We start from the raw sequence: 55,037 nt of genomic DNA on the forward strand, positions 1-55,037 counted from the left end.
ACGCGCCAACGTCCTGAACACGAGTAGAATCAACACCGTGCGCCTTGTCCACTAAATCTAAACCGGACAGCCGTGGGTCAAGCCCGGCTATGACAAGCTGGAGCGTTTCTCGCCTGGATGAACCGAGTCGGGACGAGAACGCGCCTGTTCAGAGCTTGACCGAAAACCCGCGCTGGGCGGGTACGCGCCGGACCGCCTCTCAATGTCGAACAACACCATCCTGACCGGATTGAGCCTCGGGCTGCTTGCGGCGCTGTGCTATGGCGCCAATGTATCCTACGCCAAACTCGCCGCGGAGGCCGGTGCCAGCGGGCCGACGGTGGTGTTCTACCGGGCCTTTCTGCTGGTGGCGCTGCTTGGCGGCCTGGGCCTCGCCCAAAGCGGCACGCTGGCCGTGGCCCGGCCCTGGCGCCTGCCGGTCTTGGGTCTGGGCATCGCCACCAGTTTCGTCGGCCTTTGCTATATTTCCTCGGTCGCCTTCATCCCGGTCGGGATCGCCACCATCCTCTATTACACCTATCCCCTGCTCATCCTGGTCGCCAGCCCGCTGGTGGACGGCGAAAGGCTGACGCTGGCGCGTCTCGCCATCTTCGCCCTTGCCTTTGTCGGACTCGTCATCGCGCTCGGCGCCGATTTCGGCGCGCTGGACTGGCGGGGCCTGACGCTGGCCCTGACGGGTGCGGCGGCCGCCGCCTTGCAGTTCTTCTGCGCCGCGCGGGCGACGCGCGGCGTCAGCCCCGCCATTGCCGGGTTCTGGACGCAGCTGATCCTGATTCCGGTCGCTCTCGCCGCCTGCGTGGCCAGCGGCAGCCTCGTCTCGCCGTCCGTGCTGGTCGCGGCGGCGGGGCCGGTCGGCCTGCATATCGGCCTGTTCGTTCTGGCTTTTGTGGTCCATTTGACGGCGGCACGGTTGACGCCACCGGCAGCGCTGGGCTTGGTGTTCTGCGCCGAGCCCGTCGCCTCGATCCTGCTGGCGACACAGGTGCTCGACGAGCATTTGACGCCTCAGCAAGTCAGTGGCGGCACGCTGGTGCTCATCGCCGTGGCGGCGTCGGTGCTGATGGAAAGTCGCAGAAAGGTCGTATCGGCATGACGTCGCCCCGCATTCCCGCCTTTGTGCTCACGGGTTTTCTCGGGGCCGGCAAGACGACGCTGCTCAATCGCCTCCTGAAGGATCCGGCCTTGGCTGACACGGCCGTGGTGATCAACGAATATGGCGAGGCCGGGCTCGACCACCTGCTGGTCGAAAAATCGGGCGATGGCGTCGTGCTGCTGTCCTCCGGCTGCCTGTGCTGCAGCCTGCGCGGCGATCTTCTCGACACGCTGGCCGATCTCGCTGCGCGGCGGGCATCGGGCGAGCTGCCGCCTTTCGCGCGTGTGGTGATCGAGACGACGGGGCTTGCCCATCCCACACCCGTGCTGCAGACGCTGATGGCGCCGCAACTGGCGGCGGCGGGCTATGTCCTCGCCGGTGTCATCGCGGTGGCCGATGCACTGAGAGGGGAGGCGTTGCTCGACCAGCATGCCGAGGCCGTCGCCCAGCTTGCGGTTGCGGACCGGATCCTGGTCAGCAAGACCGACCTCGCCGGCGACGCCACGGCTTTCATGGCGAGGCTGCAGGCGCTCAATCCGCGTGCCGCCATCGGCCTCATGCCGGATGCCGGCGCCGCGGAACTGCTCGATGAGCCCGAATTTCCGAGTGCGGGAGCCGCCGTCGGCACACGTCCCGTCTTTTCGGCCCATGACGCCTCGATCGCTTCCTTCACGCTGGAGACGGACAAGGTCCTGGCGCCGGGGCATTTCATCGCCTTCATCGACGAACTGCGCGAGCGTTTCGGCGAAGGCCTGTTGCGCTTCAAGGCGCTGGTGAAGCTTGCCGACGATCCCGGGCGGCCGGTGGTCCTGCATGGGGTCCAGCATTGGTTCGCGCCGCCGGAACGCCTCGATGCCTGGCCGAGCCCCGACCGGCGCACCCGCATCGTGGTGATTGGCCGCGACCTCGATCGGCGGGGTATCGAGGACCTCTTCGCGGCCTTCTGCGACGAACCGCGCCTGGATGCTCCCGATCGTGCGGCCCTGACCGACAATCCCCTGGCTTTCTAGGTCATATCGCACGCAGTACAGCACGGAGTGGTGCGCTGCGGGTGCGGGACCGTGATCGGAACGAACCGCCTTCCGGATGCGATCCCCGGACCAAACTTTCGGTTTGGTCCGGCTGTGCGGCAGCGCTTCGCGCTGCAGCGCGCACGGGATGATAGTGGTCAGCCGTCCTGTTGCGACAGATCGGGCGCCCGCACGGTGCCGCGCCAGATCAAGGGCACGTCGAGGCAGGTTCGCGTACCCTGGCCGATCGTGCCGCCGGAGCGGCCGCCGGCACCGTCGCGCACCAGTTCGGCGACCTTGTCGGCGATGCGATCGATGGGTTGGGCGAAGGTGGTGAGGTCATAGGCTCGCCAGCCGGCCTGCTCGATGTCGTCGAAGCCGATGACGCATAGATCCTCGGGCACGCGCAGGCTGAATTCCTTGCGGGCGGCATCGACGAAGCCGCATGCCATCAGGTCGTTGATGCAGAAGGTAGCGTCGGGCGTGACCTGCCGGGTGAACAAGGCGCGTGCCGCTTCGGCGCCGGCTTCGTAGCTGGTACGGCCCTGGCGCCAATGGATCGGCTCGAAGCCGGCCTGGCGGGCAGCGTCGAGGAAAGCCTGCTCGCGTTCGGCGAGGCTGGGGGTGCCTGCCTGCGAGGTGACGCAGGCCAGGCGCCGGCAACCGGCGCGCTGGAAGGCCAGCACGGCCTGCCGGGCGGCCTCCTGGTTGCCGACCGTGATGGTATGGGCCTCATCGAAATCCTGGTCGCGGTTGATCAGGATCAGCTCCTGGCCATGGTCGAGGCAGGTGCGGGCGATGGCCCTGTCCGGCGTGCCCGAAAGCACCACCGTGGCGTCGGCCCGGTAGTTCAGGGTCTGGCGCACTGCGCCGGCCACGGCTTCGGGCGAACCGGAGGAATTGATCACCATGGCGACCTTGCCCGCCTGCTGCAGCCGGCCGATCAGGTTCCGGGCCAGGCGCGACTGGAAGGGCGTGTCGACGTCGGAGACGATCAGGCAGACGATGCCGCTTTGCTGGCGCATCAGCCCGCGGGCGAGATGGTTGACGTGGTAGCCCAAATTCTGGGCCGCCTCCATCACGCGCTTGCGTGTTTCGTCCGAGACGCTGGCGCCCGGCGTGAAAGCGCGGGACACGGCCGAACGGGAAACGCCGGCCAGTCTGGCGACTTCCTCGGCACTGACGAAGGAGCGGGCTGGTTTCATGACAGGAGCCGGTCGAATAGGGACGAGGAGGTTGCACGCCCTTGCAGTCACGTGCAAGCGCTGCCGCTGGCTTTTCCCGGTTCATGTGCATATGCCGGCAAATTTCGATGCTGTATTCGGGATTGACAGGGCGATCGCGCTGATGCAGCTTTTGCACACGTGTGCAAAACAAGCAGAACAGCATGCCGTCCGGAGGAAACCCATGAAGAAGACACTCGCTGCCCTCGCGATCCTTGCCGCCATGCTCCCGGCCGCTGCCCAGGCGGAGGGCTCGCTGAACCTGATCTGCGCGGCGGATGTCGCCGTTTGCGAATTGCTCAAGAACAGGTTCGAGAAGGACAGCAGCATCGGCGTCAACATGGTGCGCCTGTCCTCGGGCGAGACCTATGCCAAGATTCGGGCCGAGGCCGCCAATCCCAAGACCGATATCTGGTGGGCCGGTACCGGCGACCCGCATCTGCAGGCTGCCCAGGAAGGCCTCACCCTCGAATACAAGTCCCCGCTGCTCGATCAGCTCCAGGATTGGGCCAAGCGCCAGGCCGAGCAGTCCGGCTACCGCACCGTGGGCGTCTATGCCGGCGCACTCGGCTGGGGCTACAATTCCGACCTCCTCGCCCAGAAGAAGCTGAAGGCGCCGGGGTGCTGGGCCGATCTCGCCGATCCTTCCTTCAAGGGCGAAATCCAGATGGCCAATCCCAACTCCTCGGGCACGGCCTATACGGCGCTGGCCTCGCTGGTGCAGATCATGGGCGAGGACAAGGCCTTCGAGTACCTGACCAAGCTCAATGCCAATGTCTCGCAATACACCAAGTCGGGCTCGGCCCCGGTGAAGGCGGCGGCACGCGGCGAGACCACCGTCGGCATCGTCTTCATGCATGACGCGGTGACCATGACGGCCGAGGGCTTCCCGGTGAAGACCGTGGCGCCCTGCGAGGGCACCGGCTACGAGATCGGCTCGATGAGCATCATCAAGGGCGCGCGCAACCTCGACAATGCCAAGAAATTCTATGACTGGGCCCTCAAGCCGGAGATCCAGTCGCTGATGAAGGATGCCAAGTCCTTCCAGATACCCTCCAACAAGAAGGCAGAGTTGCCGCCGCAGGCCCCGCGCTTCGAGGACATCAAGCTGATCGACTACGATTTCAAGAAGTTCGGCGAGCCCGCGACCCGCAAGGCGCTCCTGGAACGCTGGGACCGCGAGATCGGCGCCAACGCCAACTAGGCTTTCGTCTAAGGGGCGGCGCGAAATGACTTAAAGCGCTGCCTTTGTCATGCCCGGGCTTGACCCGGGCATCCAATGGTCCCGCTTCCCTAGAGCAAAACGCGTTCATGTGTGAACGCCTATTTACTCTAACTCTTTGTTTGGACGCGTTTTGCGATTCTTGATGACGCCCTCAAATCGCAAAAACGCCATAGCCGGAAGGGACTGGATTGCCGGGTCAAGCCCGGCAATGACAAAGGTCGCGATGGAGTTATTTGTGCACATCGCCAGCGGTTCCAGGAATTCCCCTTCCCGAAAGGTCTCGCCATGAACAGGCGCAATCGCCGCCTCGACTGGGTGCTCGCCTTGGCCGTTCTCGGCCTGGCGATCCTGCCCTGGTACAGGCTCGAAGCCGGCCTGTTCTCGATCGCAGGCCTGAGTGACTACCCGGCCGGCGCCAAGGCGGCTCCCGGCCTGCTGCAATTGGTGCTGCACGGACGCTGGTGGCTCGCTTTGCCGCTGCTGGCGTTGGCGCCGGCCGTGCTGGCCCGTTTTACCGCCCAGCCGCTAGCGCGGGCCCGGCTGCTCGTCGCCTCTGGCCTTGCCGGTGCCGCCATCATGGTCCTGCAGGGCTTTGCCATCGCCTATTCGGGCTGGCGCTGGCCGGGTTTCGAAACTTGGTTCGGCGCGCTCGGCTCGGGGCAGGAGGCGTTCGGTGCCGGCGCGGCCACGCTGCTGACGGCCTTCCTGCTGCTGTTCAGCTTCGGCCTCGCCGAGCGCGGCGTTCTCAGGGGCGATGCCTTCGTGGTATCGGCGATCACCATCCTGATCGCTCTGGTCGCCACCTTCGTGTTCTATCCGGTCGGCATGGTGCTAGCCGGTGCCTTCCAGGGCATCGATGGCAGTTTCGATCCCGCCGGCTTCCTCAAGACGCTGACCGATCCCTCGATTTGGACCCTGCGCTGCCTGTCCGGCAGCGGGCGCTGCGGCGTCGCCTGGTCCACTTTGACGTTGGCCATCGCCACCGGCGCCGGCTCCACTTTGCTGGGCCTCGCCTTCGCCCTGGTGGCGACGCGGACCCGCTTTCCCTTCAAGCGGGCGCTGCGGCTGCTCACCATCCTGCCGATCATCACGCCGCCCTTCGTGGTGGGCCTCGCTCTGATCCTGCTGTTCGGGCGCTCGGGCGTGGTGACCCAGGGCCTCGCCTACCTCTTCGACATTCCGCCCGGCCGCTGGCTCTACGGCCTCACCGGCATCTGGATCGCGCAGGTGCTCTCCTTCACGCCGATCGCCTTCCTGGTGCTGATCGGCGTGGTTCAGGGCGTCAGCCCCGCCATGGAGGAGGCCGCCCAGACGCTCAGGGCCGACCGCTGGCGCACTTTCGTCACGGTGTCGCTGCCGCTGATGCGGCCGGGCCTCGCCAATGCCTTCCTGGTCGGCTTCATCGAGAGCCTGGCTGATTTCGGCAATCCGATGGTGCTGGGCGGCAGCCATGGCGTGCTCTCCACCGAGATCTTCTTCGCCGTGGTTGGCGCGCAGACCGATCCGGCGCGGGCGGCGGTGCTTGCCCTGATCCTGCTCTCCTTCACCCTCACCGCCTTCGTCGCCCAACGGCTCTGGCTCGGCGGCAGGAATTTCACCACCGTCACCGGCAAGGGCGATTCCGGCCAGCATGCCGGCCTCAGCCGCGGCGTCGCCACGCTTTCCATCGGCGTGGTCTGCGCCTGGGGCGCCTTCACGCTGGTGGTCTATGCCATGATCCTGTTCGGCGGCTTCGTGAAGACCTGGGGGCTCGACCACAGCCTCACGCTGGAGCACTACACCCGCGCCTTTGCGGTGACCTTCGACCAGGGCTCGATACTGTGGAGCGGCGTCGCCTGGGGCTCGTTCTGGACCACGATGGAGATCGCCCTGATCTCGGCGCCGCTGACAGCGGTGGTCGGCCTCATCACCGCCTACCTGATCGTACGCCAGAACTTCGCCGGGCGCTCCGTGTTCGAATTCGCCCTGATGATGAGCTTCGCCATCCCCGGCACCATCATCGGCGTTTCCTATGTCTTCGCCTTCAATCTGCCGCCGGTGGAGATGACCGGCACGGCGCTGATCCTGATCGTCTGCTTCGTCTTCCGCAACATGCCGGTCGGCGTGCGCGGCGGCGTGGCGGCGATGAGCCAGATCGACCGCAGCCTCGACGAGGCCTCGCTGACGCTGGGGGCGAACTCCTTCACCACGGCGCGGCGGGTGATCCTGCCGCTGCTGCGGCCGGCCATCGTCGCTGCCCTGGTCTACAGCTTCGTGCGCTCGATCACCTCGATCAGCGCCGTGATCTTCCTGGTCAGCGCCCAGTACAACATGGCGACCGCCTATATCGTTGGTCTCGTCGAGAATGGCAGCTATGGCGTAGCCATCGCCTATTCCAGCGTGCTGATCGTGGTGATGATCGCCGTGATCGGCGGCTTCCAGACCCTGGTCGGCGAGCGCAGGCTGCGCCGCGAGGATCGTGTCGCCGGCCTGTCCACCAAATCCGCAGCCAGACCCCGGGAGAAGGCGGCATGACTATCGATATCAGGCCGGGCTCGGTCACCTTTCAGAATGTGCGCAAAAGCTTCGGTGCGGTGACCGCCATCGCCGATCTGTCGCTCACGATCGAACCGGGAACGCTGGTGACCTTGCTCGGCCCATCAGGCTGCGGCAAGACCACCACCTTGCGTATGATCGCCGGGCTGGAGCATCCCAGCGCCGGCCGCATCAGCATTGGCGGCAAGGACGTCACTGCGCTGCCGGCCAATGAGCGCGACGTCTCGATGGTGTTCCAGTCCTATGCGCTGTTCCCGCATATGAGCGTGGCCGATAATGTCGCATACGGCCTGATATCGTCCGGCCTGCGCAAGGCCGAGGCACGCGAGAAGGCGGCCGATGGCCTCGCATTGGTGGGACTGGCCGGCTATGGCGAGCGCCTGCCGAGCGAGTTGTCGGGCGGTCAGCAGCAGCGCGTTGCCGTGGCGCGTGCCCTGGTGGTCGAGCCGCAGGTGCTGCTGCTCGACGAACCGCTCTCCAATCTCGATGCCCGGCTGCGCCGGCGGGTGCGCACCGAGATCCGCGAGTTGCAGCAGCGCCTGGGTTTCACCGCCGTCTACGTTACCCATGACCAGGAAGAGGCCCTGGCCGTCTCCGATACGGTGATCGTCATGCATCAGGGCCGGATCGCCCAGGCCGGAACGCCGCGCGAGCTCTACGAGGCGCCGGCCTCCGCCTTCATCGCCGACTTCATCGGCGAGGCCAATGTGGTACCTTGCGAGGTGACGCGCGTGGCCGAGGGCCGGGCCGAGATCCGGGTCGGCGAGGGAGGGCATGCTCTGGCTGCGCGAGGTCTCACGGTCGGCCCTGCCAAACTCGCCATCCGCCCTAACGCCATGACCCTGCGCGAGGCTGCCGGAGCCATGCTGTCGGGCAAGGTGCTGCATGCGGCCTATCTCGGCGACCACGTCGAATACGAGATCGAGACCAAGGCCGGCCCGATCTTCCTGATCGACTCCGGCACCGACCGCATGCTGGAACCGGGAAGCCCGATCGGCGTCGACCTGCATGATCGGGGCCTCGCCTTGGTGCCGGAATGAGGATGGTCCACGAAGTCTCGTCATTGCGAGCGTAGCGAAACACTCCAGAAAGCCGCAGACACCTGGTCTGGATTGCTTCACCACGCTCGCAATGACGGCTGGCCCAAGCCTTCATCTGTTTCAGGAATTGCCCATGACATTGCCTACCCCCCCATCGCCTACCCCCCCATCGCCTGCCCCCCCGTCGCCTGCCGCCGCCGACATCGCCGCCCGCCTCGACCTTGCCAGGGACATCATCCGGGAGGCCGGCCTGCTGGCGCTGTCCTTCTTCAACGACCGCGATACGCTCGCGGTCGAGACCAAGGCCAATGCGCAGGACGTGGTCTCGGCAGCCGACAAGGCCAGCGAAAGGCTATTGCGCGAGCGCATTGCGGCCGTTTTCCCGCATGACAGCCTGCTCGGCGAGGAATATGGCCTCACTGAAGGCATCTCCGGCTATTGCTGGGTGATGGACCCGGTCGACGGCACCAGCCCCTTCGTTTTCGGCCTGCCGTCCTGGTGCGTCTCGGTCGCGGTCACCCACGGTACAGAGACCGTGGTCGGGGTGATCTATGCGCCGGTGCGCGACGAGCTCTATGCCGCCGCTCTCGGCCAGGGCGCCAGCCTCAACGGAACCGCCCTGCGGCTTTCCGACAAGCGCAGCCTAGTCGACGGCGTGCTCGGGGTCGGGGCCAACCATCGCGTGGCGCCGGAGATCATCACCGGCTTCCTCAATGCCCTCCTGCACGAGGGCGGCATGTTCATCCGCAACGGGTCGGGCGCGTTGATGCTGGCCTATGTCGCAGCAGGTCGCCTGGTCGGCTATTACGAGCCACATATGAATGCCTGGGACTGCCTGGCGGGCCTCTGCCTGATCAGCGAGGCGGGTGGCCGGATCGAGAACTTCCTCGTCAACGGTGATCTCGCCCGTGGCGGCCGGGTGATCGGTGCGGCCCCGGGGGCTTGGGAAGGTCTGATGCGGCTGGTGGGCCAGGCCGAAAAGGGTCAAGAGGCGGACGAGACGTCCGCGGTCCCAGCCGCGATGCGTCCCGCGTGATCCCCGCAAGGTTCGCATTGGTAACGCCAGAGCTGGGACGGCGGACGTCACAGCGACATGCTTGCATGTCGCGACGTCCGCCTCCTGGTCGCCTTCACTCCTGACAAAAACTGGCAGGGCGAACCCTTAGTCTTTCCTCACCGCAACCGAGGAACCAGACGATGCCCACTTCCTTCAAGTCCAGCTATGCCCTGCTGATGGTCGACAGCCCGCTGCGCAGCGCCGCCTTCTATCGCGACCTGCTCGGCCTCGAGCCCATCGAGGCACAGACCACCTTCGCCCTGTTCGCCCTCGAAACCGGCCTGATGTTCGGCCTATGGTCGAAGCACACTGCCGAGCCCGCGCCGGGTGCGCCGGCCGGCGGCGTCGAGATCGGCTTCAAGGTCGCGGATGCTGCGGCCGTCGACACCGTCTACGACAAATGGATCGAGACGCGCGATGTGCGCGTTGCCCAAAGGCCGGTCGATCTCGATTTCGGCCGCACCTTCGTCGTGCTCGATCCCGATGGCCACAGGCTGCGCGTCTTCTCGACGCCGGAATAGGCAGCGCGCTTGACCCTCCCCCGCGGGGGGAGGGGATTGCCTCTATTGCGCCGCCACGATCTCCTCATGCGGGATCGGGCTTGGCTCCATGTCGCGGCGCCAGGGCGTGCGGCCGGCCAGAACGCCGGATTCGTGCACGATCTCCGCGACATATTCTTCCTGGCGATAGGCCATCACATGCACGCCGGCGACGCCCTTGATCTCGCGGACCTGCTGGATGATGTCGATGCAGAGCCGCTTGCCTTCCTCCTTCTGATCCTGCGCGCCTTCCAGGCGCTTGATCACGTCGTCGGGCACATGCACGCCGGGCACGTTGGAGCGCATCCACTTGGCGGTACGGGCAGAGGCGAGCGGGCCGACGCCGACCAGGATGAAGCATTTCTCGTGCAGACCCATGTCGCGGATCCGGGCCATGAAGCGCTCGAGCAGGGGAACATCGAAGCAATATTGCGTCTGGATGAACTGCGCCCCGGCCTGGATCTTCTTGGCCAGGTTGATCGGGCGGAAATCATAGGGCGGTACGAAGGGATTGGCCGCCGCGCCCATGAACACGGCAGGCGGCGTGGTGATCTTGCGGCCCGACAGGAAGCGCTGCTCGTCGCGCATGGTGCGGATGGTGGAGAGCAAGGCGGTCGAATCGAGGTCGAAGACCGGCTTGGCCTCGGGATGGTCACCGCTCTGCACGCCGTCGCCCGACAGGCACAACACGTTGCACACGCCGAGCGCGGCGGCGCCGAGGACATTGCCCTGGATGGCGATGCGGTTGTAGTCGCGGCAGGAGATCTGGAACACCGGCGAGTAACCGACCCGGGTCAGGAGGGCGCAGATCGCCACCGAGGACATGTGGCAATTGGCGCCGGAGCCGTCGGTGGCGTTGATGGCGTCGACCCAGCCCTCGAACGGCTTCACGCGCTCGAGCACATCGTCGGGATTGGCCGAATCAGGCGGGTTGAGTTCGGCCGTGACGGCGAATTCACCGCGGCGCAGCACGCGCTCGAGACGCCCGCGTGAACTATGGCCCGGGAGTTCGGGCAGGGGGGCGGCCGGATGCGGGCCGAAATCGTCGGGATGGGGTCGCCTGGTATCGATGCTCATGGCTTGCCTCCGCTCGCGGGGACAGCATTGGACTTGGCTGCTGCAGCCTTGGCTTTGGCAGCGGCGGCCGCTGCCGCCTTCTCCGCTGCGATCCGGGCATTGTAGCCCGATTTCTCGCGAGCGACGGAAAGCCAGGAAGACTGCCCCTTCAGGCGGTGATCCACCGGTCCCTGCGGCATCTCGATCGCGTTGCCGGCAGCCATGTTGCGCGAGCCCTCATAGGCCTTGACCCACACGCAAGGCATGTCGGCATAGACTTCGCAGTTACCATTGGCCCTGACCCCACCGCAGGGGCCGTTGCGCAGGCCCTTGGGGCAGTTCATCGGGCAGGACATGCCGGTGGAGGACAGGGCGCACTGGCCGCACATCTTGCAGTCGAACAGGCTGGACTTGACCAGCTTCTCGACCTTAGCCACCGGTTTTTCCAGCCGTTCCCAGCCGATTGCCGTGAACAGGGGCGAGAGCTTGACCAGCGTCCACTCGACGCCGTCATAGATCCGCTCCATCGCGGCGGAATGGCGGATGGCCCAGAAGCGCAGGGCGAATTTCTTCGCATCGCGCGGTGGCTTTCCGGTGGCTTCGAAGGCGGCAGGCGTGCGCATGGCTCGTGAGCTCGCGTTGAACGGATCAGGCAGTTTCCTTGCCGCCATTCTTGGCAAGAGCCGCCAACCGTTCCTTGTCGTATTCCGCCTCGATCTTGGCCGCCGCCGCCGAAACTTCCGCTTCGAGGTCCTCGCCGCACTCGATCGGGGGGCTGCGATGGAATTCGGCGAGATAATCATCCGTACCGGCAGCACCGCCACGCATCGCCGCCATGTCGACGGCCTCGCCGAAGCGCGAGCTCAGTTCGCGCTTGGCACTGGTGCGGCCCTGCTTGGCCACCACCATGGTGGGAATGTCGCGCCAATAGGTGACGATGAGCTGGGGCATGGGGGATTCCTTTCGATTTCGCTCGTCAATGACGATTCGGACGCCCGAATATTTTCGTCAAAACGGCGTCCGGCTGCGGATCGCGGCAGCCAGGGTGCCCTCGTCGAGATAGTCAAGCTCGCCTCCGACCGGCACGCCATGCGCCAGTTTCGTCACCTTGACGCCTGTTGGGGCCAGAAGGTCGGTGACGTAGTGCGCGGTGGTCTGTCCGTCGACCGTGGCGTTGAGGGCGAGAATCACCTCGGTCACGCCGCCCTCGGCAACGCGCGCGACCAGCCTGTCGATAGTGAGATCCTCGGGGCCGACACCATCCAGCGGCGAAAGCGTGCCGCCGAGCACGTGGTAGCGGGCATTGACCACACCGGCCCGCTCCAGGGCCCAGAGATCGGCGACATCTTCGACCACCACCAACAGCGTGTCTTCCCGTCGGGGGTCACCACACAAGGTGCAAGGATCCGAGGTGTCGATATTGCCGCAGTTCGAGCAGACCACCACGCGCTCGCAGGCGATCTGCAGGGCCGAGGACAGCGGCACCATCAATTGCTCGCGCTTCTTGATCAGCGTCAGCGCCGCTCGGCGGGCCGAACGCGGCCCGAGCCCGGGCAAGCGGGCGAGCAACTGGATCAGGCGTTCGATTTCAGGGCCGGTAACGGATGCCATGCAGCTCAGATAGGTGATTTGCAGCGCCTGCGCGAGGGGAGAGTGCGGGCTCGATCGATTTTGAGCGCGCTCCCAGGGGCACTGCGTCCTTTCGTACCTTGAACGTCGGCTGCTCAACTATTAAGCACCTATCGCTTCGCGATATATCGCGCGGCGGGCGGACTGCGCCCTCTGTGTCTGCCGGGTGGGCCCATGGCGCTTCTTCCCTTCAAACTGTTCTCGCCGATCCTGGCCGGAGCAACCCTGCGCGACCGGCTGTTCGCCAGCCTGGGTGCCATCGTGGGCATCGCCTTGACCGGCCTGGTCTGCACGCTGGTCTTCGGCCGCGACCCGCATCTGCCCTTTATCGTGGCGCCGGTCGGCGCCTCGGCCGTGCTGCTTTTTGCCGTGCCCGCCAGTCCGCTGGCGCAGCCCTGGTCGATCATTGGCGGCAATACGCTCTCGGCGCTGTGCGGCATTGCGGTCACCCAGTTCGTGCACGAGCCGATGCTGGCCATCGGCCTGGCGGTCGGCCTTGCCATTGCGGTGATGTCGCTGGCGCGCTGCCTGCATCCGCCGGGCGGGGCAGCTGCCCTGACGGCCGTGATCGGCGGGCCAGCCGTGGCTGCCGCCGGTTTCGGCTTTGCTTTGGTCCCGGTCTGCCTCAACTCGGCGCTGCTGGTGGCGCTGGGCTGGCTGTTCCACCGCTTCTCCCGCCATCCCTATCCGCATGTGCCGGCGCCCGCTCCGGCCAGCACGCACGGCACCGCCGATCCGGCGCCTTCCCTGCGTGTCGGCTTCCGCGACGAGGATATCGAGGGGGCGCTGACCGATCTCGGGGAGACCTTCGATATCGACCGGCAGGACCTCGACCGTCTGCTGCGGCGGGTCGAGCAGCGGGCGCTGTCGCGGTCGCATGCGGATCTCACCTGCGCCGACATCATGTCGCGCGACATCGTCACCATCGAGCCCGAAGCCAGTGCCGAGACCGCCATCAGGCTCTTGCTGGAGCATAATGTCCGCACCCTGCCGGTGATCGACTTTCATGATCGCGTGGTGGGCACGGTGGGCTTGCGCGACCTCGCCGGTCCGGTCAGGCAGGTCGGCGACGTCATGACCCTGCCCACTTTGTCCACCCCGAACGCGCCGGCCCTCGGGCTGGTGCCCGCCCTTACCGACGGCACCGCCCATGCGGTCGTGATCGTCGACGCCGATAAGCACATCGTCGGGCTCGTCACCCAGACCGATCTCCTGGCCGCCCTCTCCAGCCTGTCGGCGCGGGAGGGGTGGGGGCAGTAGGGACACCATGAAAAAAGGGGCGGCTTGCGGCCACCCCTATGCTTCCGGCATTCGGGATTCGTCTGTCATGAACAGATCGGATTGGCCGGATCCTTGTCATTGCCGGGCTTGACCCGGCAATCCGGTTCTATCCGGACATTGCCGACCAGCCATCGGATGCCCGGGTCCAGCTTGGGCATGACAAAGGCGGCGTTTCAGTCATTTCCGGACAATGCCTATCAGGGCGATGCCGCACCGGCTCAGGACAGATGATGCCGTTCCTGGATCTTGTAGACCGGTGTCGGGATCGCCTCCTTGCGGGCCTTCAGCTGCAGGGAGAGATAAAGCGAGTAATGGCGCGACTGGTGCAGGTTGCCGCCATGGAACCAGAGGGCCTCCTGCTGGGTGGGCTTCCACATGTTGCGCTGCTCACCCTCCCAGGGACCGGGATCCTTGGTGGTATCAGAGCCGAGCCCCCAGCACTTGCCGACCTTGTCCGCCACTTCCTTCGAAATCAGATCGGCCGCCCAGCCATTCATCGAACCGTAGCCGGTGGCATAGACGATGAGATCGGCCGGCAGCTCGCGGCCGTCTTCCAGCACCACGCCGGTTTCGCTCAATTCGCGGATGCCGACGCCGCTGACCAGTTTGATCCGGCCGTCGGCCACCAGCTCGCAGGCGCCGACATCGATGTAATAGCCCGATCCCCGGCGCAGATATTTCATGAACAGGCCTGAATCGTCGTCGCCGAAATCGAGCATGAAGCCGGCCTTCTCCAGCCTCTGGTAGAACTCGGCGTCCTTCTCGCGGATCTTGTTGTACACCGGCACCTGGAACTCATGCAGGATGCGATAGGGTAGCGAGGCGAAGATCAGGTCTGCCTTGCGGGTGGTCATGCCGGCGGCCACCGCCCGCTCCGAATAGAGGTCACCCAGCCCGATCTCCATCAGCGAATCCGACTTCACGATATGGGTGGAGGAACGCTGCAGCATGGTGACGTCGGCGCCGCCTTCCCACAGGGCCGCGCAGATGTCGTGGGCCGAATTGTTGGAGCCGATCACCACCACTTGTCTGCCGCGATAGGCGTCCGGGCCGGGGTGACGGGAGGAGTGCTGCTGCTCGCCCTTGAAGACATCCTGGCCCTTGATCTTGGGGACATTGGCCTTGCCGGACATGCCGGTGGCCAGCACCAGCTGCTTGGGCTTCAGGGTGATCTCGCGGCCGTCCCGCTCGACGATCACCGTCCATTCCTTGGTGGTCTCGTCGAAGCTCGCGGATTTGCAGGTGGTGGAGCTCCAATAGTTCAGCTCCATCACCTTGGTGTACATCTCCAGCCAGTCGCCGATCTTGTCCTTGGGCGCGAAAACCGGCCAATTGTCGGGGAAGGGGATGTAGGGCAGGTGGTCGTACCAGACCGGATCGTGCAGGCAGAGCGACTTGTAGCGCTTGCGCCAGCTGTCGCCTGGACGCTCGTTCTTCTCGACGATGATGGTCGGCACGCCGAGCTGCCGCAGTCGCGCGCCGAGTGCGATGCCGCCCTGGCCGCCGCCGATGATTACGACATAGGGCTGCTCGGTGAAGCCGAGTTCCGAAGCCTCCGATTCGCGCTTCTCCTTCCAGGTCTTGCGGGTGGGATCGCTGCCGTGCTCGGCGCCCATCGGGCGGCGGAACCCCTTGGGTTCCTCATGGCCCTTCAACTCGCTCATCGTGGTGAGCAGGGTCCAGATCAGACCGTTCTTCAGGCGGATATGGCCATAGCCGCGTGCCGCTTCCGTTTCGAACTCGAACCAGCCCTCGGTCACGCCATTGCCGTCGCTGGCGGCTTCGGTGGCGTCCTGGCGGAAATGACCGGGCTTGATGGCGGCCAGCTGCGCCTTCAGCATCTCGCCGATGGCATCGCGCCCTTCCAGGGTGCGGATGTTCCAGGTGAAGGTCACCAGGTCGCGCCAATAGCAATCTTCCTGGAACAGGTTGACCGCGGCGTCGATGTCGCCGCTTGCGAGCGCCTTTTCGAACTTGGCCAGAACCGCGTCCACCCTGGCCTGCGGGCTTTGATCGAGCATGGTATTTCCTCCGTTTTTTATGTTGGTCGAGACTGTTGCTTCGGACTGAGAACGAACGCTTGTTTGCTTCAACTCCCTGTTTTTCAAACCGGGCCATCGCGATCCGATGTTATCGGGCCAGGTCGATCAGGATCTTGAGCTGCTCGCCGGCCGGGTCGAGCAGGGCGTCGAAGCCGTCTGTGACGGCCTTGTCGAGCGTGATCTTGCGGGTCACGACCTTGTTCGCCGGCAGCAGGCCGGAGCTGATCAGGCGGATGACGCGCGGCCAGTAATGGGTGGGATAGGCCCAGGAGCCGCGAATATCGACATCCTTGAAGGTGACCTGGAACCAGTCGAGCGGGTTCTCGTGCGGATGCAGGCCGGTCTGGACCACCACGCCCTGCTTGCGCACCGCATCGAGGCAGGCCTTGAGAGCATGCTCGTTGCCCACGCATTCGATCGCCACGTCACAGCCGACATTTCCTTCGCTGAGATCGCGCACGACTTCGCCGGGATTGTCATGCTTGGGGTTGATGGTGATGAGATCGGGCAGGGCGGCCCTGGCGAAGGCGAGGCGCTTGTCGTTGATGTCGGAGACGAAGAGCTGTGCGGCGCCGGCGGCCCGGGCTGCGAGGAGGGTGAGCAGGCCGATCGGGCCGGCGCCCGTCACCAGCACGCTCGAGCCGGCGGTGACGCCGCCGCGGTCGCAGGCATAGACGGCTACCGCGCTTGGCTCGACCAGGGCAGCTTCTTCGTCGCTGAGTTCGTCGGGGATCTTCTGCACATTGTAGTCGTTGAGCAGGGCATAGTCGGCCATGCCGCCCGAAACCCAGCTCAACCCGGCGAGGGCGAGTTGCGGGCTGAGGTGGAAGAGGCCGCGATCGGCGAAATAGTCGCCCGAACGCGGCATGATCAGCGGCTGCACCGAGACCCGGTCGCCGGGCTTCACCGCCTCGACGCCCTCACCGACCGCTTCGACCACCCCGCCGAATTCATGGCCGAGGATCTGCGGGCCGCTGGCGCCGCTGAAAGGATGCGGCTCGACCGGGATGAAGATGGGACCATAGGCGTATTCGTGCAGATCCGTGCCGCAGATGCCGACGAAACGATTGCGGATCAGAACCTGTCCGGGCGCCGGCTGGCCCGGCTTGGGCAGTTCTTCGAGCCGCAGATCCTTGGCGGCATGAAATCGCAGGGCCTTCATCCTTGTCTTCCTCCCCTGTTGCATGGTGTTGGGCAGGAAGAGCAATCGCCGTGCCAATCGGCGGAAGGCCGTGGCCTGGGGCGGTTTCAGGCCTCTTGGACGCAGGCAACCGTTGCATGGCACGCAACAGATGCCACACCTGTGGCAGGGGTGCTGCAACAGGTCAGGGCAAGCATCATTAAAGCCGATCTGTCATTCCCGGCGAGCCACGAAGTGGCGAGGGAAGGGAATCCAGGGGCGGTAGGCTCGACTCTTGGTTCCTGGATTCCCCTCCCTCCCGCCGCCTGCGGCGGCGCCGGGAATGACAGGTCGAGCGTTGGGCGCGTCGATATCAGTTGCGATGGCTCAGGCCGTGGCGTTTCATCTGGCGATGCACCGTGGAACGGTCGACGCTCAGGCTGCGTGCCGCCTGCGAGACGTTCCAGTTGCAGCTGGCGAGCACGGCTTCAAGGGCCGCCTTCTGGGTGTGCGGCTCCTCGGTTCTCGGCGGTAGCGCCCGCCTCAGCAGGGCTTCGGGCAGGTCGCACACTTCGATGACGCCGTTCTGGCACAGAACGGCGGCGACCGAGATGATATTGTCGAGTTCGCGGATATTGCCGGGCCAATGATGGGCCTTGAGCGCGAGCAGGGCTGCCGGCGCGACCGCCAGCGCCTCGCCATTCACGCGATGCTTGGCAAGGATCTTGTCGAGCAGCCAGACGAAGTCGGACCGCTCGCGCAAGGCGGGCAGCGCGAGCGTCGCGGCATTGAGCCGATAGAGCAGATCCTCGCGAAAGCCACCCTCCCTGGCGAGCGCCTCGAGGGGGCGGTTGGAGGCAGAGACCACCCTTATGTCCAGCGGCTTGGACCGCGAAGCGCCCACCGGCGTCAGCTCCCGCTCCGACAACACCCGCAGGAACCGGCTCTGCAGTGCCAGCGGCATGTCGCCGATCTCGTCGAGGAAGAGCGTGCCGCCATTGGCCTCTTCGATCAACCCGATCCGACCCCTCGGTGCCGCGCCGGTGAAAGCACCCGGCAGATGGCCGAACAATTCGCTTTCGATCAGCGGCTCGGGGATCGCGGCACAGTTCACCGCGACGAATTTGCCGGTCCGGCCGCTCGCCTCGTGGATGGCGCGGGCCAGATATTCCTTGCCCGTGCCGGTTTCGCCCTGGATGAGGATCGAGACCGGCCGGGGCGCGAGCTTGGCGACCTTGGCCTGCAAGGCGGCGAGCTGGCCGTCGCCGCCGCTGAGATTGCGCAGCGAGGCGGGAATGTCGTGGCGTGCCCCGACCGGCGAACGCACGGCGATATCGGGCTCGATCGCATGGGCGAACAGGGCGTTGCCGTCGCGGGCGAAAACCAGGCGGTCCTGCGGGCGATGCTGGCGCGTCAGGTCGGGCAGGTCGTCGATATCCATGTCGAAGAAGCGCGACAGGGGCTGGCCGATCAGGGCTTGTGGGTCGCGCCAGTCGAGATTGCCCGAGCGCGCCAGCACCTTGGCGCCGCCATTGGTCATGCCGATGATGCGGCCGGAACCGTCGATCGCAATGCCGGCTTCCGGGTCGACATCGAGAAATTCCGGGGAGCGCGAGAAGCGCAGCACCCATTCGCGGCTCGATTGCGCCATCAGATTGGCGAGCTCGATGCGCCGTACCGTGGCCGAGACGAGATGCAGCGCCAGGTTCTGGCTGGCCTTCTTGATCGGCGAGGAGAGCAGGGAGATGTCGAGCACCGCCGAAAGCCCGCCCTGGATGTCGTATATCGGGGCGGCGGTGCAGGAGAGCGGCGTGTGGGTATTGTCGAAATGGTCGGTCTGATGGATGGTCAGGGCCTCGCCGGCCTCGATGCAGGCACCGACGGCGCAGGTGCCGGCCCGCGACTCAGACCATTCCGAGCCCATATAGAGGCCGGCCTTGCGCAGATTGTTGTCGAACAGCGGGTCGCCGTAGAAATCCACGGTCACGCCGGCCCTGTCGGAGAGCAGCAGCACATAGTTCTGTCCCGCCACCTGGCGGAACAGGCTTTCGAGACCGGAGCGGGCGATTGCGATCAGTTCTTCCGATTGCTGGCGATGCTCGCGCAACTGGGTATCCGGCACGATATAGGCCTCGCAGGCCTGGGCCGGGTCCAATCGGTGCTTGTTGATGCAGCGCAGCCAGCTTTGCACCACCGTGGCGTCGCGGATGGTTGCCGCGCCCAGGCCGACGCTTTCGATCTCGCGGATATGATCGACATGCGAAACCATGAGAAGGTGCAGCCAGCCTCCCTGGAAAATGTATTTCTTGATCCGTCCGGATCAGAAATCACGTCGTCTTGCTTGGACCTTGCGTGGCGCGCGCCAGCTCGATCGAATTCTACCTCGCAGCCTCCAAGGCACGGGCACTGCAGTGTGCACTAGTGCCTGCGAATGTAAACCGTCTTGGAGCCTTACGAGGTCAGCCATGGGCTGCGATCAGCGCCAGCAGGCGGTCGCAATCGGTGGCGATGCGCCCGGGGTCGACATTGGTGACGCCCAGCAGCAGGCCGGCTCGCCGCGCTCCCTTGTACCAGGGTGAAAGCGGCACGGGAGCTAGTCCGAAAGGCAGGGCCTGATGGGAGACGGCAACATCGTCGATCGTATCGGGCAGGTCGAGCAGGACGGCAAGACCTCCATTGGCATGGACCTTCATGCCGGGGCCGATACGCGCGGCGAGGCAGGAGGCGAGGGCGTCGCGCCGGGTGGCGTAGAGGCGTTTCATCCGGCGCAGATGCCTGAGATAATGCCCCTCCGCCAGGAAGCTCGCCACGGCTCGCTGGATCGAGGCCGCCGGCGCTGGCGCGAGGGCGGCGGCGACGTCGCCGAAACGGGCCGCCAGTTGCGGCGGGACGACCAGGAAGCCAAGGCGCAGCGCCGGAGTGATGGTCTTGCTGAAGGTGCCGGCATGCAGAACCCGGCCCTGCCGGTCGAGCGAGGCGAGTGCCGGCGCAGCCCGCCCCCTGAGCTGCAATTCGCTGAGATAATCATCCTCGATGATCCAGGCTTGGCGCGCCTGCGCCCAATCGAGCAAGGCAAGGCGCCGTTCGAGCGACAAAGTGAGGCCGAGAGGCGCCTGCTGGCCCGGGGTGACCACCGCAAAGGCGGCGTCCGGTGCGAGACGGATGCCGGCGGCTACGTCGATGCCGTCGTGGTCGACCGGAACGGGCGTGATCGCCACGCGAGCCTGCTCCAGGGCGATATGGGTGAGGATGAAAGCGGGATCCTCCAGCCAGGCCTTATGGCCGTCGAGTTCGAGGGCGCGCAGGACGAGGCCGAGGGCACCGGCATAGCCCGACGTCACCAGGATCTGGCTCGGCTCGCACTGGATGCCCCGCGCCAGTGCGAGATAGGCGGCGATCTCGCGCCGGAGCTCGATATGGCCGCGCGGATCGGGATAGCTCACCGGCGCCGCGGCGGCAGCACGGGCACTGCGCGCCATGATGCGCGACCATAGCGAGAAGGGAAAGGCGTCCTGAGCCGGCACGCCCATCTGGAAGGTGGCGGGCGGGCGCTCGAAATCGGGAAAGAGCGCCGGTAGGGGCGTAGCCTCCGGCAATCGACCCGCGGCCGGCGCGCGGGGAGCGTTGTGGATCACGCGCGTGCCGGCCGCTCCCATGCCGGCGATCAGCTGTTCGTCGGCGAGCTTTTCATAGGCTACGCGCACGGTACCGCGGGCGACGCCGAGCTGGGCCGCGAGATCGCGCCAGGACGGTAGCCGGACGCCATTGGCCAGCCGGCCGTCGAGGATGGCGGTGGCGATGCTGCGATGGATCTGCACGGCCAGCGGAGCCTGGGCGGCGCGATCGATACTGATCTTGAAGGACTCGTTCATGCATCCGAATGGTACAGTATTTCATCCAATTCTTGGTGCTTTTTTGTGAGCCGAAAGAAAGCCATGCTGCAGTCATCGCAAGACAGGAACCAAGATGATGATTTCCAGAGCCTTTCTGCTCGGCGGGGGTATTGCCTTTGCGGCCACCACAGCCCTGGCCCATTCGCCGCAATCGAAGGCTGGCGGGGCCAGCGCGGCCCCCGTGTTCGAGCAGGCCCTGCCCAACGTGCCTGGCAAGACCATGACCAGCGTCCTCGTGCGCTATGCTCCCGGCGGCAAGTCGCCTGCGCATACCCATTCCAGGACGGCTTTCGTCTTTGCCTATGTGCTGTCGGGTTCGATCCGCAGCCAGGTCAATGGCGGGCCGGTCAAGGTCTATCGCGCCGGCGAGAGCTGGTTCGAGGAGCCGGGCGCCCACCATCAGATCAGCGAGAATGCCAGCAAGACGAAGCCCGCCTCGCTGCTCGCCGTCTTCGTCGCCGATACCGGCGACCGCAACCTCACCGTCTATGATCAGGAGAAGTGAAATGGCCCCGCGCCTCGACTACAACGCCGCCGCGCCTGCCGGCATGAAAGCCCTCGGCGGCGTCTATGGCTATGTCAGCCAGAGCCTGCCCCGCATGCTGGTCAACCTGGTCTATCTGAGGATCTCGCTGCTCAATGGCTGCGCCTATTGCATCGACATGCATTCGCGCGACCTCACCAAGGACGGCCTGCCCCAGGAGAAGCTGGTGCTGGTGCCGGTCTGGCATGAGGCCGGCGACTTGTTCAGCGAACAGGAGAAGGCGGCGCTTCGCTGGGCAGAGACGGTCACCAGGGTTGCCGAAACCGCCGTGCCCGAAGCCGAATTCGAGGCCGTGCGGGCGGTATTTTCCGAAAAGGAAGTGGCCGACCTCACCATCGCGATCGGCTTGATGAATGCCTATAACCGCCTGGCAATCAGCTTCCGCAACACGCCGGCTGCAGTGAAGGCCGCTGCCTGACGCCGGAACATTATGTGAAAACGGCGACGCGATGCGTCGCCGTTTGCTTGAAAGCTAGGGTCGCGCTGCGAAGGCACCGGCGTCCGGGCTCGCCTCAGAACGGCAGCTTCATGCCGGGCGGGATGGGCAGGCCGGCGGTGATCGAGCCCATCTTTTCCTGCGTCAGGCGGTCGGCCTTGCCACGGGCGTCGTTATGGGCGGCGAGGACGAGGTCCTCGACGATTTCCTTTTCGTCGGCCTTGAGCAGCGAGGCGTCGATCTCGACGCCCTTCATCTCGCCCTTGGCGGTGAGGCGCACCTTGACGAGGCCGCCGCCCGCCACGCCTTCGACTTCCGTCTGTTCCAGTTCGGCCTGCAGGGTCTGCATCTTGGCCTGCATGGCCTGCACCTGCTTCATCATGCCCATTACGTCTTTCATGGGAACTCCTGCTGCGTGTTCAGATATCGTCGGCGGAATAAGGCTCGGCCTCGTCGCCGTCGTCGGGATCGCCGCCATCATCGGGAGCCGGCGCCAAGGATTGCGTCTCCACCGGGGCATTGTCCCGGATGTCGACGATCTCCGCACCCGGAAAGCGCTCCATCACGGCCCGCACGAAGGGATCGGCCCGGATGCCCGAGAGTACGGCGGCCTGCCGGGCCTCGGCGAGCTCACGCAAGGTCGCCTCGCCCTTTTCCGAGGACAGCACCACCAGCCAGCGCTTGTTGGTCCAGTCCGACAATTTGCGCGAGAGATCGTTGACCAGGCCCTGGGGCGAACCGGGCTCGAGGGCGATGTCGAGGCGACCATCGGCGAAGGCCACTAGGCGTACGAAACGCTCCAGGGCCAGCTTCAGCGGCAGGTCGCGCTTTTCCATGGCGAGGCCGACGATCTCGGCGAAGCTGGCGAGCGCGCGGCCTGGTTGCGCGGCCGAGGCCGGCCCCGGCATCGGGGTGTGCTGGGGCTGCGGCTGGAACTGCGCCTGGGTGGCGGCGGTGATCAATTGCGCCCGCGGGGCGGCCGGCGGGGGCGCCGGCGGCGCTGCCGCGGGCCCGCGCGAGGGCAGGGAGCCGCCATTTTCCGTGAGTTGCCGGATGAGGTCGTCCGGCGAGGGCAGGTCGGCCGCATAGCAAAGGCGCGCCAGCACCATGTCGGCGGCGGCCAGCGGCTTGGCGGCGGTCTGGGTCTCGGGAATGCCCTTGAGCAGCATCTGCCACTGGCGCGTCAGCACCTTGATCGAGAGCTTGCCGGCGAGTTCGGTGCCCCGCACCTTTTCGATCTCGGTGGCCGAGGCATCGTTGGCGGCGGCCGGCGAGATCTTCACGCGCGTGACGAAATGGGTGAATTCGGCGAGTTCCGACAGCACCACCGCCGGATCGGCACCCTGGTCGTATTGGGCGCGCAACTCGTCGAGGGCGGAGGCGGCGTCGCCGCGCATCACCGCCTCGAACAGGTCGATCACGCGCGAACGGTCGGCAAGGCCGAGCATGGCGCGCACGCTTTCGCCGTCGATCGTGCCGCCACCATGGGCGATGGCCTGGTCGAGCAGGGACAGCGAGTCGCGCACCGAGCCCTCGGCGGCCCGCGCGATCATCGCCAGGGCGGCCGCGTCGATCGAAACGCTTTCCTTTTCGCAGATCGCGCCGAGATGGCGGGCGAGCAGACCGCTGTCGACGCGCCTGAGGTCGAAGCGCTGGCAGCGCGACAGGATGGTGATCGGGACCTTGCGGATCTCGGTGGTAGCGAAGATGAACTTCACATGCGGCGGCGGCTCTTCCAGCGTCTTTAAAAGGGCGTTGAAGGCCTGCGTGGTCACCATATGGACTTCGTCCATGATGAGGACCTTGAAGCGCGCCGAGACCGGAGCGTAGCGCACGCCGTCGGTGATCTCGCGAATGTTCTCGATGCCGTTATGGGAGGCGGCATCGAGCTCCATCACGTCGATGTGGCGGCTGTCGATGATGGCCTGGCAGTGTCGGCCGAGGCCCGGCATGTTGATGGTCGGCTTGCCGCCGCCCTCCGGCGGCTCGTAATTGAGCCCGCGCGCCAGGATGCGCGCCGTGGTGGTCTTGCCGACACCGCGCACGCCCGTGAGCATATAGGCCTGGTGGATGCGCCCCGTCTCGAAGGCGTTGGACAGGGTGCGCACCATCGCGTCCTGGCCGATCAGGTCATCGAAGGTCTGGGGACGATATTTGCGGGCGAGAACGCGATAGGGCTGGGTATCGGAGGGCGTCGTGTTCGCGTCTTCCATCAATTCCCCCGAATCCCTCGAAGGGGCCACCTGTGCGATCCGCCGTTCCATGAGGTAGGAGGTTGGACGAAGACCCGCAGCGGTCTCGTTGGGGCTGCTTCCTTCCGGACCTGACCCGGTTGGCGAGTGTTGCGTCCACCGCCAACCTCCCGCCGCGTATATGGGCCATCGGCGCGCGAATGACAAGCGGAGGCGCCAAAAAACCTCACAAGCCGCAAAATCTCGATTGGGCGGCATATTTCCTGTAAAAAGCGCCAAGATTTTTTTGAAAAAAGATTTGGGCCTTTTAAAAAGGGCTTGGACTTTGCCGCGCGAGCGACTATCTAGAGATACACAAATCGTTCGGGGCTGGCGTCGATAGTACGAGCCGGCTCTAGTGCAGATGCACTTTCAGTCGAACATCGAGCGAAGCGCTCGTTCGCCCTAACGATGGAAATGCCTATTCCGGTACCAAGAGCCAAGGTGGCGATCTGCCGGAGTGTGCTGCTGCGCCCGACGCAGGCGGAACCTATGGTTTTCCTGACCCGTGCATTGACTGATGTGATGCAATGGCCATGACGAAGGTTCGCTGTCGCTTCGCGAGATTGCGCATGTTTATAGCGGAGAATGAGATCAATCTATGAGGCAGGGACAGCAAAAGCGTATGCGTGGTCGTTCACGCGGCGGCAAGGGTCCGAACCCGCTGAGCCGGAGCTATGAGTCGAACGGCCCCGACGTGAAGGTTCGCGGAACCGCCGCCCATATCGCTGAAAAATACGTTCAGCTGGCGCGCGATGCCCAATCCTCCGGCGACCCGATCCTGGCCGAGTCCTATCTGCAGCACGCCGAGCACTATTTCCGCATCATCGCGGCGGCGCAGCCGCAGTTCACCAGCGACCAGAACTTCGGCCATGGTGCCGAGGACGAGGAAGATGGTGACGATGCCGATTTCGAGGGCCCGATCCCCTCGATGCCGCAGGGCTTCGGGACGCCGGCGAATCAGTTCGGCGGCTCCCAGGGCTTCGACGAACAGCCGCGCCTGGTGCAGCCGGGGCGTGACCGCAATTTCGGCGAGCGTGGCGAGGGCGGCCAGCCCTACCGCGAGCGTGAGCACCGCTTCCGTGACCGCAATGACCGTTTCAACGGCGAGCGTGGTCCGCGCGAGGAGCGCCAGCCGCGCGAGGACAGGCAGTCCCGCGAGGACCGGCCCTACCGCGAGGAGCGCCAGCGTGACCGTCAGTTCGACGGGCAGGCCAACGGCCAGGCGGCCGAAGGCGAGGGAGCCGGCGAGCCGCGCTTCAATCAGCGCCATGGCCGTCGTGACCGCCGTTTCGGCGATCGTGGCGATCGTCCCTTCCGTGACCGCGCCAATGCCGGCGACGGGCCGCTCTTCAGCGAGCGCGGGCAAGGCGAACGCGGCGCGTTCCAGCCGGCGCCGGTGGTTCCGGTCGACCAGCCCCAGCCGGATTTGCATGACGATCATGCCCTTTCCACCTTGCCTTCCTTCATCACCGGCACGCCGGCGGTAGCCTCTGCGGCTCCGGCGGCTGCCCCGGCGCCAGTTCAGGCTGTTGCCGCGCCGGTAGAAGCGACCCCCACTGCCGCTCCCGCAGCGGCCGAAGCGGAGGCCGAAGCTGCTGCTCCGCGTCCGCGCAAGCGCCGTGTCTCGAAGAAGGCTGCCGCTGCAAGTGAAACGGCCGAGGCGAGCGCGGAAACCGCGAGCGAATAGGCGCTAAATCGATCGGTTTTACCTGATCAGCCGGCGATCCTGCGGGGTCGCCGGCTTTTTTATTGTCGGCGGGTTGAACTCATGCCGGACCCCCGCATATTGAACTCAGGTTCTATTTATCGCCTCCTGGGCAATGCCGGGCAGGCGCGGCTGGAACCAGCGCAGGAAACGGTCTTTGCCGTTTGACGGAATCGCCGGAAACCGCAAAGACGCGTCGAGATGAAGAGTTGGGGCAAGGCGCGTTCAGCCGTGAACGCGCAGTCTGCACGGTTGTGGTTCTGAGGCGGGATGTTGCAATGTTGGCTCGCTTGCAAAAGTTGATACGCAGTTTTGCGCCGGGCGGGCCGGCCAGGCCACGCTACGTCTTCGACGAGACCGACCATCGCGTCGCCGCCGCCGGGCTGCTCGTCTATGCCATGAATGTGGATGGGGTCGAGAGTCCGGCCGAGAAAACACGTGTGGCCGCATTGCTGCAGGAGCGCTTTTCGCTCGATGAGGACGAGACCCGTGCCCTGCTGGCGGCGGCAGGAGAGCGTAATCGCGATGCTCTCGACTTCAACGATTTCACCGGCGTGGTGAAGCGCGCCTACAATGTCGATGGGCGCCAGCGCATCGTCGAAATGATGTGGGAGATCGTGTTCGCCGATGGCGTCCTGCACGAGTTCGAGGACAATCTCGTCTGGCGCGTCGCCGAGGCCCTCGACGTCCCGTCAGCCGCGCGCACCACGATCCGCAGCAAGGCCGCCGCCCGGAACAACGTGCTTCTGCCGGAAGCCGGCGAGTGAGCCGCCCGGTCGCCTTGGTCACGGGCGCATCGAGCGGCATCGGCGAAGCATTGGCCCACGCCCTGGCCGAACAGGGTGAGGACCTCATGCTGATCGCCCGGACGCAGAGCGAATTGCTGCGCGTCCAGAGTGAGATCGCGACAGCCACGGGGCGCTTCGTGGCGGTTGCCGCGTTGGATCTCGAACGCGCCGATGCGGCCGAGGCCGTCAAGGCCGTGTTGCGTGACCAGGACCTCAGCGTGCGGCATCTGGTCAACAATGCCGGCTTCGGCCTGGCGGGCGATATGGCGGATCTGCCGGTATCTGGCCAGGTCGGCATGGTCGATCTCAATTGCCGTGCCTTGCTGGCGCTGACACTCGCCTTCCTGCCCGAGATCCGCGAGAACGAGGGCGGCGTGCTCAATGTCGCCTCGGTCGCCGGTTTCACGCCGGGACCGGGCCTTGCCGTCTACTATGCCAGCAAGGCCTTCGTGCTGTCATTGACGCGGGCGCTGGCTTTCGAGGAGCGGGAAAGCGGCATCCGCGTCTGCGCCCTTTGCCCCGGTCCGGTACCGACCCGCTTCGGCGCCCGGGCAGGGTTCGGCAAGTCGGGCGTCATTGCCATCACACGCCCGCTTTCGGCAAAGGATGTTGCCCATATCGGACTCGCCGGTTATTTCGGACGTCGCACCGTCGTGGTGCCGGGCATGATCCCGAGGCTGATGGTTGCCATCCTGTCGGTCCTGCCGACGCGGATGGTGCTGCCTGTCCTCGCTCGCGCCCAGCGGCAGAGGCGGCAGAAATAGTGCCTTTCGCCGGGCCGAGCGCTTCGTCATGAAGCGGTGAACGGTCTGTGCGAAGGGGAGATATGCGAAACCCTTCCTTGACTTCCCTGGCGTGAGACGCCAGTTTCCGGCTCCTTTCGTCGTCATTTGGACACCCATGCGCAGCTATCTCGATTTTGAAAAACCAGTGGCCGAGCTCGAGGCCAAAGTCGAGGAACTGCGCGCGATGGGGGAGTCGGGTGACGCAGTGGCGATCGGGGACGAGATCCAGCGGCTCGAGGCCAAGGCAAACCAGGCGCTGCGCGACCTCTACGCCCAGCTCACGCCCTGGCAGAAGACCCTGGTGGCCCGCCACCCCGAGCGCCCGCATGCCAATGATTATATCGCCGCCCTGATCGAGGATTTCACGCCGCTTGCCGGTGACCGCAAGTTCGGCGATGACGAGGCCATCATCGGCGGTTTCGGACGCTTCCGCGGCGAGTCCGTCTGCATCCTCGGCCATGAAAAGGGCTCCGACACCGAAAGCCGGATCCGGCACAATTTCGGCATGGCGCGGCCCGAGGGCTATCGCAAGGCCGTGCGACTGATGGAAATGGCCGACCGCTTCGAATTGCCGGTGATTTCCTTCGTCGACACGGCCGGTGCCTATCCGGGCATCGATGCCGAGGAGCGCGGCCAGGCCGAGGCGATCGCCCGCTCGACCGACGCCTGCCTGGGGCTGGGTTCGCCCAGCGTCGCCGTGGTGATCGGCGAAGGCGGTTCGGGCGGCGCCATCGCGGTAGCGGCGGCGAGCCGGGTGCTGATGCTGGAGCATTCCATCTATTCGGTGATCTCGCCGGAAGGCGCGGCTTCCATCCTCTGGCGCGAGGCCAGCAAGGCGCAGGATGCCGCCAACAACATGAAGATCACGGCGCAGGACCTCCTGAAGTTCGGTGTGATCGATGCGATCATTCCCGAACCGACAGGGGGAGCCCATCGCTCGCCCGAGAAGGCGATCGAGACAACCGGCGATTTCATCCAGAATTCGCTGCGCGATCTCTTCAACCAGTCCCGTGAAGCCCTGATCCGGGCGCGTCAGGACAAATATCTGATGATTGGCCGCAGCCTGTAGGATTTCGGGCCGAGTTTGCATGGGAAACGCTGCGGCTGGGACCGCGGAGGTCTCGTCCGCTCTTCCTATCCGCAAGGCTCCGGCGTGTCCGCGGTCCCAGCCGGTCTGCCTGGCTCACCCCCTCAGCGCCGCTGCCGGCGATTGCCGATAGGCCAGCAGGGCAGGCGCGAGGCCGAGCAGGGCGGCGAAGCCAGCCAACAGGGCGGCGAGACCGAGATCGGCCCGCGTGAAGGCCACCGGCAGGACCATGCCGCTCCAGCTCGTCACCCAGCCCGATATGGTCAGGGCACCGAGATAGCCGAGCGAGAAGCCTGCTCCGATGCCGAGCGCCAGCAGGATGAAGAGTTCGGACCAGACAATGGCGAGCACGGTCAGGCGCGGCGTGCCGAGAGCCCGGAGTGCGCCGATCTGGCGGCGGCGCTGGCCGACATGGATCACCGTCACGAAGATCAGGGCTGCCGCCACCAGGAACTGCGCGCCGGCCGCGACCGCCACCAGCACGGTGCGGGCGTCGCCGAGCGTGGCATAGAGCCGCGTCAGCACCTCGGCCGGGAAGACGGCGAGCGTGCCCTCGCCACGATAGGCCTGGCGCAGCTTGTAGGCATCGGCGATCGTGCGGGGCTTGACCAGAAGGGCCGGGACTCCTGCTGCGGTCTTGGCGAAGCTCTCGTCGAGCGGCGCCGCCGCATCGATCGCGCCTTCATGCTCATGCTCTTCATGCCCGGCCTCGCCGTGCTCGGCATCGTCGGGCTTGGAGCCTTCATGCTCGGAATGGACATCGTGATCCGCCGCTTCTTCGGCATGGCCGAGCCCATGCAGGTGCCAGACGGCCTGGATCGGCACCAGGACCGCCTTGTCCCAGGCCGTATGGCTCGGCTTCAGACGCCCCACCACGGTATAGGCGAGTTCGGTATGGGCGTGGCCCCCTTCCTCGGCCATGCCGTGTGAGGGCTTGATGCGCGTGCCGAGCGGAATTCCGGCGGCTGCACCGACCACAGCCTCGCCTTCGGCGGCGAAGGCTCGACCTTCGGCAAGACCGTCGGACAGAGCGTTCACCAGGGCTGTCGTAGTGCCGACGATCGGCTTGCCCTGATAGGAATCGCCGAAGCCGATCGGCGCGACCCAGGCAACCCGCGGATCGGAGGCGAGTTTGCGCAGCGTCTCCACCGGCATCAGCGGCAAAGGCGAAGGCTGCAGGAAGACGGAGGACAGCACCAGCTGGGTCTCGCTGCCGGCGGCGCCGATGACGAGGTCGAACCTGTCGGCCGCACGGGCACTGCCGAGGCGCATCGCCCGTTCCTGCAGCACCACGCCGACGCCGAGCGCGGTGGCCAGCGCCACCAGCAGCACCACGGCCAGCGCTCCGGGCCAGACGCGGCGCAGATCGGCGAGGATGAAGCGGATCATGCGGCCTGTGCCCTTCCTACCTCGTCCGACGCGATGCGGCCGGCGGCGAGCGTCAGCCGTCGTGCCAGTCGCCCCGTCAGAGTAGTGTCGTGCGAGACGACGATGAGCGTGGAGCCTTCCGCGCTGGCGAGTTCGATGAGGAGGTCGCCCACGACGGCGCCGGCCTCGGCATCGAGGCTCGCGGTCGGCTCGTCCGCCACCAGCACGGCCGGCCGGCGCAGCAGGGCCCTGGCGAGGGCGACACGCTGCATCTCGCCGCGGGACATGCCATCGATCGCCTGATCCGGCCTGGTCAGGCCGACCCGCTCCAGCAAGGCGCGGCCGCGGTCGATCGAGGTTTTGCCCGCACGCCTCGACAGGCGCAGCGGCAACAGCACGTTCTCCAGGGCCGACAGACCGAGAAAAAGATGAAAATCCTGCATGACCAGGCCGATATTGTGTCCGCGCCAGCGGTCCCTGGCGCCCTCCGGCAGCCTGGCGATATCGGTGTCGCCCCAGCGTATCCGACCCTGGCCGACGCGCTCGAGGCCGGTGACGACGTTGACGAAGGTGCTCTTGCCTGAGCCCGACGGGCCGGTCACGGCAAGCTGGCTGCCTGCCGTGAGGGCGAGCCTGTCGATGCGCAGCACCGGGGCGGCGAGGCCAGGGAAGGAGACGGCGATATCTTCGAGGTCGAGTGCCAGCACCGGATCAGACCACCCAGTAGCGCGCGTCGCGCAGGCGCAGCCGGCTGAGAAAGCCGGTTGCCGGATCGGTCCAGGACCCCATTTCCAGGCGTCCCGACACCTCGATCCTGGTGCCGGGCTGCACGAAGGTCTGCTTCTCGTCGAGATAGATCACCACGATATTGTCGGGCCAGTCCGAGTCGGAGGAGCAGAAGGGGCAGATCGACATCGGGATTTCGGTGAGCACGAAGAAGGTGGCTTCCGCCTTGAGGGGCGGTGCCATGAAGCCGCTCATCACCACGTCCTTGCCGTCGAGTTCCCTGACCTTGGCCGAGAACTCCAGGCCCAGCACGCTGATCTTGCCATAGAGTTCGGGGAAGCCGAGCGTTGCCGGGGCCGCGAGGGCCGGCGGCGCCAGGAGAAGAGGCGAAAGCCCGAGCAAAGTGAGGATCTGGCGGCGGGGCAGGGTTGTCATGGCATATGTCTCACACCGGCGGGGGACAGCTCTGCTCCTGGGATCGCAGGCGTCTCGCCTGCTCTTTCCCGTAAGGTCACCGGTTCCAAGAGCAGGCGAGACGCCTGCGATCCCAGGAAAGATGTCTTCCGGGCGGCGTGCCGCCCGGAGAAGGTCGTTACTTACTGCATCTGCGCTTTCTGGGCGCCGGAAGCACCGAGCGCGAAGGCATCGGCCAGGACGCGGTAGACGTCGCTTTCTTCCAGATAGCCCTTGAAGCCCTCGGCACCCGGGCCGGTAGCCTGCAGCACGATGTCGTCGACGGCGTGGGCGGTGCTGTCGTTGTTGCGTGGGATGTTGCCCTGGACGAAGACGGCGCCGGGCACGTCCTTGTAGGCGGGATTGGCGACATATTCCTTCTTCTCGTTCTGGATGGCCGGCTCATAGGGGCCGTCCAGCTTCGGGCTGAAGGTTTCGTAGTGGTCGGGATAGTTTCCGTAGACGACCGCCAGGCGCTTGCTGGGATCGATCTTGTCGGGATAGCCGTCGCCGTCCTTGTCCTCGTAATTGGTGAAGCCGGCCTCGGCATAGATGCCGACCTTTTCGCGCATGTCGGTGCCGGGCTTGCTGTCGTCGATGGTGCCGATCACCGACATGGAATGGGTGTGGTCGCCCGTGACGACGATCAGCGTATCGGGATGGGTCTTGGCGAATTCGCGCGCCGCGCCGACGGCCTTGTCGAATTCGATGGTTTCATAGAGCGAGCGCTCGCCATCCTGGGCATGCGACATCTTGTCAATCGAGGCGGCTTCCACCATCAGGAAGAAGCCTTCCGGATTCTTGGAAAGCTGGTCGAGGGCCGTCTTGGTCATGTCGACCAGGCCGGGCTGGTTGGGGAACTTGCCCACCGTGCCCTTCTTGAGCAGGTTGCGGTCGAGTGCCACATCCATGTTGCCGGTGTGGAACAGGCCGAGGATCTTGCCGGTATTGGTGCCGGAGGCGGCAGCGAGGCTGTCCTTGTCGGTGGCCAGCGTGTAGCCGGCATCCTTGAAGAGCTGGATATAGTCCTTGTCGTCCTTGCGCTTGGAGCCGGTGGTCGACTTCGGCAGGAAATAGGCCGAGCCGCCGCCCAGGATGATTTCGGGCTTCACGTCGTAGAACATGCCGACGATCTCGGCCTTGTCGGCGCGCTTGCGGGTATGGGAAACCACGGCCGCCGGGGTGGCGTCCTCGATCTCGGCGGTGGAGACCACGCCGATGGACTTCTTGCCGGTGCGGCGCAGCGCCTCGGCGATGGTCTCGACGCGCGGATCGTCAAGGCTGGCGGGCGTGCGATCGGCATAGACGCCGAGAGCGTTCACCGCCGTCTTGTGACCGGTCATGTAGGCCGACATCGTGTTGGCGCTGTCGGTGGCAATGGCATCCGTCGACGAAGTGCCGATGAAGGCCATGTGGTCGAGATCGTCCATGGCGAGGCGGCCATTGGCCTTGCCCTCGGTCATGCCCTTGGACATGATGCGAGCGCCGGTGCGGTTGGCGACCGTCAGGCCGTCACCCAGCAGGAAGATGATGTTCTTGGCCTTGGGCGTGGCGGCAGTGCCGAAGACGTCCCAGGTCACGCTGCGGCTCTGGCCGCCGGCCGAAACCTCGACCTTGTAGCTGCCGGGCACGCTGAGGGTGAGGCCGCGCAGCAGCACTGCCGAGCCGAGATCCTTGTCGTCCTTGCCCTTTTCGGAGGCGACGAACTCGACGTCCTTGCCGAACACACCCTTGTAGTCCTGCCCGTTGACGGTGACGCGCACATCCTCCGGCTTCACGGTGCCGGCGAACTCGGCCTTGAAGTCGAAGGGCGAGCCGGCCAGGATGGTGGCGCGGTCGAGCGGATAGATGCCCGCGGCCTGGCTGGGACCGATCAGCATGGTGGTGACCGCAAGAGCGGCGAGGAGCGTGCGCATGGCAATCCTTTCGCGATGCGAGCAGACTTTGTCGCCGAAGCGTCTTGCGGTGTGGCCAAGCAGCCGTACTTGCAAGGACGCGTCCAAACAAAGAGCTTGAGGAGAACGCGTTCCCCCTGAACGCGCTTTGCGCTAGGGATAGCCAGCGCGTGCGACAGGTCCATGACAGCGAGCAGGTTCAGGATCAGGCCGCTCCGCATGCAGTATAGAGGATGGATCGATCGGCACCGGGAGCGGCGAAGACTCCATGTCGCATCCCGCTGTCCTGTCCGATCCGGGGTTTTGTCGTGGCCGATGCTTGTCGAGCCACGAGGAAGTCTATAGGGTCCCCGGCCAGTTTCCGGTGGAAGGCCTCTATCGGCAGGGCGTGGAATCAGGCATTGTGCCGTTAAGAGTCCGTTCACGCTGTTGCGTAACCACGATCGGCCCATGACTTGCGGCGAGTGGTCGTTGACTGTAAATGTCCCTTAGTCTGTATTGCTGACTTTGCACGGGTTCACTGGTTCATGACCGCTCACTTCAAGTTGATGCGCAAGATTGCAATGGCCGTGCCGGTCCTTTTGCTGGCAGCGGCCTGTTCCAATCAGAATGGCGCAAGTGTTCGTTCGACTAGCCCGGTGCCGCAGGCCCTGATTGCCGAAATGCAGGCCAAGGGCATGGCGCGTTCCGCGCCCATCCTGGTGCGCATCTACAAGAAGGAGTCCGAGCTCGAGCTCTGGAAGCAGACCTCGAGCGGACGTTATGCCCTGCTCAAGAGCTATCCGGTCTGCCGCTGGTCCGGCCAGCTCGGTCCGAAGAAGAGCGAGGGTGACCGCCAGGTGCCCGAAGGCTTCTATGCGGTGAGCATGAGCAGCCTCAATCCGAATTCGCAATATTACCTGTCCTTCGACATCGGCTACCCCAACAGCTTCGATCGCCAGCTCGGCCGGGCCGGCGGCAACATCATGGTGCACGGCTCCTGCTCTTCGCGCGGCTGCTTCGCCATGACCGACAAGCAGGTGGCCGAGATCTATGCCGTGGCGCGCGAGGCGCTGCAGGGCGGCCAGGCTTCGTTCCAGGTACAGTCGCTGCCCTTCCGCATGACGCCCGAGAACATGGCTCGGAATCGCCGCAACCCCAATATCGGCTTCTGGCAGAACCTCAAGGAAGGCACCGACAACTTCGAGGTCACCAAGCAGACGGTCAAGGTCGATGTCTGCAAGGGCCGCTATGTCTTCAACGGCAATGGCGGTACCGATTGCGGGATCGCTCCCGCCAGCCAGAATGTGGCAGCCGCCGTCTACGAGAAGCGGCGCGGCGACGATGCCAAGGTGACTGCGCTGGTTGCCTCCGGCACCAAGGCCGTCAACTATATCTATCAGGATGGCGGTTCCAATCCGGTGTTTACCGCGCGTGCCGTCGACCAGTCGGCGGTGCCTGGCAAGGACCGGCCCTTCAGCTATTCGCGCGTCGACGTGACCGAGGTCGCCCTCAACGACGCGGGTGCTCCGGCAACGGAAGCGGATGCGAATGCCGCTCATCGCGTGACCTATGCAGCAGCCGAAAGCCTGCTCTATTCGGAAGCCGCCGTGGCTCGCAAGCCGATCAAGGGCGTGGCCGACCCGAAGGCTGTCGCCAAGCGCCAGGAAGCCGTCTATGCCCGGCTGATGGGTAGCAAGTTCCAGGCTCCGATGCCGCAGAAGCCGCTGGCGATGACGGTGGCCGCGGCGCCTGTGTCGTCCAGTGCTCCGGCAAGCCAGCTGGTGGCCTCGGCGGCACCGGAAGGCCAGCCCTTCTATGCACGCTGGCTGGGCTTCGCGCCGACCGAGCAGCCGGCTTCCCCGGTTACGGCGATCAAGGTCGACCCGATCCAGACCGGCACGGTGCCTGACACCAAGCTCAAGCAGGGCAAGGCAAAGACGCTGACGCCGGGCAAGCCGATGATGGCCGCGACGGCGCTGCCGGCCGCCCAGATGGCCGAGCTGCCGCCCGCGATCACCAATCCGCCGACCGAGCAGCCTTTCTACAAGCGTTGGCTGGGCCTGGGCGGCGAGCAGGGCGCCACGGCGACCAACTGACCTGATCTTTCTTGATCGATTGATCCGTGAGCCCTTTCCCGGCATGGGAGAGGGCTCATTCATTGGGCGTGACGAGATCCGATGGCTGATCGTCGTGCCCATATCCAGGCTTCGGCCTCACCTCGGGTGACAGGCAGTCTCCAACTGTTGCAAAATCAATCTCGCCGCCACCGTCTGGATCCTTGATGCCATGTCGCTCGATGTCGTCGATCTCCGCGACTTCTACTCGACCAATCTGGGCATCGTGGCCGGCCGCCTGATTGCCACCAAGATCCGGGCGCGCTGGAGCGACCTTCGCGGCCAGCGCGTTGCCGGCATCGGCTTTGCCGCACCCTATCTCACCATGTTTCGCGAAGAGGCCGAGCGCGTCGTCTCCTTCAATCCGGCGACGCAGGGCGTGCTGGAATGGCCCGAAAACGGCCCGCTTGCCGCTGCTCTGGTCGAGGAGACCGAATTGCCCCTGGCGGATGGCTGCCTCGACCGGGTACTGGCCATCCATCTGCTCGAGGAGGCCGATTCCGCTCTCGACACGCTGCGCGAGATCTGGCGGGTGCTGGCGCCCGGCGGTACGGTGATGCTGGTGGCACCCAACCGGCGCGGGGTCTGGGCCCGCTCCGATGCCACGCCCTTCGGCAATGGCCGGCCTTTCTCGCGCCCGCAATTGACCCGCTTGCTGCGCGATGCGCTGTTCTCGCCGGTGAACTGGACGGAAGCCCTCTATCTGCCGCCAATGTTCCATGGCTGGGCGCTGCGTTCCGCGCCTGCTTATGAGCGCTTCGCGGCTCGTTTTGCATCGCCCTTTGCCGGCGTGCACATCGTGGAGGCCTCCAAGCAGGTATTCCGGCCGATCACCGTGCGCGCCAAGCGGGCAGTGTCGCCGAAATTCACGCCGGTGCTGCTGCCGAGCCCGGCGGCCGGGCGGGTCGCCGACGGGGCGTGAGCCTGCGCTGCCGCTTACTCGATTCTTCGTCCAGGTTGCGCTGCCCCTCACCTTACCTCTCCCCGTAAGAACGGGGCGAGGGGAATTCGGCGGTGCGTTTCATATTGACGGCAAACTACCTCGCCCAACCGACGGGCGAGATGAGAGGTCCGAGGATCGATCGCAACGCTTGCGCCTCCTCGCCCCGTTCTTACGGGGAGAGGTAAGATAAGGGGCGGCACGACGATGCCTACGGCGTCAGCGAAGTCAACATCTCAGCGCCTTCGCAGCAGGAATACCGCCTGCTCGCCGAACAGGTTCCAGAACCACCAGGGCGCCCTGACCTGGACCGGCTGGCCCGACAGCGTCAGCGCCTCGGCCCGTTCGATCACCGCGTCGAGGCCGCGCGCCATCTCGACGAAGTCCCGGATCGAGCAGAAATGGATGTTGGGCGTGTCGTACCAGGCATAGGGCAGGTTGTCGGTCACGGGCATGCGGCCGCGGAACATGATCTGGCTGCGGATGCGCCAATGCCCGAAATTCGGGAAGGAGACGATGGCGCGCCGGCCGATGCGCAGCATGTCTTCCACCACCTGGCGCGGATTGCGGGTCGCCTGCAGGGTCTGCGACAGGATCACATAGTCGAAGCTGTCGTCGGGATAGTCGGAGAGGTCGGAATCGGCATCGCCCTGGATCACGGCCAGGCCGCGCCCGACGGCGGCGTTGACGCCGAGCTGGCTGATCTCGATGCCGCGGCCATCGACGCCGCGTGTCGCCTCCAGCAGGGACAGCAATTCGCCGTCGCCGCAGCCGACATCGAGCACGCGGGCACCGGGGATCACCATGTCGCGGATCTGTAGGAAATCGAGGCGGCTGCCCGGCGCGGCCGTGGCGCTGCGCTGGGCCGTCATCGTCCTGGTGTCGCGCGGGCGGAACCCGTTCATGCCACGCCTCGCTCGCGGGCGGCGGCGCCGACGAAGCCGCGAACCATGTCGAACAACTCGGGAATGTCGAGCAGGAAGGCATCGTGGCCCTTGTCGGTCTCGATCTCGACGAAGGAGACACGCGCGCCGGCCGCGTTGAGCGCATGCATGATCTGGCGCGAGGCGCTGGTGGGGAAGAGCCAGTCGGAGGTGAAGGATGCCACGCAGAAGCGGGTATGCGTGCCCTTGAAGGCTGAGGCGAGGGATCCGTCATGCTCGGCCGCGAGGTCGAAATAATCCATCGCGCGGGTGACATAGAGATAGGAATTGGCGTCGAAGCGCTCGACGAAACTCAAGCCCTGATAGCGCAGATAGCTCTCGATCTGAAAATCGGCGTCGAAGGTGAAGGTCCGCGCCGCGCGGTCCTGCAGGTTGCGGCCGAATTTGCGCTGCAGCGCGTCTTCGGAGAGATAGGTGATGTGGGCCGCCATGCGGGCGACACCGAGGCCCTTGGCCGGGCGGGTGCCTGCCTCGAGATAATGGCCGCCGCGCCAATCGGGATCGGCCATGATCGCCTGCCGGCCGACCTCGTTGAAGGCGATGTTCTGGGCGGTATGACGGGCGGCGCTGGCGATGCACAACGCCGAGAAGACGCGGTCGGGATAGGCGACTGCCCATTGCAGCACCAGCATGCCGCCCATCGAGCCGCCAAGCACGGCGAACAGGCTCTCGATGCCGAGATGGTCGAGCAGCATGGCCTGTGCCCGCACCATATCGGCGATGGTCACCACCGGAAAGTCGAGGCCATAGGGCTGGCCGGTTGCCGGATTGGTCGAGGCCGGGCCGGAGGAGCCCATGCAACTGCCGATCACATTGGGGCAGATCACGAAGAAACGCTCGGTGTCGATCGGCTTGCCCGGCCCGACCAGGGTGTCCCACCAGCCGGCACGCCCGGTCACCGGGTGGATGCTGGCGACATGCTGGTCGCCGGTGAGCGCGTGGCAGACGAGCACGGCGTTGGATCTGGCTGAATTGAGCGTGCCCGCCGTGGTATAGGCGATGCGCAGCGGCGCGAAATCGATGCCGCTGTCGAGGCGAAGCGGCCGTTCCGGGCCGAAATCGACGAGCAGGCTGTCATCGGGCTGGTCTGCCTGCTTGCGGGCCAGTTCCGGGAAGCTCGCCCGCAGCTGCTCACCTTCCGACATGCGTCTGCATTTCCCCCGTCGCCCAAGGTCGCTCGACAAGTTTGTTCGATTTGCCGAACGTTTCGTTCGATACATCCTAATATCACGCACTGAAGCAAGTGCAATGGCATTGCGGATGGCGGCGCTCGTGCGTTTTCGCATCTTCCGGTTGCACGAGTTCGCGAGAGCGCTTTGCAGCACTCGTGGTCATCGTTAGACATGATGAGATCTGGTCCGACCTGGAAAACGCCATGCCCGATATTCCGCTCACCGCAACGACAGCCGTCATCGTCTTGGCCATTGTCCTGCTGTTCTTCCTGATGAAGATGGTGAAGACCGTACCGCAAGGATATAACTACACGGTCGAGCGTTTTCGCCGTTACGCCTATACCATCCAGCCCGGCCTCAACATCGTGCCACCGATTTTCCATCGCATCGGTGTGCGCATGAACATGATGGAACAGGTGCTGGATGTCCCGACCCAGGAAATCATCACCCGCGACAACGCTTCGGTGGCGGTGGACGGCGTCGCCTTCTTCCAGGTGATCGATGCCGCCAGGGCTGCCTACGAGGTCGCCAATCTCAACAGCGCGATCCTCAACCTGCTGATGACCAATATCCGCACCGTGATGGGCTCGATGGATCTCGACCAGCTGCTTTCCCATCGCGACGAGATCAACAATCGCCTCCTGACCGTGGTCGATGCGGCGGCGACCAGCTGGGGCATCAAGGTCACCCGCATCGAGATCAAGGATATCGTGCCGCCGGCCGACCTGATCGCCTCGATGGGACGCCAGATGAAGGCCGAGCGGGAGAAGCGGGCCGTCATCCTCGAGGCCGAGGGCCAGCAGCGCGCGGAGATCCTGCGGGCCGATGGCCGCAAGCAGGCCCAGGTGCTGGAGGCCGAGGGGCGCAAGGAAGCCGCCTTCCGTGATGCCGAGGCGCGCGAGCGCGCGGCCCAGGCCGAAGCCGCGGCGACGCAGGTGGTCTCCGAGGCCCTGTCACACGGCAATGTCGCCGCGCTCAACTACTTCATCGCCGACAAATATGTGAAGGCCATGCAGGCGATGGCGACGGCACCGAACCAGAAAGTGATGGTACTGCCGATGGAGGCGACGGCCTTGATCGGTTCGCTCGCCGGTATCGGCGAGATCGCCAAGGCCACCTTCGGGGACGCAGCCTTGCCGGCCAAGCGCTCTGGCGTGCCGCGTACCGGCCAGGATTGAGACGGAGCCGTCCATGACCGAACTTGCGTCCATCAATGTCTGGGGATGGTTCGTGCTGGCCGCCGTGCTGATCGGCCTGGAGGTGTTCCTGCCCGGAGCCTTCATGATCTGGCTCGGTCTCGCCGCCGCAGCTGTCGGTGTGATCAGCCTCTTCCTGCCATTGAGCTGGCCGCTGGCCCTGCTGCTGTTCGCAGCTCTCGGCGTGGTCTTCGCCTGGATCGGCCGGCATTTCGCCCGCCGGGCCGATGCATCCGACAAGGAACAGCCCTTTCTCAATCGCCGGGCCGATGCACTCGTCGGCCAGAGTTTCACCCTGGCCGAGCCGATCGTCAACGGCGAGGGGCGGATCCGGGTTGGCGACACGGTGTGGCAGATCAGGGGAGCTGACGCAGGCGCCGGTGCGCGCATCAGGGTGGTGCGCGTCGAGGGCGGATGGCTGGCGGTGGAAGAAGTAGTCAGGCAGACGTGAGGATAGAAACTGGGTAGGCTTGGTTCTGCCCCTCACCCCATCACCGCCATCCCCTTGATGTCTGCCGGTGTCACTCCATCCGCCCTGAGAGCCCGCAGGCTGGTGGAACGGGCGGACTTCGACAGTTTCTCGCCGTCGGGGCCGAGAAGCAGGCCGTGATGGTGGTAGATCGGCTCGGGCAGGCCGAGCAGGGCCTGCAGCAGGCGGTGCAGGCCGGTGGCCTGGTAGAGGTCCCGGCCGCGCACGACATGCGTGATGCCCTGCAGGGCATCGTCGACCACCACGGCCAGATGATAGCTCGCCGGAAACTCCTTGCGTGCCAGCACGACGTCGCCCCAGCGTTCCGGAGCGGCAGGAATCGCCTCGGAGCCCGCGCCTCGGGGCGCTGCCTGCTCCTGCCAGGACAGGGCAGGCGCCAGAGGCCCGGCCTTGGCCAGGGCTGCCGTCATGTCGAGCCTGAGGGCAAAGGGTTCGGCCGGATCGCGTCCGGCAGGATCGTCGGCGCGGGCGAGCGCGGCGCGGGGATAGAGCGGGGTGCCGTCCGGGTCGCGGGGATGACCCGGCCGGTCGATGGCCGCGGCAATCTCTGCCCGCGACGCATAGGAGCGGTAGAGCAGCCCCATGCCGGCAAGGCTGTCGAGGGCCTGGCGATAGTCATCGAAATGTTCGGATTGGCGCCGCGGCGAGGGTTCGAACGGAAGGCCCAGCCAGGCGAGATCTTCCAGCAGGGCAGCGACGAATTCCGGGCGGCAGCGGGTGGTATCGATATCCTCGATGCGCAATAGCAGGCGCCCGCCGGCGGCCTTCGCCCAGCGTTCGTTCTCGAAGGCCGAAAGCGCATGACCGAGATGGAGATGGCCGGTCGGACTGGGAGCGAAGCGCAGGAGGGGGCGGATCGATTGATTTGTCACGCCTGTGGTGTAACACACGGGCATGACCGTGATCATCCGTTCGCGCACTGAAATCCTCGCCGGAGTCGAGGCCTTGCGCGCGCTCGATCCCAGGCTGGCCGCCATCCATGACCTGTGCGGTGAGCCGCCCTTGCGCCGCAACGAGGGCGGTCTGGAGGGCCTGGCCTGGATCATCGTGTCCCAGCAGGTCTCCGTCGCCAGCGCCCGGGCGATCTGGGCGCGCACCAAGGCGGTGTTCGATCCTTTCACGGCGCAAAGACTGGTCAGCGCCCCCGAGGCAGATTTTCGGGCCGGTGGCCTGTCCATGCCCAAGATCCGCACCCTCAGGGCTGTCGGCCAGGCAATGCTGGAGGGGCTCGATCTCGATGCCCTCGCGGTGCTCAGCGCCGATGCGGCCCGCCTCGAACTGACCAGGGTCAAGGGCATCGGTCCCTGGACGGCCGACATCTATCTGATGTTCTGCCTCGGCCACGGCGATGCCTTCGCCTCGGGCGATCTTGCCCTGCAGGAAGCGGCGCGCATGCTGCTCGACCTCGAAAAACGCCCGGATGCCGCAGAGCTTGCCCGCATTGCCGAAGCCTGGCGCCCCTGGCGCAGTGTTGCCGCCCGTCTGCTCTTTGCCTATTACGCCAAGATGAAGAACCGAGCAGGCGTTGCCTTGGAGTAGACGGTGCGACGTATTTTCGTCACGCAAGGGTGCTCAGTGGATCCATGAGTTGCTTGAGGAGAGCAGAATGACGACACTCGACGGGCCCCGCCTGCCTGCCAAATCCGGAAAAGCCCGCCAGCTCGTCGTGTTCCTGCATGGTTATGGCGCCGATGGCAACGATCTGATCGATATCGGCCGTGCCTGGCAGGAACTCCTGCCCGACACCGCCTTCGTATCGCCCCACGCGCCCGAGCCCTGCGCCGGAAGTCCCTTCGGTCGTCAGTGGTTCCCGTTGACCTTCCAGGTCCCCAATGAGCGTTGGCACGGCGTCGAGAAGGCCCGGCCCGTGCTCGATGCCTTCCTGGACGAGGAGCTCAAGCGCGAAGGGCTGGATGAGGCCGCGCTCGCCCTGGTTGGTTTCAGCCAGGGCACCATGATGGCGCTGCATGTCGGACTTCGCCGCCCCAAGGCGATGGGGGCGATCGTCGGCTATTCCGGCGTGCTCGTCTGCCCGGACGGGCAGCTGCCCGCGGTGATGGCGCCTCAGATCACGGCAAGGCCGCCGGTATTGCTGGCGCATGGCGACCAGGATCAGGTCATTCCCCCCTTCGCATTGCAGTTCTCGCAGGAAGGGCTCAAATCCCTGGCCGTGCCGGTCGAGGCTCATATGAGCCGTGGGCTCGGCCACGGCATCGACAATCAGGGCCTGCGGCTTGGCGGCACTTTCCTGGCCCAGGCGCTGACGCGCGCGGCGTAGGCCGACAAATGCAGCGCGGCCGGCCGAGTCGTCTCCTTCACCCCACCCGCCGTGCTTTCCTGCGCGGCACGGCGGCACTCGGCCTGGGCACGCTGGCTTCGCCGGCCATCGTCAGCCGGGCGCTCTCCTCCTCGGGGGAACTGACCTATCTGGGCTGGTCGGGTTATGATTTCAGCACCCTGTTCCGCAGCTTCACCGAGAAGACCGGCATCACCGTCAATTTCGTCGAGCAGCCCGACCAGGAGGCCATGCTGGCGCAGGCGCGCATCGCTGCCCAGGGCGTGGGCGCCGACATCGTCGAGCCCTCGCTCGACCGCCTGCCGGAATGGCTGCAGGCGGACCTGCTGCAGCCCTGGGACGATGGCAATGTCGGTCTCGACCTCTATGACAAGGCCTTCCTGACCGGTTCGGCCATGCATAAGGGGCGGCGCTATTTCCTGCCGGTGCTCTGGGGGGCGGAGGCGTTGGCCTATGCGCGCCAGGCGGCGGCGCAGACCTATGGCGCCGCCTCCCTTGCCTCGCTCTTCGATGACAAATATCGCGGCAAGGTCGCAATCAGGCCCTCGACAGGCCTGGCGGCGATGGGCCGGGTGCTGGAAGCCGAGGGCAAACTGCCGAAGCCCTGGCTCGACGGCTACAAGGACGAGGCGACCATGCGCCAGCTCTGGGACCTGGCATTGGCCGAGGCGACCCGGCGCAAGGCGATGATCGGCCAGTTCTGGAGCAGCGACAACGATGCGCTCACGGCTTTCCGCAGCAAAGGCTGCACGCTGGGATTGACGTGGGACACCACGGCGCAGGCGCTGGCTGGCGACAATGTCGGCTTCGTGGCGCCCAGGGAGGGCGCCTTCGGCTGGCTGCAGGGCTATGGCCTGCTCAAGAATGCCCGAAACGCCGAACAGGCGCATGAATGGGCCCGCTTCATCGTGACACCGGAAGCGTCGGCCGCCTACGCCATGGCTTTCTCCGCCAATCCCGTGGCTCGAGGTGCCGTCGATCGGCTCGATCCCAAGCTGCGGGATTTCCTCCGCGCCGCCTATCCCGACGATGCCCTGTCGAAGATCTGGTGGTGGCCGGCTCAGCCGCCCTGGTTCGTCGCATTGCGCAGCGAATATGCGCAGAAATGGCAGGCCGCGTGAGAGGGGGCACTAAGGAGCAATCGGCAAATAACGAATTGAATCGGCTCGACCTTTGTCATTGTCGAGCTTGACCCGGCAATCCAGTCGTTCCCTCCAGGCACTCAGACAGGGCCGATGGATGCCCGGGTCAAGCCCGGGCATGACAAAGGCGGCGTTTCAGCTATTTCCAGACGGTGTCCAAGGATGTCGAGAGAGGTAGGGATAGGGCAATGCGATTTCTTTAAGTCGTTTTTCACACCCCCATCGTCGCGGCGATCTTGTCCATGCTCCTGGCGAGCTTGAGGTCGAGCTCCGTCAGCCCGTCGACGTCATGGGTGGAGAGGGTGACGTCGACGGTCTTGTAGACATTCGACCATTCGGGATGATGGTTGAGCTTCTCGGCGGTAAGGGCAGCCCGCGCCATGAAGCCGAAAGCTTCGCTGAAATTGCGAAAGACAAAGACGCGGCGGATCGCATCCCGGCCTGGTGTCAATGCCCAGTTCGAAAGTTCGGCCAAGGCGGATCGACGCTCGTCCTCGTTCAGTTTCGCTTGGGGCATGCCGGCCTCCTTCGATGCGTTTGAGCCATGGCGGCGAGGATGCCGCTTCGCGGGCAGCAAGGACGACGTCAGCGCAACGCGGCTTCTTCGCGGCGCTGCAATTCATAGGCCTCTTCGACGATATAGGGGCCGCCGCCCACCGAATCGCGTGAGGAGTAGAGCACGAAGCGCTCGGCGGTGAAGCCGAGGCGGCCGCCGCCGCGCAGGGCAAGCCAGTCGGCGGTGAGGCGTGCCGTGGCTTCGCTGCGCAGCCGCGCGAGCGTGATGTGCGGCGTATATTGCCGATTCTCGATCGGCACGCCGAGGCGGCGGAGCAGGCGCTCCTGCACGGCCTGCAACTCCATCAGGCCCGGGTTGGGCAGCACCCTGGCATAGACCGATTTCGGCCTGCTGCCGCCGAAGGCATCCAGCCCGTCGACGACGATATCGACAATGGGGCGGCGAATGCCGTCGAGGGCTTCGGCGACATCGCGCGCCAGCCCGTCATCGATGTCGCCGATGAAGGACAGGGTGATGTGATAGTTCTCGACGTCGATCCAGCGGGCACCGGGCAGGCCGCCGCGGAGCGTCGACAACTTCATGCCGATGATGGGAGGAACTTCCAGAGCGGTAAACAAACGCGGCATGGCACGAACGCCGTATAGTTATCGTCGGAGATTCAATCCTAGAGAGTTTTACCGCCGAGGGGAAAGCGCAAAGCGTCGCGGCCTCTCGGCGGCCTGTTTTTTCTGCGGAAAACGAGGAGGGCCAGCGCGGGCGGCTGGCCCGCCGCGCCCTCACGGTGCCGGGTTCATGTGCAACTGGTGAATGGCGTCGATACGCGCCTCGAGCTCGGCCGGAATGGCGATGTCGATCGATCCGATGGCGGTTTTGAGCTGCGCCATGGTGGTCGCGCCGATGATGGTGGCGGTGGTGAAGGGCCTGGTGTTGACGAAGGCCAGCGCCATCTGGGCCGGATCGAGGCCATGCTCGCGGGCGAGGTCGAGATAGGCGTTGAAAGCGGTGTCGGAGCCGGGCTTCTCATAGCGCTGCAGCCGGTTGAACAGGGCCTTGCGCGAACCGGCCGGCAAGGCGCCGTCGCGGTATTTGCCGGTGAGATAGCCCTGGGCCAGAGCGGAATAGGCGAGCAGGCCGAGCTGCTCGCGCATGGCGATCTCGGCCAGGGCGGTTTCGAAGGTGCGGTTGACCAGCGAATAGGCGTTCTGGATCGACTGCATGCGTGCCAGGCCGCGCGTCTCGCTTTCGGTGAGAAAGCGCATCGCACCCCAGGCGCTTTCATTGGAGAGGCCGATCCAGCGGACCTTGCCGGCCTTCACGAAGCCGTCGAGCACGTCGAGCTGCTCGGCAATGCTGCTGGTCTCGTCGGCCGGGCTGACGCGGAAGGCCGTGGGATTGGAGCCCCAGGGCATCGAACGCTCGGGCCAGTGGAGCTGGTAGAGGTCGATACGGTCGGTCTGGAGGCGCTTGAGGCTCTTGTCGAGGGCCTCGGTCATCTGGGCGCGATTGAGCCGCGTCGGCTCCTTGGCGTCTCGCAGCCAGACCGAGGTGCCCGCACCGGCGACCTTGCTGGCGAGGATCACCTTGTCGCGCGTGCCGCGCGCCTTGAACCAGTTGCCGATGATGCGCTCGGTCGAGCCGGCGGTCTCCGCGCGCGGTGGAACCGCGTACATTTCGGCGGTGTCGAAGAAATTGACGCCCTGTTCGAGGGCATAATCCATCTGGGCGAAGCCATCGGCTTCGCTGTTCTGTTCGCCCCAGGTCATGGTGCCCAGGCAAATCACGGAAACGTCCTGGCCGGTGCGGCCGAGCTTATGAAATTTCATGAAAGGAATCCGGAAAAGGGAGGACGCCTGTTTGACGCAAGGAAGGCGGGCTTGGCAAGCCCTGTCGGCAAGTCCTGTCGGCAAGCCGAGGCGGCGGTACGGCAGGCGGCTGTCATCCCCTGCCGATGGCTGCTGCCAAGCGGGGCATGGCGTACTCAGCGATAGAAATCACTCGGCGGCAGGCCGAAATGCCGCCGGAACATCGCCGTGAAGGCACTCTGGCTGGCATAGCCGCTATCATAGGCGACATCGATGATGCGGGCGCCGCTGGCCAGGCGCTCCAGGGCAAAGAGCAGCCTTGCCTGCTGGCGCCATTGCCCGAAGGTCAGTCCCGTCTGGCTGGCGAACAGCCGGTGCACCGTCTTGGGCGTGATGCCGAGCCGCCGCGCCCAGCCCTGCGCCGTCTCCTCGTTTTCGGGATGGGCGATCAGGTGTCGGCAGACGGTGCGCAGGCGGACATCCCTCGGCATCGGCAGATGAAGCGGCAGGACATCGAGAAGCCTGAGCTCGTCGAGCAGCAGCTGCATCAGCCTCTCGTCGCGGCCGCCGGCGGGATAATCGAGCGGGATGGCGACCGCCGCAACGATCAGTTCGCGCAGCAGGGGCGAGACGGCGATCACGCAATTGTCGCCGGGCAGGGCAGCGGAGACGGTGGGATCGATGAAGACGGTGCGGATCTTGACCTCGCCGCACATGCGCACTTCGTGCTCCAGGCCGCCAACCAGCCAGACGGCGCGGTTGGGCGGCACCACCCAGCTGCCGGCCTGCGAGCGGACGATCATCACGCCCTGGATGGCATAGAGCAGCTGCGCGCGCGGATGGGCATGCCAGCCGGTGTCGGAGCCGTCGGGGTAATCGATCTCCATCGCCACGACGGCCCGTTCGGTGTCGTGGAAGGCGAGATGGCGGGTGGTACGGTCGTCGTTCATGTCTCAATCGCAATAGTCAATGTTAGATTAGCGTGAGACGGACTTGGTGAAAAGCGGCAGTGTCCGCCCCGTTCACTTCACGGGTATGCCATGTCCTCCCAGCCCACCTCCGCCAGTCCCCTGTCCTTGCTCTATCCCTTCTTTGCCATCGTCCTGTGGGCCGGCAATGTCATCGTCTCCAGGCTGTCGGCCCACGCCATCGGGCCGCAGGCCATCACCTTCTATCGTCTCGTTCTGGCGATCGGCCTGATGACCCTCTTCGTCGGCCTGCCGGCCTGGCGCAACCGGGCTGTCCTGTGGCGTCATCTCGGCGAATTCGCCGTGCTCGGCTTCCTGGCCATGTGCCTGTTCCAGAGCCTGTCCTATCTCGCGGCCGGCTCGACCACGGCGACCAACATGGCGGTGTTCACGGCGCTGTCGCCCCTGCTGACGGTGGCCTTGAGCGCGCTGATGCTGGGCGAGCGGCCGACCATCGGCATGGTCGGCGGCGGCATCCTCTCGATCGTCGGCATCGTCTATCTGGTCAGCGCAGGCGATCTCGCCAGCTTGGCCCGGGACGGCGTACATCCGGGCGATGCCCTGATGCTGCTGGCCGGCTTCGTCTACGCGCTCTATTCGGTGCTGCTGAAGCGCTGGAACCTGCCGGTCTCGGGCTGGCAGTCGACCTATATGCAGGCTTTGTGCTCCCTGGCGGTGATGTTCCCGGCCTTGCTGGCGACGCCGGCACCGCTCAGGGCCCTCAACACGGAGACGCTGCCGCTGATCGCCTATGCCGGCTGTGCGGCCTCGGTGGTGCTGCCGGTCTTGTGGATCCGCGGCGTCGAGCAGCTCGGCCCCAGCCGCTGCGCCATCTTCCTCAACCTGCTGCCGGTGTTCACGGCGCTCGCCGCCATCGTCATGCTGGGCGAGCCCATCCGCTCCTACCACGTCATCGGCGGCGGCCTGGTGCTCGCCGGCGTGATCGCGGCGCAACTGCTGAAGCGGCCGCTGGGCCGACGGGTGGCGGTCGAACTGCCGGAGTGACGCCGATCCTAAGGGCAATGTCCCGGTGCAAGCGATGCTATACGCTCACCGCCTGCACCCCGCGGCCTTCCTCGCCGAACACCTTCAGGTAGCGATCGATGGCCTCCTTGCCGCCGGTGGCCTTGGCGAGGTTGTCCGAGAGCTTCACCGCCGGCTTGCCGTTGACCGAAGTGATCTTGCAGACCAGCGAGATCGGATCGAGCAGCGGGATGGGGTGCGAACCGCAGCCGCGGAAATCATTGGTGAGATTGGTGCCCCAGCCATAGGAGGGGCGCATGCGGCCGTTGAAATTCTTATGGGCGGTCTCGATGGAATCGATGTCGAGGCCGTCGGAGAAGATGATCAGCTTCTTGGCCGGGTCGCGGCCGCGCGCCCTATACCAGGCGATGATCTCCTCGCCGGCCTGCTGGATCGGTTTGGAGTCGGGGCGCATGCCGGTCCAGTCGGCCACCCAGTCGGGGGCTCGTTCGAGGAAGGCGGCGGTGCCGAAAGTATCGGGCAGCACGATCAAGAGATTGCCGTCATAGAAGTCGCGCCACATTTCCAGCACCTTGTAGGGCGACTCGCGCAGGCAGCCATCCTCCTCGCACAAAGCCGCATAGACCATGGGCAGCTCATGGGCGTTGGTGCCGATCGATTCCAGATCGTTGTTCATGGCGAGCAGCACGTTGGAGGTGCCGACGAAAGCCGAGCCGAGGCCCTCCTTCATCGCCTCCACGCACCAGCTCTGCCACAGGAAGGAATGGCGCCGCCTGGTGCCGAAATCGGAGATCTTCAGGTTTTCCAGATTCTTCAGCCGCTCGATCTTGTCCCACAGCTTGGCCTTGGCGCGGGCATAGAGGATGTCGAGCTCGAAACGGCCCATGGAACGGGTGGCGGCCCTGGATTTCAGCTCGTTGATGATGGCGAGCGCCGGCACCTCCCACATGGTGGCCTGGCTCCAGGGCGCGTCGAATTCGAGCACATAATCGCCATTCTCGATGCGCAGATCATACTCCGGCAGGCTGAAATCGGCGAGCCAGTCGAGGAATTCAGGCCGGAAGATCTGCTGCTTGCCGTAGAAGGTGTTGCCGCGCAGCCAGATCAGTTCGCGCTTGCCGAAGCGCAGCGTGCGGGCGTGGTCAAGCTGGTCGCGCAGTTCCTTCTCATCGATCACCGCGGCAAGGTTGATCGACTTGGTGCGGTTGATCACGGTGAAGGTGGTGCGCACATTCTCATGCCGGGCATGGATGGGCTGCAGCATCAGGAGCTTGTAGAAGTCCGTGTCCAGGAGGCTGCGAACGATCGGATCGAGCTTCCAGGTCCGATCATACACCCTCTTGGCAATATCGATATTCATGAAAAGTGCCCCAAGCCGCCTTTGCCGGCGAAAGAGCGGACCATGCGTGGATTGCAGGCCAAGATCAAGATGCTGGGCGTGCGGACGTTTTACCCTCCCCTGGAGGGATCGGCGCTTCCGCTTGGAAGTGCCTGGGGTCGAGGCGAAGCCTCGGGGTGGGGTGACTTCTTCACAAAATGAAAGTCACCATCATCACGGTCTGCGTATTTTCACCCCACCCCGGCCCTGTGGGCCGACCCTCCCCCTCCAGGGGAGGGTAAAGATGCCGCGCTTGACGCCCGGCGATGCGACCTCCCATAAGTCCTACCAAACAGGGCGTCGAACCGATCGGCGCGCGACTCTGGGGCATGGAGACGGGAATGGCGGGCGACGTCGCGGAATCGACCTCGGTGGCGGGGGCAGGCTTGCCGAAGATCGCCTGGGGCAAGGGCCTCGTGCTCACCGATGTCGACGGCAAGCACTATCTCGACGGCTCGGGCGGCCCGGCGGTCTATTGCCTCGGCCATGGCAATGAAGAGGTCAACCAGGCGATCAAGGATCAGCTCGACCGCATCGCCCATGGCTATCGCTACAATTTCACTTCCGATCCCCTGGAAGAGCTGACCGAGCGTGTCGGCCGGCTCTGCGGCGGCACGCTCAAGCAGATGGTGTTCGTCTCCGGCGGTTCGGAGGCGGTCGAATCGGCCCTGAAGCTCGCTCTGCAATATTTCGCCGCCCGGGGCGAGATGAGCCGGCGGCGCTTCATTTCGCGCGAGCGCTCCTGGCACGGCAACACGCTGGGTGCGCTGGCGCTCTCGGGCTTCCGCGAACGCCGCCTTTCCTTCGAGGGCGCGCTCGTCGACGTGCCGCTAATATCGCCCGCCAACGTCTACCGGCCGCCGGCCGGCGTGGCACCGGAGGATGTCGGCGCGGCCTGCGCGCAGGAACTCGAAGACAAGATCCTGGAACTCGGCCCCGACAAGGTCGCCGCCTTCGTCTTCGAACCGGTGGTGGGCGCGGCCGGCGGCGTGGTGCCGGCACCGCCGGGCTATGCCAGGAAGGTGCGCGAGATCTGCGACCGCCATGGCGTGCTGATGATCGCCGACGAGGTGATGTGCGGGGCCGGACGCTGCGGCACCTGGCGGGCGCTCGAACATGACGGCGTCTTCCCTGACATCATGACGGTGGCCAAGGGCCTGGGCGGGGGGTATCTGCCGCTTGGGGCCGCCGTCTATTCCGACAGGGTCGCCGAGCCGATCAACGCCGTCGACGGCGGGCCGCAGACCGGCCACACCTTCACCGGCCATACCGCCGCCTGTGCGGCCGGCGTCGCCGTGCAGCGCATCGTCGAGCGCGACGGGCTGGTGCAACGCGTCGCCGTGAAGGGTGAGGAATTCAAGCGCATTTTGGCCGATGCCCTCCACGGCATTGCCCAGATCGGCGATATCAGGGGCCGCGGCTTCTTCACCGGCATCGAGATCGTTGCCGACCGCGACAGCAAGGAGCCCTTCCCGGCGGAGAAGGCGCTGTTCCTCAGGATCCGTGCGCGCGCCTTCGCCAACGGGCTGATCTGCTACCCTTCGGGCGGCAATGTCGACGGCATCAAGGGCGATACCGTGATCCTGGCGCCGCCCTACAACGCCACGGACGGCGAGTTGAGCGAAATTGCCGGGCGCTTTGCGGTATCGCTGCGCCAGGCCCTCAAGGATATTGGAGCATAGAGGCTGTCATGGCGAACAAGGTCATCATTTCCTGCGCGATCACCGGCTCGATCCACACCCCTTCGATGTCGCCGCATCTGCCGGTGACGCCGGACGAGATCGCCGCCTCAGCCATCGAAGCGGCAAAGGCCGGGGCCGCCGTGCTGCATCTGCATGCGCGCGATCCCGAGACGGGGGCGCCGACGCCCGATGTGACCGTGTTCGAGCAGTTCGTGCCCCGCATCCGCCAGGCCACGAACGCCATCGTCAACATCACCACCGGCGGTTCGGCCCGCATGAGCATCGAGGAGCGCCTGAAAGGACCGGCGAGCCTGCAGCCGGAAATGTGCTCCCTCAATCTCGGCACCATGAATTTCGGGCTCTATCCGATGCTCGACCGGCCGCGTGAGTGGAAGCACGACTGGGAGGTGCCCTTCCTGGAAGCGACCCGTGGCGGCATGTTCAAGAACACGCTTGAAGATATCGAGCACATCCTCACCACCATGGGCCCGCTCGGCACGCGCTTCGAATTCGAGTGCTACGATGTCGGCCATCTCTACACGCTCGCCCATTTCCTCGACCGCAAGCTGGTGACGCCGCCGCTCTTCGTGCAGACCGTGCTCGGCATCCTCGGCGGCATCGGCGCCAATCCCGACAGCGTGGTCGACATGCGCCGCACGGCCGACAAGCTGTTCGGCAAAGATTATCAGTGGTCGATGCTGGCCGCCGGCCGCAACCAGATGGCGCTCGGCACCATGGCGGCGGTGATGGGCGGCCATGTCCGCGTCGGGCTGGAAGACAATCTATGGATCGGCAAGGGCCAGCTCGCCAGCTCCAATGCCCAGCAAGTCACCAAGATCCGCACCATCCTGGAGGAACTGGGCCTGGCGATCGCCACGCCGGACGAGGCGCGCGCCATCATCGGCATCCGGCCGCGCTGATGCGGATCCGTCCCGCCACGCCGGAGGATTGCGATGCCATCGCGGCGATGGTGGGCGAGCTTGCGGCGCTGTTCGGTGTGGCGGCCGGTACCACAGGTGACATCCTGCGGGCCGAGGCTTTCGGCGCGGTTCCGCGCATCGGCATCGCCGTGGCGGAAGCGTCCCAAGGTGTCCTGGCCGGCTATCTCGTGCACCAGGACAGTTTTTCGACCTGGCGCGGCGCCAATGGCGTCTTCGTGGTCGACCTCTATGTCGCGCCGCAATGGCGTAATGATCGCACCGGCATCCGCCTCCTGGCGGAGGTGGCCCGCCGTGGCCGCCAGCGTGGCGCGCGCTTCATGCGGCTCGATCTCGATGCCGGCAATGAAGCGGGGTTGCGGTTTTATCGGCGGCACGGCTTCCGCACGCTCGACCACGATCGCTTCCTGGTGCTGGACGAGCCGGGCTTCATCGATCTGATCGAAAAGAGTTGAGTGTGAGCACGATCGAGATTTCCGACCTGCGTGACCAGCCGCATTTCCTCGAGACGGTCGCTGACCGCGTCTGGCGGGCCTGGTGGCAGGAACAGGGTGAGAGCCTGGAGACCGTGGCGGGCCTGTTTGCAGAAAACCTGACGACCAGGGAAGTGTTGCCGGCTTGCCTGGTAGCTCACCGGGGCGACGACTTCGTCGGCACGGCCTCGCTGATCGCCAGCGATCTGGAAGAACGACCGGCCCTGGCGCCTTGGGTCGCCGCGGTGTGGATCGAGCCGGAATTCCGTCGCCTGAGGCATGGAGCCGCCATCGTGGCGGCTGCGGCGAAGCTGGCCTTCAGCCGCGGTTTCGCCCAGGCCTATCTCTGCGCCGAGAGTGACAAGCGTGCCTTCTACGCCGGGTTGGGATGGCGCCATCTCGAGGAGGATGTCGGCCCATACGCCCTCGATATCTTCGAGTTGAGGGCGCCAGCGGGCTGATTTAGGTGCCCAAAACGGCTTCTACGCCATAATGCCGCCCGCAATTTCTTCCATCAGGCGGCAACAGCCCCTGGAGCAAGGCCTGTCCAGCGGAAACGCTCCTTTGCTCTGGTCCCCCGTTTCGTTGCGTGTTTGCGCTTCTTGGTAATTCCACCGAAGCACAAAACACTCTAGTTTCGCGCCATGTTTCGTTCGCTTTCCCGCCTTTTGCTGCTGTGCAGCCTGCTTTTCACGCTCCTGGCTGCGCCCATGGCGGCGAGGGCGCAGGACGACCAGGCCCTGACCGGTTTCCAGACGGGGCTTGCCCTCGACAAGAAGTCTCTCGACGATATCGCGACCCAACTCGCCACCATCACCGATAGTGGCGACGAGGCACAGAAATCCCTGCAGGACCTGCGCGAGACGGTCAGCAGGAGGCGTGCCGATCTCGTCGCGCTGCTCGGCACCATGATCCCGGCCCGCGACAAGGCCAAGGCGGCGCTCGATGCCTTTCCGCCGCAGCCCAAGCCGGTCGACCCGCCCGAGGCCAAGGCCACGACCGACGCCCGCAAGGCGGCTTCCGACCTGCTCGCCAAGCTGAACGATGTCGCCGCCGAGACGCAAAAGCAGATCTCGCGCGCCGACCAGCTCGGCAACACCATCACCGTTCGCCCCTTCAACAACGCTTTGGCCAGGGAACAGAAGTCTCTCGACGACGTGGAAGCGGGTCTTACCAGCCTCCCCCCCGATCAGGAGAAGGCGTCCAAGATCCTGGACGAATTGCGTGGTACGGTCGATACGGCCGTCACCAATCTTTCGGCGCTGCAGGCGAAGGTCTCGCCCTTGCTGGATCAATCCAAGGCAAGACTGGCGCAACTGGGTGAGCCTGATCCGTCGGAAAGCGCCGATATCGCTGAGACGCGCGCGACACAGAACGATTTGCAACAACAGCTCAAGGATGTGATCAAGCGGGCGGGTGACCAGTCCTCAAGAGCGGCGGGCTTCTCCAACACCATCATCGAGTTGCAGCGCGAGCAGCTCACCGGCCGCCTGCTCAAGAGCGGCGACAGTCCTTTTTCGGCTGAATTCTGGGTTCCGGTGCTGGAAAACCTGCCCAGGGCCGGGGAACTGGCGAGGAACGCGTTCTCGGATCACAGCAGCTATCTGGTGTCGAAGGTCAATTCCACCAGCATCGCCATCTTCCTGCTGACCATCGCCATCGGCTATGCCGTCACGCAGTTCCTGCGCATGCGTATCCAACGCTGGCGCCTGCGCCTGCCGCGCAGCAAGCGGGCGTCGCGGCGTTACGTCGCCTCGCTCGATGCGGTACTCGGCATAGCCCATATCATGCTCGGCGTGCCGGTCGGGATCACCGTGGCGGTACTGGCCTTCGGTTTTTCCGGGCTCTTGCCGGAGAAAGTGCTCGCCGATTACGGCTCGAGCCTGATCGCCGCATCCTCGATCGGCTTCGGCCTGTGGGCGCTGGCGCAGGCGGTGCTGGCCGAGGGCCACGCCGAATTGCGCCTGCTGCCGCTGAGCGACTGGGCCGTCCGCCGTATCGGACGGCGCATGGGCTGGCTCGCGGTGGCGCTTGGCCTGTCCGTTCTCCTGAATGGCGTCATCGAACATCTCCACGCCGATCCCTCCCTCAGCGTCGCGCGCGAGACGATCTCGGCCATCATCTATCTCGGCATCATCGTCTCCCTGCTGATCCGCCTGCGCAGCGCGCCGCCGACAGTGGTGGACGGGCGTACGCTGACACCAGACGAGGACCTGACGGGGCTCGACATCCTCAGGCCGATCGGGTGGCTCTCCGTGCTGGTGATGGCCGTGTGCCTTGCCATCGGCTACAGCACGCTCGCGGTGGCGGCGGCGGTCTTTCCGCTGCTCGTCCTGTGCGTGGTTGCGGCAAGCTATCTGCTTACCACCCTGGTCGATTCGGCCCTGACCGAAAGGCTGATCTCGGACGTCGACCGCCGCCGCGCCGTGGCGAGCACCATCGGCGTCACCGCCAAGCAGGTGACGTTCGGGGCAACCCTGCTCTCCGGCGTCCTGCGCTTCCTGATCATCGCCTTTGCCGTCGGCAGCCTCGGCCTGCCCTTCGGCCTCTATTCCACCGACATGGCACCGGCGATCCAGCGTGCCTATTTCGGCTTCAAGATCGGCGAGCTGACGATCTCGCCCTCGTCGATCATCAGCGGCGTGGTGCTGTTCATCATCATCTGGGCGGTGATGCGCCTGATCAAGGGCTGGCTCGGCAACACGCTGCTGCCGCGCACCTCCCTCGATTCGGGCGTGCAGAACTCGATCGCCACCATTATCGGCTATCTCGGCTTCATCCTCGCCATTTCCGCCGGCCTGTCGGAGATCGGCGTGAGCTGGCAGAATATCGGCATCGTCGCCGGCGGCCTTTCGGTCGGTCTGGGTCTCGGCCTGCAGGGCATTGCCGGCAATTTCGTCTCCGGCCTGATCCTGCTGGCCGAAAGGCCGATCCGCGTCGGCGACATTATCGCCGCTGCCGGCGAGGAAGGCTATGTCCGCCGCATCAGCGTGCGCTCGACCACGCTGGAGACCTATGACCGCGCCACGCTGATCATCCCCAATTCGACCCTCATCACCGGCTCGGTGAAGAACTGGGTCTATGGCAATACCTGGAGCCGGCTGCGCATCGCCCTGACTGTGCTCTATGACAGCGACATCGATGCGGTGAAGGCGGCCATGCTGGCGGCGCCGGAGGATGATCCGCGCATCCTGCCGACGCCGAGGCCCCAGGTCTACATGACCTCGATGGATGCCGGGCTGGAGTTCGAGCTCA

Annotated in this window: 50 protein-coding genes and 1 other RNA gene (1 of these 51 running past the window's edge); 27 read left to right on the forward strand and 24 right to left on the reverse strand. The window is 65.5% G+C overall.

What is annotated here, in order from left to right; genetic code table 11:
• Positions 1 to 202 precede the first annotated feature (202 nt).
• Positions 203 to 1,093 carry a DMT family transporter gene (locus ABXS05_RS27725; protein ID WP_367626100.1) on the forward strand — a complete coding sequence of 297 codons (891 nt, stop codon included), beginning with the start codon at positions 203 to 205 and terminating at the stop codon, positions 1,091 to 1,093.
• Positions 1,090 to 2,103, forward strand: coding sequence for a CobW family GTP-binding protein (locus ABXS05_RS27730; RefSeq protein WP_367626101.1), 1,014 nt, complete (start codon positions 1,090 to 1,092; stop codon positions 2,101 to 2,103). The genes ABXS05_RS27725 and ABXS05_RS27730 overlap by 4 nt, the downstream gene beginning before the upstream one ends.
• 158 nt (positions 2,104 to 2,261) lie before the next feature.
• Here ABXS05_RS27730 and ABXS05_RS27735 read toward each other — a convergent pair whose 3' ends face one another.
• Positions 2,262 to 3,308 (reverse strand): LacI family DNA-binding transcriptional regulator, encoded by a 1,047-nt coding sequence (locus ABXS05_RS27735; protein ID WP_367626102.1) that lies wholly within the window; start codon positions 3,306 to 3,308, stop codon positions 2,262 to 2,264.
• A gap of 202 nt (positions 3,309 to 3,510) precedes the next feature.
• Between ABXS05_RS27735 and ABXS05_RS27740 the strand changes: the two genes are divergently transcribed.
• The 5 genes from ABXS05_RS27740 (at position 3,511) to ABXS05_RS27760 (ending at position 9,704) form a co-directional block, all read left to right on the forward strand.
• Positions 3,511 to 4,530 (forward strand): ABC transporter substrate-binding protein, encoded by a 1,020-nt coding sequence (locus ABXS05_RS27740; RefSeq protein ID WP_367626103.1) that lies wholly within the window; start codon positions 3,511 to 3,513, stop codon positions 4,528 to 4,530.
• Between the two features lie 306 nt (positions 4,531 to 4,836).
• Complete coding sequence (locus tag ABXS05_RS27745; RefSeq protein WP_367626104.1) at positions 4,837 to 7,065, forward strand: ABC transporter permease; 2,229 nt, start codon at positions 4,837 to 4,839, stop codon at positions 7,063 to 7,065.
• Positions 7,062 to 8,126, forward strand: a complete 1,065-nt coding sequence (locus ABXS05_RS27750; protein ID WP_311934663.1) for an ABC transporter ATP-binding protein — start codon at positions 7,062 to 7,064, stop codon at positions 8,124 to 8,126. Before ABXS05_RS27745 ends, ABXS05_RS27750 begins: the two co-directional genes overlap by 4 nt.
• A 133-nt stretch (positions 8,127 to 8,259) precedes the next feature.
• Entirely contained in the window at positions 8,260 to 9,162 is a 903-nt protein-coding gene (locus ABXS05_RS27755; RefSeq protein WP_367626105.1) for an inositol monophosphatase family protein, read from the forward strand.
• A gap of 161 nt (positions 9,163 to 9,323) precedes the next feature.
• Positions 9,324 to 9,704, forward strand: coding sequence for a VOC family protein (locus ABXS05_RS27760; protein WP_367626106.1), 381 nt, complete (start codon positions 9,324 to 9,326; stop codon positions 9,702 to 9,704).
• A 42-nt stretch (positions 9,705 to 9,746) separates the two neighbouring features.
• Here ABXS05_RS27760 and ABXS05_RS27765 read toward each other — a convergent pair whose 3' ends face one another.
• From ABXS05_RS27765 to recR, 4 genes are read right to left on the reverse strand one after another with little or no spacing between them, the layout of a single operon-like run.
• Positions 9,747 to 10,799, reverse strand: coding sequence for a methylenetetrahydrofolate reductase (locus ABXS05_RS27765; RefSeq protein WP_367626107.1), 1,053 nt, complete (start codon positions 10,797 to 10,799; stop codon positions 9,747 to 9,749).
• Positions 10,796 to 11,434 (reverse strand): methylenetetrahydrofolate reductase C-terminal domain-containing protein, encoded by a 639-nt coding sequence (locus ABXS05_RS27770; RefSeq protein WP_437178703.1) that lies wholly within the window; start codon positions 11,432 to 11,434, stop codon positions 10,796 to 10,798. The genes ABXS05_RS27765 and ABXS05_RS27770 overlap by 4 nt, the downstream gene beginning before the upstream one ends.
• A complete protein-coding gene (locus ABXS05_RS27775) occupies positions 11,427 to 11,729 on the reverse strand; it encodes a virulence factor (RefSeq protein WP_311934668.1) in 303 nt (100 codons plus the stop codon). The genes ABXS05_RS27770 and ABXS05_RS27775 overlap by 8 nt, the downstream gene beginning before the upstream one ends.
• A gap of 57 nt (positions 11,730 to 11,786) precedes the next feature.
• The gene (gene recR / locus ABXS05_RS27780) at positions 11,787 to 12,389 is read right to left on the reverse strand and encodes a recombination mediator RecR (protein WP_311934669.1); all 603 of its coding nucleotides are present in this window, start codon (positions 12,387 to 12,389) and stop codon (positions 11,787 to 11,789) included.
• 192 nt (positions 12,390 to 12,581) lie between these two features.
• Here recR and ABXS05_RS27785 point away from each other — a divergent pair, with 192 nt between their 5' ends.
• Positions 12,582 to 13,667 carry an HPP family protein gene (locus ABXS05_RS27785; RefSeq protein ID WP_311937757.1) on the forward strand — a complete coding sequence of 362 codons (1,086 nt, stop codon included), beginning with the start codon at positions 12,582 to 12,584 and terminating at the stop codon, positions 13,665 to 13,667.
• A 239-nt stretch (positions 13,668 to 13,906) separates the two neighbouring features.
• Here ABXS05_RS27785 and ABXS05_RS27790 read toward each other — a convergent pair whose 3' ends face one another.
• From ABXS05_RS27790 to pdxR, 4 genes are all read right to left on the reverse strand, one after another.
• A complete protein-coding gene (locus ABXS05_RS27790) occupies positions 13,907 to 15,709 on the reverse strand; it encodes an NAD(P)-binding domain-containing protein (protein WP_367626109.1) in 1,803 nt (600 codons plus the stop codon).
• Positions 15,710 to 15,818: 109 nt separating this feature from the next.
• The gene (locus tag ABXS05_RS27795) at positions 15,819 to 16,892 is read right to left on the reverse strand and encodes a 2,3-butanediol dehydrogenase (RefSeq protein ID WP_367626110.1); all 1,074 of its coding nucleotides are present in this window, start codon (positions 16,890 to 16,892) and stop codon (positions 15,819 to 15,821) included.
• Positions 16,893 to 17,223: 331 nt separating this feature from the next.
• Positions 17,224 to 19,119, reverse strand: a complete 1,896-nt coding sequence (locus ABXS05_RS27800; RefSeq protein WP_367626111.1) for a sigma-54-dependent Fis family transcriptional regulator — start codon at positions 19,117 to 19,119, stop codon at positions 17,224 to 17,226.
• Between the two features lie 190 nt (positions 19,120 to 19,309).
• The gene (pdxR, locus tag ABXS05_RS27805) at positions 19,310 to 20,722 is read right to left on the reverse strand and encodes a MocR-like pyridoxine biosynthesis transcription factor PdxR (RefSeq protein ID WP_367626112.1); all 1,413 of its coding nucleotides are present in this window, start codon (positions 20,720 to 20,722) and stop codon (positions 19,310 to 19,312) included.
• A 97-nt stretch (positions 20,723 to 20,819) separates the two neighbouring features.
• Between pdxR and ABXS05_RS27810 the strand changes: the two genes are divergently transcribed.
• Both ABXS05_RS27810 and ABXS05_RS27815 read left to right on the forward strand, forming a co-directional pair.
• Complete coding sequence (locus ABXS05_RS27810) at positions 20,820 to 21,248, forward strand: cupin domain-containing protein (RefSeq protein ID WP_437178704.1); 429 nt, start codon at positions 20,820 to 20,822, stop codon at positions 21,246 to 21,248.
• A gap of 1 nt (position 21,249) precedes the next feature.
• Positions 21,250 to 21,705, forward strand: a complete 456-nt coding sequence (locus ABXS05_RS27815) for a carboxymuconolactone decarboxylase family protein (RefSeq protein ID WP_367626114.1) — start codon at positions 21,250 to 21,252, stop codon at positions 21,703 to 21,705.
• 94 nt (positions 21,706 to 21,799) lie between these two features.
• Here the strand turns inward: ABXS05_RS27815 and ABXS05_RS27820 are convergent, their stop codons facing one another.
• The 3 genes from ABXS05_RS27820 to ffs form a co-directional block, all read right to left on the reverse strand.
• Positions 21,800 to 22,123, reverse strand: a complete 324-nt coding sequence (locus ABXS05_RS27820; RefSeq protein ID WP_311937739.1) for a YbaB/EbfC family nucleoid-associated protein — start codon at positions 22,121 to 22,123, stop codon at positions 21,800 to 21,802.
• 19 nt (positions 22,124 to 22,142) lie between these two features.
• On the reverse strand, positions 22,143 to 23,936 hold the full coding sequence (locus ABXS05_RS27825) for a DNA polymerase III subunit gamma/tau (protein ID WP_367626115.1): 1,794 nt from the start codon (positions 23,934 to 23,936) through the stop codon (positions 22,143 to 22,145).
• Between the two features lie 53 nt (positions 23,937 to 23,989).
• Positions 23,990 to 24,087: signal recognition particle sRNA small type (gene ffs / locus ABXS05_RS27830), an RNA gene on the reverse strand.
• Positions 24,088 to 24,579: 492 nt separating this feature from the next.
• Here ffs and ABXS05_RS27835 point away from each other — a divergent pair.
• The 4 genes from ABXS05_RS27835 (at position 24,580) to ABXS05_RS27850 (ending at position 28,304) form a co-directional block, all read left to right on the forward strand.
• On the forward strand, positions 24,580 to 25,644 hold the full coding sequence (locus ABXS05_RS27835; protein WP_311937735.1) for a DUF4167 domain-containing protein: 1,065 nt from the start codon (positions 24,580 to 24,582) through the stop codon (positions 25,642 to 25,644).
• 296 nt (positions 25,645 to 25,940) lie between these two features.
• Positions 25,941 to 26,429, forward strand: a complete 489-nt coding sequence (locus ABXS05_RS27840) for a tellurite resistance TerB family protein (protein ID WP_311937733.1) — start codon at positions 25,941 to 25,943, stop codon at positions 26,427 to 26,429.
• Positions 26,426 to 27,214 (forward strand): SDR family NAD(P)-dependent oxidoreductase, encoded by a 789-nt coding sequence (locus tag ABXS05_RS27845; RefSeq protein WP_311937731.1) that lies wholly within the window; start codon positions 26,426 to 26,428, stop codon positions 27,212 to 27,214. Before ABXS05_RS27840 ends, ABXS05_RS27845 begins: the two co-directional genes overlap by 4 nt.
• A gap of 136 nt (positions 27,215 to 27,350) precedes the next feature.
• Positions 27,351 to 28,304, forward strand: coding sequence for an acetyl-CoA carboxylase carboxyltransferase subunit alpha (locus tag ABXS05_RS27850; protein WP_367626116.1), 954 nt, complete (start codon positions 27,351 to 27,353; stop codon positions 28,302 to 28,304).
• 114 nt (positions 28,305 to 28,418) lie between these two features.
• Here the strand turns inward: ABXS05_RS27850 and ABXS05_RS27855 are convergent, their stop codons facing one another.
• The 4 genes from ABXS05_RS27855 to ABXS05_RS27870 all read right to left on the reverse strand — a co-directional run bounded on the left by ABXS05_RS27855 (position 28,419) and on the right by ABXS05_RS27870 (position 32,785).
• A complete protein-coding gene (locus ABXS05_RS27855; protein ID WP_367626117.1) occupies positions 28,419 to 29,711 on the reverse strand; it encodes an FtsX-like permease family protein in 1,293 nt (430 codons plus the stop codon).
• Positions 29,708 to 30,397, reverse strand: coding sequence for an ABC transporter ATP-binding protein (locus tag ABXS05_RS27860; protein ID WP_367626118.1), 690 nt, complete (start codon positions 30,395 to 30,397; stop codon positions 29,708 to 29,710). Before ABXS05_RS27860 ends, ABXS05_RS27855 begins: the two co-directional genes overlap by 4 nt.
• A gap of 4 nt (positions 30,398 to 30,401) precedes the next feature.
• Positions 30,402 to 30,851 carry a hypothetical protein gene (locus ABXS05_RS27865; RefSeq protein WP_367626119.1) on the reverse strand — a complete coding sequence of 150 codons (450 nt, stop codon included), beginning with the start codon at positions 30,849 to 30,851 and terminating at the stop codon, positions 30,402 to 30,404.
• A 161-nt stretch (positions 30,852 to 31,012) separates the two neighbouring features.
• Positions 31,013 to 32,785, reverse strand: a complete 1,773-nt coding sequence (locus ABXS05_RS27870) for an alkaline phosphatase (protein WP_367626120.1) — start codon at positions 32,783 to 32,785, stop codon at positions 31,013 to 31,015.
• Positions 32,786 to 33,291: 506 nt separating this feature from the next.
• Between ABXS05_RS27870 and ABXS05_RS27875 the strand changes: the two genes are divergently transcribed.
• Both ABXS05_RS27875 and ABXS05_RS27880 read left to right on the forward strand, forming a co-directional pair.
• The gene (locus ABXS05_RS27875; protein ID WP_367626121.1) at positions 33,292 to 34,842 is read left to right on the forward strand and encodes a L,D-transpeptidase family protein; all 1,551 of its coding nucleotides are present in this window, start codon (positions 33,292 to 33,294) and stop codon (positions 34,840 to 34,842) included.
• Positions 34,843 to 35,032: 190 nt separating this feature from the next.
• Positions 35,033 to 35,782 (forward strand): methyltransferase domain-containing protein, encoded by a 750-nt coding sequence (locus ABXS05_RS27880; protein WP_311937718.1) that lies wholly within the window; start codon positions 35,033 to 35,035, stop codon positions 35,780 to 35,782.
• Between the two features lie 254 nt (positions 35,783 to 36,036).
• On the opposite strand, the gene metW is transcribed toward ABXS05_RS27880, so the two are convergent.
• Together metW and metX are read right to left on the reverse strand one after the other, a co-directional pair.
• Positions 36,037 to 36,672 carry a methionine biosynthesis protein MetW gene (gene metW, locus ABXS05_RS27885; RefSeq protein WP_068284214.1) on the reverse strand — a complete coding sequence of 212 codons (636 nt, stop codon included), beginning with the start codon at positions 36,670 to 36,672 and terminating at the stop codon, positions 36,037 to 36,039.
• Positions 36,673 to 36,701: 29 nt separating this feature from the next.
• Positions 36,702 to 37,889 carry a homoserine O-acetyltransferase MetX gene (gene metX, locus ABXS05_RS27890; RefSeq protein WP_367626122.1) on the reverse strand — a complete coding sequence of 396 codons (1,188 nt, stop codon included), beginning with the start codon at positions 37,887 to 37,889 and terminating at the stop codon, positions 36,702 to 36,704.
• A gap of 230 nt (positions 37,890 to 38,119) precedes the next feature.
• Here metX and ABXS05_RS27895 point away from each other — a divergent pair, with 230 nt between their 5' ends.
• Positions 38,120 to 39,094, forward strand: a complete 975-nt coding sequence (locus tag ABXS05_RS27895) for an SPFH domain-containing protein (protein ID WP_068284168.1) — start codon at positions 38,120 to 38,122, stop codon at positions 39,092 to 39,094.
• A gap of 13 nt (positions 39,095 to 39,107) precedes the next feature.
• Positions 39,108 to 39,563 carry an NfeD family protein gene (locus tag ABXS05_RS27900; RefSeq protein WP_068284166.1) on the forward strand — a complete coding sequence of 152 codons (456 nt, stop codon included), beginning with the start codon at positions 39,108 to 39,110 and terminating at the stop codon, positions 39,561 to 39,563.
• Between the two features lie 32 nt (positions 39,564 to 39,595).
• Here ABXS05_RS27900 and gluQRS read toward each other — a convergent pair whose 3' ends face one another.
• A complete protein-coding gene (gluQRS, locus tag ABXS05_RS27905; RefSeq protein WP_367626123.1) occupies positions 39,596 to 40,498 on the reverse strand; it encodes a tRNA glutamyl-Q(34) synthetase GluQRS in 903 nt (300 codons plus the stop codon).
• On the opposite strand from gluQRS, the gene ABXS05_RS27910 reads away from it, so the two are divergent.
• The 3 genes from ABXS05_RS27910 (at position 40,497) to ABXS05_RS27920 (ending at position 43,019) form a co-directional block, all read left to right on the forward strand.
• Positions 40,497 to 41,141, forward strand: coding sequence for a DNA-3-methyladenine glycosylase family protein (locus tag ABXS05_RS27910; protein WP_367626124.1), 645 nt, complete (start codon positions 40,497 to 40,499; stop codon positions 41,139 to 41,141). The two genes, gluQRS and ABXS05_RS27910, sit on opposite strands and share 2 nt — an antisense overlap.
• Positions 41,142 to 41,208: 67 nt before the next feature.
• Positions 41,209 to 41,880 carry an alpha/beta hydrolase gene (locus tag ABXS05_RS27915; RefSeq protein WP_367626125.1) on the forward strand — a complete coding sequence of 224 codons (672 nt, stop codon included), beginning with the start codon at positions 41,209 to 41,211 and terminating at the stop codon, positions 41,878 to 41,880.
• Between the two features lie 8 nt (positions 41,881 to 41,888).
• Positions 41,889 to 43,019 carry an extracellular solute-binding protein gene (locus tag ABXS05_RS27920; RefSeq protein WP_367626126.1) on the forward strand — a complete coding sequence of 377 codons (1,131 nt, stop codon included), beginning with the start codon at positions 41,889 to 41,891 and terminating at the stop codon, positions 43,017 to 43,019.
• Positions 43,020 to 43,251: 232 nt separating this feature from the next.
• On the opposite strand, the gene ABXS05_RS27925 is transcribed toward ABXS05_RS27920, so the two are convergent.
• The 4 genes from ABXS05_RS27925 to ABXS05_RS27940 form a co-directional block, all read right to left on the reverse strand.
• On the reverse strand, positions 43,252 to 43,557 hold the full coding sequence (locus ABXS05_RS27925; RefSeq protein ID WP_367626127.1) for a 4a-hydroxytetrahydrobiopterin dehydratase: 306 nt from the start codon (positions 43,555 to 43,557) through the stop codon (positions 43,252 to 43,254).
• A gap of 68 nt (positions 43,558 to 43,625) precedes the next feature.
• Positions 43,626 to 44,183 (reverse strand): RNA 2',3'-cyclic phosphodiesterase, encoded by a 558-nt coding sequence (gene thpR / locus ABXS05_RS27930; RefSeq protein ID WP_367626128.1) that lies wholly within the window; start codon positions 44,181 to 44,183, stop codon positions 43,626 to 43,628.
• Positions 44,184 to 44,333: 150 nt separating this feature from the next.
• Positions 44,334 to 45,380, reverse strand: coding sequence for an aldo/keto reductase (locus tag ABXS05_RS27935; protein WP_367626129.1), 1,047 nt, complete (start codon positions 45,378 to 45,380; stop codon positions 44,334 to 44,336).
• A 155-nt stretch (positions 45,381 to 45,535) separates the two neighbouring features.
• Positions 45,536 to 46,309, reverse strand: coding sequence for an AraC family transcriptional regulator (locus tag ABXS05_RS27940; RefSeq protein ID WP_367626130.1), 774 nt, complete (start codon positions 46,307 to 46,309; stop codon positions 45,536 to 45,538).
• Positions 46,310 to 46,399: 90 nt separating this feature from the next.
• Between ABXS05_RS27940 and ABXS05_RS27945 the strand changes: the two genes are divergently transcribed.
• The gene (locus ABXS05_RS27945; protein WP_367626131.1) at positions 46,400 to 47,332 is read left to right on the forward strand and encodes a DMT family transporter; all 933 of its coding nucleotides are present in this window, start codon (positions 46,400 to 46,402) and stop codon (positions 47,330 to 47,332) included.
• Between the two features lie 37 nt (positions 47,333 to 47,369).
• Here the strand turns inward: ABXS05_RS27945 and ABXS05_RS27950 are convergent, their stop codons facing one another.
• A complete protein-coding gene (locus ABXS05_RS27950; protein ID WP_311937694.1) occupies positions 47,370 to 48,671 on the reverse strand; it encodes a nicotinate phosphoribosyltransferase in 1,302 nt (433 codons plus the stop codon).
• 359 nt (positions 48,672 to 49,030) lie between these two features.
• Here ABXS05_RS27950 and ABXS05_RS27955 point away from each other — a divergent pair, with 359 nt between their 5' ends.
• The 5 genes from ABXS05_RS27955 to ABXS05_RS27975 form a co-directional block, all read left to right on the forward strand.
• Positions 49,031 to 50,371, forward strand: coding sequence for an aspartate aminotransferase family protein (locus ABXS05_RS27955; protein WP_367626132.1), 1,341 nt, complete (start codon positions 49,031 to 49,033; stop codon positions 50,369 to 50,371).
• Between the two features lie 8 nt (positions 50,372 to 50,379).
• Complete coding sequence (gene kce, locus ABXS05_RS27960) at positions 50,380 to 51,291, forward strand: 3,5-dioxohexanoate:acetyl-CoA acetone transferase (protein ID WP_311937690.1); 912 nt, start codon at positions 50,380 to 50,382, stop codon at positions 51,289 to 51,291.
• Positions 51,291 to 51,764, forward strand: a complete 474-nt coding sequence (locus ABXS05_RS27965) for a GNAT family N-acetyltransferase (protein ID WP_367626133.1) — start codon at positions 51,291 to 51,293, stop codon at positions 51,762 to 51,764. The genes kce and ABXS05_RS27965 overlap by 1 nt, the downstream gene beginning before the upstream one ends.
• Before the next feature lie 2 nt (positions 51,765 to 51,766).
• A complete protein-coding gene (locus ABXS05_RS27970; protein WP_367626134.1) occupies positions 51,767 to 52,243 on the forward strand; it encodes a GNAT family N-acetyltransferase in 477 nt (158 codons plus the stop codon).
• 183 nt (positions 52,244 to 52,426) lie between these two features.
• Positions 52,427 to 55,037, forward strand: the 5' portion of a protein-coding gene (locus tag ABXS05_RS27975; RefSeq protein WP_367626135.1) for a DUF3772 domain-containing protein. 263 nt of this gene lie beyond the right edge of the window; 2,611 of the gene's 2,874 nt are visible here — the first part of the coding sequence; it begins with the start codon at positions 52,427 to 52,429; the stop codon falls past the right edge of the window.

Origin of the sequence: Labrys neptuniae, from assembly GCF_040797145.1 — a bacterium.
Taxonomy (GTDB): Bacteria; Pseudomonadota; Alphaproteobacteria; order Rhizobiales; family Labraceae; genus Labrys; species Labrys neptuniae.

What these genes read in the sequence shown, in the direction of transcription:
- ABXS05_RS27725 (WP_367626100.1), top strand. Translation starts at nt 203, where the DNA reads ATGTCGAACAACACCATCCTGACCGGATTGAGCCTCGGGCTGCTTGCG.
- ABXS05_RS27730 (WP_367626101.1), top strand. Translation starts at nt 1,090, where the DNA reads ATGACGTCGCCCCGCATTCCCGCCTTTGTGCTCACGGGTTTTCTCGGG.
- ABXS05_RS27735 (WP_367626102.1), bottom strand. Translation starts at nt 3,308, where the DNA reads ATGAAACCAGCCCGCTCCTTCGTCAGTGCCGAGGAAGTCGCCAGACTG.
- ABXS05_RS27740 (WP_367626103.1), top strand. Translation starts at nt 3,511, where the DNA reads ATGAAGAAGACACTCGCTGCCCTCGCGATCCTTGCCGCCATGCTCCCG.
- ABXS05_RS27745 (WP_367626104.1), top strand. Translation starts at nt 4,837, where the DNA reads ATGAACAGGCGCAATCGCCGCCTCGACTGGGTGCTCGCCTTGGCCGTT.
- ABXS05_RS27750 (WP_311934663.1), top strand. Translation starts at nt 7,062, where the DNA reads ATGACTATCGATATCAGGCCGGGCTCGGTCACCTTTCAGAATGTGCGC.
- ABXS05_RS27755 (WP_367626105.1), top strand. Translation starts at nt 8,260, where the DNA reads ATGACATTGCCTACCCCCCCATCGCCTACCCCCCCATCGCCTGCCCCC.
- ABXS05_RS27760 (WP_367626106.1), top strand. Translation starts at nt 9,324, where the DNA reads ATGCCCACTTCCTTCAAGTCCAGCTATGCCCTGCTGATGGTCGACAGC.
- ABXS05_RS27765 (WP_367626107.1), bottom strand. Translation starts at nt 10,799, where the DNA reads ATGAGCATCGATACCAGGCGACCCCATCCCGACGATTTCGGCCCGCAT.
- ABXS05_RS27775 (WP_311934668.1), bottom strand. Translation starts at nt 11,729, where the DNA reads ATGCCCCAGCTCATCGTCACCTATTGGCGCGACATTCCCACCATGGTG.
- recR (WP_311934669.1), bottom strand. Translation starts at nt 12,389, where the DNA reads ATGGCATCCGTTACCGGCCCTGAAATCGAACGCCTGATCCAGTTGCTC.
- ABXS05_RS27785 (WP_311937757.1), top strand. Translation starts at nt 12,582, where the DNA reads ATGGCGCTTCTTCCCTTCAAACTGTTCTCGCCGATCCTGGCCGGAGCA.
- ABXS05_RS27790 (WP_367626109.1), bottom strand. Translation starts at nt 15,709, where the DNA reads ATGCTCGATCAAAGCCCGCAGGCCAGGGTGGACGCGGTTCTGGCCAAG.
- ABXS05_RS27795 (WP_367626110.1), bottom strand. Translation starts at nt 16,892, where the DNA reads ATGAAGGCCCTGCGATTTCATGCCGCCAAGGATCTGCGGCTCGAAGAA.
- ABXS05_RS27800 (WP_367626111.1), bottom strand. Translation starts at nt 19,119, where the DNA reads ATGGTTTCGCATGTCGATCATATCCGCGAGATCGAAAGCGTCGGCCTG.
- pdxR (WP_367626112.1), bottom strand. Translation starts at nt 20,722, where the DNA reads ATGAACGAGTCCTTCAAGATCAGTATCGATCGCGCCGCCCAGGCTCCG.
- ABXS05_RS27810 (WP_437178704.1), top strand. Translation starts at nt 20,820, where the DNA reads ATGATTTCCAGAGCCTTTCTGCTCGGCGGGGGTATTGCCTTTGCGGCC.
- ABXS05_RS27815 (WP_367626114.1), top strand. Translation starts at nt 21,250, where the DNA reads ATGGCCCCGCGCCTCGACTACAACGCCGCCGCGCCTGCCGGCATGAAA.
- ABXS05_RS27820 (WP_311937739.1), bottom strand. Translation starts at nt 22,123, where the DNA reads ATGAAAGACGTAATGGGCATGATGAAGCAGGTGCAGGCCATGCAGGCC.
- ABXS05_RS27825 (WP_367626115.1), bottom strand. Translation starts at nt 23,936, where the DNA reads ATGGAAGACGCGAACACGACGCCCTCCGATACCCAGCCCTATCGCGTT.
- ABXS05_RS27835 (WP_311937735.1), top strand. Translation starts at nt 24,580, where the DNA reads ATGCGTGGTCGTTCACGCGGCGGCAAGGGTCCGAACCCGCTGAGCCGG.
- ABXS05_RS27840 (WP_311937733.1), top strand. Translation starts at nt 25,941, where the DNA reads ATGTTGGCTCGCTTGCAAAAGTTGATACGCAGTTTTGCGCCGGGCGGG.
- ABXS05_RS27850 (WP_367626116.1), top strand. Translation starts at nt 27,351, where the DNA reads ATGCGCAGCTATCTCGATTTTGAAAAACCAGTGGCCGAGCTCGAGGCC.
- ABXS05_RS27855 (WP_367626117.1), bottom strand. Translation starts at nt 29,711, where the DNA reads ATGATCCGCTTCATCCTCGCCGATCTGCGCCGCGTCTGGCCCGGAGCG.
- ABXS05_RS27865 (WP_367626119.1), bottom strand. Translation starts at nt 30,851, where the DNA reads ATGACAACCCTGCCCCGCCGCCAGATCCTCACTTTGCTCGGGCTTTCG.
- ABXS05_RS27870 (WP_367626120.1), bottom strand. Translation starts at nt 32,785, where the DNA reads ATGCGCACGCTCCTCGCCGCTCTTGCGGTCACCACCATGCTGATCGGT.
- ABXS05_RS27875 (WP_367626121.1), top strand. Translation starts at nt 33,292, where the DNA reads ATGACCGCTCACTTCAAGTTGATGCGCAAGATTGCAATGGCCGTGCCG.
- ABXS05_RS27880 (WP_311937718.1), top strand. Translation starts at nt 35,033, where the DNA reads ATGTCGCTCGATGTCGTCGATCTCCGCGACTTCTACTCGACCAATCTG.
- metW (WP_068284214.1), bottom strand. Translation starts at nt 36,672, where the DNA reads ATGACGGCCCAGCGCAGCGCCACGGCCGCGCCGGGCAGCCGCCTCGAT.
- metX (WP_367626122.1), bottom strand. Translation starts at nt 37,889, where the DNA reads ATGTCGGAAGGTGAGCAGCTGCGGGCGAGCTTCCCGGAACTGGCCCGC.
- ABXS05_RS27895 (WP_068284168.1), top strand. Translation starts at nt 38,120, where the DNA reads ATGCCCGATATTCCGCTCACCGCAACGACAGCCGTCATCGTCTTGGCC.
- ABXS05_RS27900 (WP_068284166.1), top strand. Translation starts at nt 39,108, where the DNA reads ATGACCGAACTTGCGTCCATCAATGTCTGGGGATGGTTCGTGCTGGCC.
- ABXS05_RS27910 (WP_367626124.1), top strand. Translation starts at nt 40,497, where the DNA reads ATGACCGTGATCATCCGTTCGCGCACTGAAATCCTCGCCGGAGTCGAG.
- gluQRS (WP_367626123.1), bottom strand. Translation starts at nt 40,498, where the DNA reads ATGCCCGTGTGTTACACCACAGGCGTGACAAATCAATCGATCCGCCCC.
- ABXS05_RS27915 (WP_367626125.1), top strand. Translation starts at nt 41,209, where the DNA reads ATGACGACACTCGACGGGCCCCGCCTGCCTGCCAAATCCGGAAAAGCC.
- ABXS05_RS27920 (WP_367626126.1), top strand. Translation starts at nt 41,889, where the DNA reads ATGCAGCGCGGCCGGCCGAGTCGTCTCCTTCACCCCACCCGCCGTGCT.
- ABXS05_RS27925 (WP_367626127.1), bottom strand. Translation starts at nt 43,557, where the DNA reads ATGCCCCAAGCGAAACTGAACGAGGACGAGCGTCGATCCGCCTTGGCC.
- thpR (WP_367626128.1), bottom strand. Translation starts at nt 44,183, where the DNA reads ATGCCGCGTTTGTTTACCGCTCTGGAAGTTCCTCCCATCATCGGCATG.
- ABXS05_RS27935 (WP_367626129.1), bottom strand. Translation starts at nt 45,380, where the DNA reads ATGAAATTTCATAAGCTCGGCCGCACCGGCCAGGACGTTTCCGTGATT.
- ABXS05_RS27940 (WP_367626130.1), bottom strand. Translation starts at nt 46,309, where the DNA reads ATGAACGACGACCGTACCACCCGCCATCTCGCCTTCCACGACACCGAA.
- ABXS05_RS27945 (WP_367626131.1), top strand. Translation starts at nt 46,400, where the DNA reads ATGTCCTCCCAGCCCACCTCCGCCAGTCCCCTGTCCTTGCTCTATCCC.
- ABXS05_RS27950 (WP_311937694.1), bottom strand. Translation starts at nt 48,671, where the DNA reads ATGAATATCGATATTGCCAAGAGGGTGTATGATCGGACCTGGAAGCTC.
- ABXS05_RS27955 (WP_367626132.1), top strand. Translation starts at nt 49,031, where the DNA reads ATGGCGGGCGACGTCGCGGAATCGACCTCGGTGGCGGGGGCAGGCTTG.
- kce (WP_311937690.1), top strand. Translation starts at nt 50,380, where the DNA reads ATGGCGAACAAGGTCATCATTTCCTGCGCGATCACCGGCTCGATCCAC.
- ABXS05_RS27965 (WP_367626133.1), top strand. Translation starts at nt 51,291, where the DNA reads ATGCGGATCCGTCCCGCCACGCCGGAGGATTGCGATGCCATCGCGGCG.